The following is a 57671-nucleotide window of genomic DNA, read 5'->3' on the forward strand; positions in this document are numbered from 1 at the left end:
AAGTTACATCAGCAAATATTTGGAATTGGTTTACTCACTGCTGTTATTGTACCTCACCTTTGTAAGAAATGCTATAATAAAGACTTAAATAAGTTACGTAAAGCAGCCGGAATAACAGATAGAAAAGTAAATATTTATTATTAAGTAATCGAGTAAATTTGAATCAAGAGCAGATTGATAAATTAGAATTGACACTAGGGAAATCCGAATGTTTGCGAATTGCATATGAGATGAAAGAAAAATTTAGAGAAATATATGAGACTAATTTGACGGTCAAAAAAGGGCAGAACAAAATCAAAGAATGGCTAAATAAGGCACAAGTATTTTTTAGAGAATCTGCATCAACAATTGAGAATCATTTTGAGGGTATTTGCAACTACTTTCTTCATCGCACCCCAAGTGGAGTCATGGAAGGAATTAACAATCGGATTAAGTTGATAATGCGGCAAGGGTATGGTTTTTCTAATTTTAATAATTTTAGGAATCGCGTATTAGCTTGCTTTTATGATTAGATAAACTTATAACCATAAGTTCAGGAGAGCCGTTGCACTCCCAAATGCCTGAGAAGTTTCCCCACTAAGCTTAACATCATTACCTTGCACAGGCTATTTGAGATTTAGGAGAAACAACCCCTAACTGCTTCGCTAAAGGAAGCAGTTAGGGGTTGTTTTAATCGCGGCTTGCTTGAAAAAATTAGCCTGCTGCTGCTAAAACTGGAATTTTAGTTTGGCCGATCGCCAAACATTTTTTAACAGCAGCAATTACATCTTCCACATCTGCATCTGTTAATTTTGCAGAAATCGGCAAGCTAACTGTATGCCGCCCGATGTACGCAGCATTCGGATAGTCTTCCGGCTGCCATCCAAACATTTCTTGATAGATAGGATGTTCCGGCATACTCATGTAATGTACGCCGACACCGATATTTTCAGCATTGATAGCGCTGAGAAACTCGTCGCGGCTGATTCCTGCTTTGGCTTCATCTACCAGAATGGTGTACAGGTGATGAGCATGAATTGTATCCGGTTCGGGGTGGGCGGGCAAAGTAATCGGCAGATCCGCAAATGCTTCGTTGTAGCGCTGCCAAATCTGCTCCCGTCGCTGCCAATAAGGAGTAATTCGTTTCATCTGATGAATGCCGATCGCAGCTTGCAGATCCATCATATTGTATTTAAAACCGACTCCCACCACTTCGTAGTGCTGATAACCCGAGTCTCCAAATCGCTTCCAAGCATCTTTGGTCATACCGTGTAGCGCTAAAATGTTGAGCCTGTCGGTATCTTCTTGACTGGCGATCAGAATCATTCCTCCTTCACCCGTCGTGATATTTTTGGTAACATAAAAGCTGAAACATCCGAAGTCGCCAAATGTGCCTGCTTTCCGCCCCTTGTACTCTGTTTCGAGCGCGTGAGCGCAGTCTTCAATTAACTTCAAGTTGTGACGGCTAACAATCTCGCAAAGCGCGTCCATATCGCAGGGACGACCGGCAAAATGAACCGGCAAAATTGCTTTAGTTTTTGGAGTTACTTTAGCTTTGACTTGATCCGGGTCAATATTCATTGTCACCGGATCTACATCCGCCAGTACCGGTGTTGCGCCTGCGTGAATAATCGCATTAACTGTAGCGGCAAAAGTCATCGGAGTAGTAATGACTTCATCCCCTGGTTCTAACGAAGCAGCCAGGAGACTCAAGTGCAGTGCCGCCGTACAAGAATTGACTGCAATCGCGTACTGGGAACCTTTGTAAGCATTGAATTCGTCTTGAAAACTCATCACTTTCGGGCCAGTACCCAACCAACCTGTTTTCAGCGTTGACACCACTTCTTGAATTTCAGCATCTTCGATCGCCGGAGCGCCGAAAACCAAAAAACGGTCTTTTGAACGAATAGGATTGTTGTTCATTTTGCTACTCTTACTCAGTAAGTAAAGTTGATCAAGTGCCAGGATTAATGAATGCAGTATCAGCGTTTTTTATTCATATCTTTTGCTAATACCTTGTGTAATGGCATCTTTTGTATAACAAGCTTACTAATGACCAGCCGTTTTTCCGCAAGCGCCTGACTCTGATAGAATTTCTCTATCTTAAGATAGAGAATCTGCAATGTCCACCTGAGCGTATTTCAGTTTATGGGCGATACACAAGCTCTTACCCGCATTTTTTGCTTTAAATACTTTCCTAAAAAAAAACAGTGTTATATAAACTTTTTGTAAGCTGTAGAACATCTATCCCGAGATAGATTTGACAGCGAAGTTATATGATTTTAGATTTCAGAATTAGGAATTAGGAATTAGGAATTAGAAATGACTGATTTCCGTCTGGTTTGGAGCTTGCCGGGAGTTAGATTTTTTTTTAAACTCCTGCCAAAATTAGGCAAATTTTGCACAAAAAAAATGTAACTCCCCTGTAGATGCAGGTTCAGCAACATTCTGCGATCGCTCGAAGCAATCAATCGTCCTTGACCAAATCCACTACAATCTAGGCAGACGAATCTTGTTCAAAATGTCTTGCAGCCGTTCAGAAACGCCGCCCAATTGTTCTGACAAAGCTAGCAGTTGACCGTAAGCTTCAACTAAACGATCGCCCTCAACATAAACTTCTGGATTCGGATAATTCTTCATCGCTTCCAGCAGCGTAATCTCGTTATCATTAGTTGCAGACAGCACCAAGGCCTCGCGCAAAGCTTCTCGATTTGCATTCCCAGAAGGAGTGCGAATTACCTGACCCACTTCATCGAGAATTATTTCCCCCACCTTGCTGTTAAGCGTCCGATCCAAAAAGCTTTGACTGACTTTTACAGGTCTTGTCAGACTGTTGCGAACCGTTTCCGGGTCTTTTTTTGCTTTTCCCAGCAGCATTTCTAACGCGGGCGACATTTGCCCAGTTTCTGCAAAAATTTCTAATTCGCTGACGGGTAAAGTCATTCGGATCGCACTGTATTTGAGCACTACCTTTTCGGCAGCCGCCGCAGCATTGCTGTAAAATACCATTCCCGCGCCTGCTGCCAAAAATAATGTCCACCGCCCTTTGAAAAATGATCGACCCATAGTAAAACATCCCAATATCTTTTTCTACTTCGACTTTGACACATCTCATTAGTTACTGCACAGACTAAGCTCTTCGGGAAATGCCAAATTATTCGATCGCCCCAGCACTTATACCATTTTAGATTTTAGAGAGATTTTAGATTTGCACATGACTGATGATTATCCGGGTTTGGATCACGGGTCTACAGTTGCATTATTTTTGGGAACTGGTATTACCTATATCGGATGCTAGGCACAAAACTCGGTTCAGGGCGCTGGTACGGGCTTCTGTGTACACCGTCGGCACCCTACTGATTCTATCTCCCAATCTCCCGAGCCTTCCACAATGTCGAACGCCAGCTCTTCTATCAGTGAAGGCTGGCGCTGGGCTTAAATTTATTTTATATATTTAGGGTCTTTATGAAAGCTGACCCCAATTGAACGAATGACAAGCGGTTTATGATTAGGGCCTTTAAATTTGCTGACCCCAATTAAAGCCACATTATTATGATTACAGGGATCGCTGGCAAACCAGGATTTCATAATAATTTCTTTATATTTATAACTTTTCCTTGCCTCAGATAGATTTTTGTCTCGATTTGTAAATTTTTGTTACTTCGACTTCGGGACTCGGCCCTCGGCGCGCTGCTCCCAGCGAAACAGGAAAACCATCAGGGCCACAACTCCGACTTGGAGGGCAAAATTGGGCAAAGCAGAGCCAATTTCGCGGCCCGAGGCAATTTTAGCAAGGAAAACCAAGCCGCCGATAAAGCCAGAAGCGCCACAAGCTACGTAAACGAACTGTCGCAGAGGCCGGTAGGGAGTGGCCATCTCTGCGGTTAAACGCTCGTATTGTTGGCGGCTGAGGTTGCGCGGGTTTTTTGGGATGTTTGTGCGATCGTCTGAATTGGGGGCTGGCATAGATTTAGAAAATAAGTAAATTAGGATTGGACCACAAAAACCCGATTTATACCAAAAACCCTCTGGCTGAGGTGGCCAATACGGTCGAAAAACCTGGTTTTTGGTACTTTGGGCGCAAGTCGAGTGAATATTAGACTACAACAAATATCTCACAACTGCCGAAATAAATCACCGCTGAATCCAAAGCACAACTGTCTGCAAACAGCCGACAAAAACGCCCAAAATGCCTCCTAAATTTACAATTCCCTGCAACTCGCTTTTGACAATTCCCTGAATCGCTAACTCCAACTCTTCAGGAGAAGTACCTTTGACTCGATCGACAATCACCTGGTCAATATTCAAAATCGGGATAGCCTGAGCTACAATATTTTCTAAATCCCGCTCTAAATAGCGCTCTAAAACCAAAGCCAGTTCTTGGCTGACAATTCCGAGGGAAGCGCTCATCACCGCTGAAGTTTGCAAGCGATTGAGAAGCAACCGCGAAATATTTTCCCAGTCAATAGATTTGCTCAACCCCTCAAGTACGTCTGTACCCCGCTGTTGAACGTAGCTGCGAACGCTGTCGCGCATAGTTTTTCGCAACTGTCTCACAGTCGAAACCGGTAAATTTTGCATCGACAAATTTTGCAGCCATTCCTGAATTCGCCCGCGAATTCCCAAAGAAATAGTTAACTCTGCTAAGCGCTGATTTGTGGCTTCTCTGTCATCCAGACAAAAAGTCCGCAGCCGAGTTAAAGTGTTCCGCAAACCAAACAAATTTGCTACTACCCAATAAGTGCCGCTGGTTTTTTCTCGAAACCCTTCATCGATGATCGAAATATTGCGATCCGTCAAAAAGTCAATTAAAGCCTGCCGCAGCACTTCCGGGGGTATTACTACCTGCAACAACCAATCAGCAAGCTGAGCCGCCTGAGATTCCGTAAGCTGAATCTCCAGCAAAACTTGGTCAAAAATTTGATTGAGTTGAGCTTCTAAAAAATCTTCCCGGCGTGCCAGAACTTTGAGAATTCGCGGCACAGATTCCCCCAACAAATCTCGCAGAATGTTAGCGAGAATTTTAGCCGTTTTTTGCTCTGCGTCTGCTTTTACCTGATCCAGCGCCAACTGCAACAACCAAAGAATCACCGACTGCATCCGCTCGGTTTGCAGGAGGCGGCGAGCTAAGTTTTGCAGTTCTTGCGGCGTCAGCAGCGAACCCATAATTGTGTCGGAAATTCGCTTTGCTAAACGCTCTTGGTTGCGGGGGATCAAACCTGGAGTGAAAGGCAACTTCCGCCCTTTGATGTAAATAGCTCGATAGGGGCGGAACAGCATTTTGATAGCTATATCGTTAGTGAAATAGCCAATAATTCCTCCCACTACAGGTGGGGCCAACAACAGCCAAATGTCAGAGGGATTCATAAATGATTAAAAATAGGGTAAGGTGCACAGGGATCGGTGCACCCTATAGTTAGATAGCTGATATAGACTGCAAGCATTTTTAATTTTAAATTGCTTTGCCGAGTACCAATACTCCCATCATAGCTCCGGCAATCGGGTAGTGGGTGGCGGCGGCAAATCCGGCTTTGTTGGCGATCGTGACTTGCTGCTGCCCGATCGGGAATTTTTCTAAACTAGGATTAATGTAAGCATATTCTTGAGTCATGCCAAATTGCTGAGCAATGGGCACTACGAGACTGTCTAGATAAAACTGCTGAAAGCTCCGCATTAGGGAATTGCTGGGGCGGTGGAGGTCGAGAATAGCTGCTTTGGCACCGGGTTTGAGCACGCGGTGCAATTCCTGAAGACTGCGGGGGATGTCAGTCACGTTACGCAGGCCATAACCCATTGTGGCGCAGTCGAAGTAATTATCAGCAAAAGGCAAGTCTAGGGCGTCAGCTTCTACCCAGGAAATGGGACTTATAGGGGTGAGAAAAGGTCGATCCCGCCTGGCCGCCACGGCCAATTGTTCGGCGGAAAAATCTACTCCAAATACGCAACCGGTCGGCCCTGCTTGTTTAGCCAGCAACAAAGCTAGATCCCCGCTACCGCAGCACAAGTCTAAACAAGTATTTCCGGGGCCCGCACTGCTCCATTTCACCGCCATTTGCTTCCAAATCCGGTGTTGCCCAAAGCTCAACCAGTCGTTCAATTGATTGTAAACTGGTGCAATTCGATTAAATATAGTTTTAATTTCTTCGGCGTTATTAGTCATTGGTCATTTGTCATTGGTGATTGATAATTTGTAATTGGTCAGTCGGGAAAAATAATTAATCCGTGCATTCATGTCATGCTGTCGCCAGTCATTAATGCTTTTTTATTTGTTAGCGAGCGGTGAGCTTTTGTCGAGACTCATTGGTTTGCTATCATTTTAAACTCAAGACTTAGAGCCGACTAAGGACTAATGACTGATGACTCATGACTGATGACTAATGACCCTGAAAACTCGTCAATACCAAAGCAACTTCTTGAGCGGCGAGGTGAACTGTTGTGAGTTCGTCGGGGCGCAGGGAACAAGGTTGCTTCCACTGCATGGAAATCAGGGCGATCGATCGACCTTTGTGAATCACCGGGATACTCAGGTGAGCTTGAATGCCGGATTTCTGATAGTGCGGCAGACTCGCTAGCGTTGCGTCGAGCCCAATATTCACAGCACCCTGAATAGTTTGAGAGGTAATTGCTTCTCGAACCAGAGGATCATCTGCCAGCCAATTTTCCACAGTTGAACCAGTGGTGTGACTGCCTTGGACTGGTATTAAAACATTTCCTTCCACCAGTTGCAAAATGCAAGAGTCCGCCAAAAAATTATCACTTATAGCAGTAGCAATTGGATCTAAACTTGCTTCCAAACTCGGATAATCCACAGCCGTTTGCATGATTGTTGCTAACAGTTGTATTTGATTTTGGGCGCGATCCAATTCCTCAGTCCGCTGCTTGAGAATTTCATAAGTCTCGGCCGCCTTTTGCACCACCATTTTCAGTTCGTTCGGGTCCCAAGGCTTAGTGATATACTTGTAAACCTGTCCTGAGTTAATCGCATCCACCAAGTCTTCAATGTCCGTAAAACCAGTCAAGATAATTCTGACCGTATTCGGAAACTGGGGCACGGTTTTGCTCAAAAACTCCGTCCCTTTCATTTCGGGCATCCGCTGGTCGGAAATAATCACGGCGACCTCGCCTTCGATGCCGAGGACTTCCAAGGCGCGAATTCCGCTCTCAGCTTTGAGGACGTTAAAATCTCGTCGGAAAGTGCGGTAGAGTAAATCCAGATTGTCTGGTTCGTCGTCTACTACCAGCATTTTGGGCTTTTTCGGTCTGTGTAGGGTCATGAGCTGGCGTTTAATTTGATCTAGCTCTGAAATGGCATTATCCATAACAATACGATAAACTCCCCTTCGTAAATTTAGGCGAGCAACTATTCTGTAACAATAGTCTCATAACTCACTTACTATTAATCTATCGCTCTGCCGCGACACGAGCCTTGCCGGTATCCAATCACACATAACTTAGCGCTAGTTTTTGATTCAATTATGACTGATACACCGCAAGATTCCTCCCCTCCTGCATCTGCACCCTCCACCAATGCTGTGGATGCCGAAAAGTTAATTCGATCGCTCCGCCGCAAAGAAGGCACTTGGGTAGAGTGGGGACAGGCCTGCACTGCACTGCTAAAAGCTGGGTACAACTCTCAAAGGATTTTTGAAGAAACTGGTTTTGAGCCAATTCAGCAAAATCAAGTGAGCGTCGCAGCCCAAGTCTACACCAGCATGGTAAATGCTGGGGCTTCAGAGGAAGTTCGATCGCACTTTTTGGGCAAAGGTAGCGATATCTTATACGAGTTTCGGATTCTCTCTCAAGTAGAGCGTGCCGGGGCGGCTGCTTTGATGCTAACCCACAATTTGGATGTTGACGATGCTCGCCAAGTTGCTAAAGCGATCAAGGAGTTTTCGCACTTCGGGAGTCTCCCCCAAGGGTTCACAGACACTCCCGGCGATGCTATGGCTTACCAATGCTGGCAATTGGCTAGACAGAAAAGCGATTTGCAAGAGCGATCGCGCTTAATTGCTCGCGGTTTAAAATTAGCTAGCAGCCAAACCGCTAGGGCGCAAATCGAGCAGTTGCTCGTTGATTTTACCGTAGTTGCGAGACGGGAAGCGCCCCGCTTGCCCGTCTACCGACTCGATACCGAGGAACAATTGCCTCGCGTTGTCCCGGTTGTGGGCAAATTGCCGCTTTCTACGAGAGATTTGCTGGCAGTGCCTTTACCGGAGGAAATCGAGCCATTCCGAATGGTAAAATTTTCTGGAGCCGGAGCCGGAGCTTGGGTGGCGATTCCCGGATGGCAGGTAATTTTGAACGCTGAAGATCCGGTGGCGGTTTTGGGAATGAGCGATAAATTGCCGGTACCGCTGCAAGGCAAAGTTGAAGAAGTTTTGATTATTGCCGATCGAGCCCAAAGACAGTGGGATGCTGAGAGTTATTTCCTCGCCGATAACGCGGGCAATTTAGAATTGCACTGGTTTGAACAATCCCCTGATTTTCCGATATTGGGGCGAGTTGTGCTGGTGATGAGGCCCAAAAAGATTGTGGATGAAGACTATACCAAAGATGGATGGCAAGTTGATGATTAGTCACTTGTCAGGTGACTGTTGACTGTTGACTGGAAAGCTAATAACAACTAACAACTGACAACTGACAACTGACTACTGACTACTGAGGCGGTTTCGGTTCTTGAATTGTCGGAACAGAATGCTGTTTCTTAAATCGATTAAAGCCGTAAACCGCAGCCCCGATTAACAGCAAATAAGGACTGTAAGCCAATAGCCAAATACCCAAACCAAACAAACCGAGCGTCAATTCACCCACAGAATGAGTCGCTTTCCCCCAAGTTTCCTGCGCCCGCAAACCTAGAGAAGGTTCCTGAGTTTGTTGAGCCGATACTGCTGCTTCTAGAGTTAAGCTAATAGTCGAATAAGCTACTTGATTTCGCAAACTTTTTAACTGAGCGTCAATGCGTTCGATTGACTCCCGAATATTGCTCAACTCTTGAGCAGCTTTGAGCACGTCGCCGACAGAGCCCGATCGCTCCATAATTTTTAACACCATTTCTTCCGATTTGCGGAGGTTCCGCAGCCTAGCCTCATTGTCAACTAATTGATTGGTAACATCCTCAGCCGTCAGAGAACGGTTCTCTACAGTTCCGAGTTTTGCTAAAGCGTCTAAAGTCGTGTCTAAACGTTCTTGAGGCACGCGAATCTCCACAGACGCGGTTTGGCGGACACTGGAATCCGGCGGCTTTTGATTTTGGAAACCCAAGATATCGCCTTGCTGTTTTTCGACAATATTAGTAACAGATTTAGTGCTGGCGTCAATAGATTTAACCACTACACTGAGTTCGGCTTTTTTAATCAGTTGGGGACGAGTTGCTGGAGTTTCTGGTGCTTTTTTTGATGCACCAGGAGTTTTTGACCTTTGGGCTGCTGGCTCGGGTGCTGGTGCCGATTGTGGAGCCGATGCGGCAACTTGGTTTTCACGGCTGCTGGGTGAAGCTGCGCCGCCTGGAGCGCTGCTGGACGTTTGAGCTCCACCGCAGCTAGGCAAAGCAATGGCTGAAGATAAAGTTAAGAATACTGCCACAGCAAAACGAGTGGTGCTGCTGTTGGCTGGGTTTGGCTTGTGCGGGGGGGAATTGATTTTGAGGTGAGTTTTCATTGGGGTGACTCCTATAAAAAAGGCTTGGGTATTGAATTTTATGCTGGTTTCAATTTAAGCTCGAATAGATAGCGTTAGTTTAGCCGATACCGAAATGGAAACGGTAGAGGTTGAATACTTTGGGATTTTTAACCGCATATAAACGCAGATGAACGCAGATGAAAGCCAATAAATATCGGTGTGATGACCGAAAACAATTGGGTCACAAGTTCCCGGATTTATCCGTGGAGCTAGAAAAAAGCTCCTCGCTCCCCATCGCCAGCCCCCGGATTTCTCAGCGAGGTCGCTTTATTCAATTCTTTAATCTAAAATCTAAAATCGATTGACGGTTTGGGTTCTGGGCATACGCGATCGCAACTAAAGCAACTCGGTGTCTGATACCGTTTAAAAAGGCTGAACGCGACAAATATTTTTCTAATCTAAAATCTAAAATCTAAAATCTAAAATCGAATGACAGATGAATTTGATACTGATTTTATGCGGACAACGGATATCGATCGCCCGGATGTAGCCTCAGCGCTTTCAGGATCAGGGGTTGCGGCAGTTTTGCGAGAGCAAGCTTGCCTTAAAATTCGCGAAAGCTTGCGTGCGGGCCAGCAGGACATGGCGGATTGGCAAGGCGGCCCCCTTGCTGTTTCGGCGGTTCCAGGGGCCGGGAAGTCTACCGGAATGGCTGCTGCGTCGGCAATTGCGATCGCCCGCAACGGGCTTCACATCCCCCGCCAGTTAATTGTCGTGACATTTACGCGATCGGCTGCTGCTAATATTAAAGCTAAAATTCGGGAAAGATTGGCAGAATTGTCTTTATCTCAAGGTGGTTTTGCCGTGCACACTTTGCACGGTTTAGCTTTGAATATTGCGATGCGCCATCCTGATTTGTCGGGTTTAAATTTAGAAAATTCCACCTTAGTTACTCCCACTCAAAGTCACCGATTAATTCGTACCTGTGTAGAACTTTGGATTGCCGAAAATCCCCGCCGATATCAAGTTTTGTTGGAAGGACAGCAATTCGACGGAGAGGAAACGGAGAGGCTGCGGCGACAATCGGTTTTGCGGACAGAAATTTTGCCGCAGGTAGCGAAAACGGTGATTCACGAGGCGAAATCTTCGGGTTTATTTCCCGAACAGTTGTTAGAAATGAACGCTCTTGATACTGGGGACGGTTATGAGATTTTAGCTGTAGCTGGGGGTTTATATCAAAAATATCAGGCTTTGTTGAGGAGTCGGGAATTCATCGATTACGACGAGATGATTTTAGCCGCTTTGCGGGTGTTGGAAAATCCGAGGGCGAGGGCGATCGAGCAAAAGCAAGTATTTGCCGTTTTCGAGGACGAAGCGCAGGATTCGACACCTTTGCAGACTCGGCTTTTGGAAACATTGGCGATCGATCCCGATCATCCTACTTTACCTCCCAATTTTATCAGAGTTGGCGACCCAAATCAAGCGATTAATTCTACTTTCACTCCCGCAGACCCGATTTATTTTAACCAATTTTGCGATCGGTGCGAAGTAGAGAATAAGTTAGCGACAATGGACGGTGCAGGTCGCAGCACCCAGGTAATTATCGATGCGGCTAACTTTATGTTGCAATGGGTAAATAGCTCGAAATTAGCGGGAACTGAACAGCCTTTTCGCGACCAAACTATTAAGCCAGTACCCAGCCATGACCCGCAGCAGAATGCAAATCCGGCTCCCATTGGTCGCGGCTTAGAATTGCATACTCCCCGCGATATTTACCATACAATTGAGTTAATTGGCAAGCGAGTAATTGAGTTAGTTGAGGAATTTTTACCCACCGATTTTGAATTGGGCAGGGATGGCAAAGATATCGATTCAGGCGGGGAAGCAAGCGATGGGGAAAATAGTGCCAAATTGCCGTTAGAAAATCTGAAATCGATGGCTATTTTGGTGCGAGAAAACAAACAAGGCAAGTTTATCAAAGAAGTGCTGGAAAATCCTCAAAAACACGGATTAAGCTTTGATTTGCGGAAATACGGGATTAAAATTGAGGATGTGGGAGAACGCGACCGACATTCTCAAGTACCTTGGGAAATTTTAACACTGCTGCAATTTCTCGATCGCCCGCACTCTCCAGACTACCTGAAAGCAGCCTTAAAAATTTTGAGCGATCGGCAACTGATTCCCAAACAAGACTACAATGCTTTTGCGACTAGCCCCGAGCAATTCCTTTACCCAGGGCCGCTAGACCCGCAGCAGTCAGACCCCGTCCGCAAATGTCGCTATTTTTGCTGCGGTTTGCTGCAAGCTAGTTTAGAACTGCCACCCTACCAAATCATTTCATTCTTAGCCTTAGCGCTGCAATACGACCAAACCGAATTAGCCACCGCCGACAAATTAGCAGAACGGGTAGCAATCCAAACAGCCGGCAACAATTCAATGCGTAATATTTTGGGCGTACTGAGCGAAATTGTCAGTTCCGAAAGATTTGAACCTGTGGATGCAGACGACAAAATAGAAGAACGTTATACCAGCAAAGGTCAACTAACCATTATTACCATGCACAAAGCTAAAGGATTAGATTGGGATTGCGTATTTTTGCCGTTTCTGCACGAACAAACCATCCCCGGAAATTTGCGAGTTTTGCCGCAAGCCCGATTTTTAGGAGATTTCACTTTAGCAGAGGTAGCGAGGGCACAAATTAGAGCAAGTTTGCACGAAAAATATCCTTTACCAAATCTAGGCGAAGCCTGGGAACAAGCAGGTTACTTGAAAACAGCAGAAGAGTTTCGACTGCTATATGTGGCGATGACGCGAGCAAAAAGCTTGCTGTGGATGGCGGCGGAGAAAAAAGGGCCTTTTACTTGGAACAAACCGGAGAACTTGCAGGAGCAAAAACCTTGTCCGGTAATGCCTGTTTTGAAGCAGAGATTTCCGAGTAATGCGATATAAAAGAAGTAAGAAGTAATCAGTAAGAAGTAGCTTGTTCCCCGGATATACTCATGGGTGACAACTTAAGCTGAAGTTACCCCATTTGTTGCTTTGATTACTCAACAATAAATATTTGCTGCCTCAATCTGTAATTCCTACTGCTCGACTATCCTTCGTTGCCGCCCTTAGCTCAAAAGGGTGTTTCTGCTTGTAGGTATAAACTTTTTCTCAACTGCGGATGCTCAAAGGAAAGTTCCCGCGCGTGCAAGTGTAGCTGCTTCCCAGCAGCCCGACATCCGTAAAGTCGATCGCCCAAAATCGGAATCCCTAACCCTCGAACATCCGCTGCATGAACCCTCAATTGATGCGTGCGTCCCGTCAGCGGCAAAAACTCGACGCGATCGCAATTTCCCTCCTTCCCCATTACCTGAAAGCGAGTAACACTGGGTTTTCCGCACTCCCAATTGACTTGCTGGTAAGGGCGATTTTCTGGATCGCCCCAAAGTGGGAGTTCGATCGTCCCCGCCTCAATTTTTACAGTACCAGAAAGCACCGCTTCATAAACTTTTTGAACCTGCTTTGTTTCAAATTGCTGCCTGAGTTGACTGCTAGTTTCTTTGTCACGCGCAAATAGCAAAATCCCCGATGTTTCCCAATCTAAACGATGCACGACTGCCCAATTAAAACTATCCGGTAACAAGTTACGCAAACGACTGAAAACACTATCTTGATTCTCCAGATAACGACCTGGAACTGACAGCAAGCCAGAGGGTTTATTGACCGCGATTAACCATTTGTCTTCATAAATAATCGGTAGCATTTCCGTAACGGGCAAGATGCCCGTTCCACAAGAAAAATTATTCCTTGTGCGGTGGGCTTCTAGGCCGCCCGTAAAACCCTCATCCCTATTAGAAACAATCGGATTTTGAGCCAATCCTGACAGCAAAAAACCCATTAACGGCTGACACCGATCGCCACAAGCACCATAAAATTCTCCCTGTATCTTATCGCCCGATGGCGGCCCCCACCAAAACTCAGCCATTGCCAGCGGTTTCAGATTGTGTACTGCCGCACAGTGGAGCAATTTTGGCGCGCAACAGTCGCCGGTGCCAGTCGGAATAGAATTGGTTGGCATCAATGAGGATAGCGAGATAGATTTTCCCAAAAAATTCACCAGAGTGTAAGCCGCGTGCATCTGCGTTTGAAGTTCGCGGGAAAGTTCTTTTCGCTGCTGTTTCAGCGCCCGCATCCGCCGATCCGCAGCTTCTATTAATTGTTTTAGCGGCTGCAATGTTTCATCCCGCTGCCGTTTTAATTGCCTGCGTTCAATTTTCTCCAAACGGCTTTCTTGATTCAGTTGTTCCAGGGCAATTTCTAGTGTTTCTTTTGCGAGAGTTTGACACAGTAACTGGCGTTTTTCGTCTCGCTGCTGCTTGCAATTGCGGTGTCGATCGCTCAAAACTTGCATTTGCACTTCAAACTCCCGAAATAAGGCTTCATACTCTTGTCGCTGCGGGAGTTGATTGAGTGCAATAAGTTCCTGTTTCATCGCCTCTAATTGAGTTAAGGTGCGGGCTTCCTCAAAAGCAACTCGATCTCGTCCCGGAATCGGTGGCACCCACCCCTCAACAATGCTGCAACCGTTCAGCAGCCCGGAAAATGCTTTGAGTATCCCCTGTTCCCCCGAAGGCATCTCCACCAGTAATATGCCGTACATCTTGCCCTCGCGATCGTAGGAATCGTCAGCCGCCAGGTACTGCATCAAACCCCGCGCGAGCTCCTCGGACATTCGAGTGCGCGGCAGTCTCAGCAGCTCGCCACTTTGAGGACAACGGCCTTCGTACCAATAATTCGGCTGTGAGTCGATCGACTCCCAATGACAGTCCGTGAAATCTAAAAGCGCGTGCAACTCTAGCATCTTAAATTTGGTTTGAAACCTGAATTAGGACATTATGTGCTTGTGTCCTGACCGTATGTTACAGCGGTGTACCGAAAGTGGGAAGGGTGCATAATTTTATACCTACTGGAATTAAGTAAAAATGATGTGTCGCACCAAGCCTGATATGCTAAATTTGTTTCCAAACAGCAGCGAGATTAAGAAAAGCATAAGTTAATATATAAGACCGCAAGCTTGTTATCCCACTAAATTTTTTATGTGAAAGGCGTATGCCAGACCTCTCGACTTCGGCTACAGAAAACTCCTCAAACCCCCAACCAGCACTGCTGCCGCCGATTTTAAGAATTTTTGCAGCATTTCCAGATTACGATCGGGGCAATAGATTGTACGCATCGGGAAGGTACGAAGCGGCAGTCCTGTGCTACGGAAAAGCGGTTCAAATTAAGCCGGACTGGGCCAGAGCGTGGCTGAATCTGGGCAAAGCTTACAAGCAACTGCACTCCTACGCAGAAACCGTAGCCTGCGCCGATCGAGCTACAGCAATTAATCCCGAAGAATACTGGGCTTGGATGCTGCGCGGCACAGGGCTGTTAAGTTTGCAAAATCACTCAGAAGCGATCGCGGCTTTCGACACCGCAATTCAAATCAATTCAGAAAAGCACGAAGCTTGGTATCAGCGCGGCAGAGTTTTAGAGGAATTGCAGCAGTGGGATGCAGCCGCAACCTGTTACAAAAAAGCAACCCAACTTCATCCGAATTTGCCCGCCATGTGGTATCGGCAAGGCAACGTGTTGGTTCAAGCGGAGCGCTATCCGGAAGCCGTGGCCGCTTTCGAGCGCGCGCTGAAACTCGTCCCGACTAATTGGGAAGCTTGGCTGAACCGAGGTTTGGCTTTGATGAAAGCCGAACGCTACGCTGAAGCTGTAACTTCTTACGATCGCGCCATTCAACTGCAACCACAAAATAGTCTGGCTTGGTTCAATCGGGGCATTGCTTCAGCAAAATTGCACAAATATGCAGAAGCGGTGACAGCTTACGATCGCGTACTGCAAATGCAACCGAACGACTGCGAAGCTTGGTTTTATAAAGGAATGGCCCTCAAACACCAGTGGGCAGACGCGGCAATTGCTTGTTTCGATCGGGCAATTCAAATTAATTCTTTTTATCCCGAAGCATGGATCGGGCGCGGTCAAACACTGTCAGAATCGAGAGATTTTGAAGGGGCGATCGCTGCTTTTGACCAAGCCATTCAAATTAATCCGAATTTTCCCGAAGCTTGGCTGGGTAGAGGCATCGCCCTGGCCGGATTGGAGCGCTACAAAGAGGCAATTATCGCTTACAGTAATGCCCTACAAATTGAAGGTAATTTTCTAGAAGCTTGGAACTTGCGAGGCGAAGCTCTGGAAAAATTACAGCAATACGAAGAAGCGATCGCCTGTTTTGATAAAGTAATCTCTCTGACTTCAGAAGCAGAAATTACATCAAAAGTAGGGTTGCAGCAAGGCGCAGCGCTGGAAAAATTGCAGCGTTACGAAGAAGCCGTCGCAGCTTACAACCGCGTACTAAAAATCGTGCCAGACAATTTTGAAGCTTGGTTGAAACGCGGCAACGCTTTGTCCAAATTGCAGCAGTACGAACAAGCTCTAGCATCATACGATCGAGCAATTACTGTCTGGCCGGATAACTATCAAGGCTGGGTACACCGAGGTTTGATCCTAGGGGAAATGCAGAATTATTCCCAAGCACTCGTCGCTTTTGACCAAGTGATTCAACTCAAGCCAGACAACTGGGAAGCTTGGGCGCAGCGGGGCGACGTTTTGCAGAAATTGCAGCGAACTCAAGATGCCATTAGCTCTTACGGAGTCGCCCTCGAAATCAAACCCGATTACTACGAAGCTCTAGTCAGTCGAGAAGAATTGAGACTCAAGGGCGCGATGTCAGGAAAGTGGTAAGGGGAAATTGACGAATAGTTTTGAGTTTTGAAATTGCTTTGTTCCTCGTAATACCGCGCTGGGGTAAAGTTTGAACTATTTAACTTAAAACTAAAAACTTTCCGTCTTCTCTCTCCCTCTGCATTCTCTGCGCCCTCTGCGGTTCATAAAAAAATCTAATTCCCACAACAATTAGTATTGCTATATCCGGCAGGATATTAGCTCATAATTAATGATATTCTGTCCGTTAAAATAACCTTGATTAAGTTGAAAACCTACGTAAAAAAGCTTTGAGTTGTTACCACCAATATTCAATAAAATTAAAATTGGGTGAATAAGGTGATTGGTAAAGAACACTAGCGCCCACCGATTGAATCAATGTTTCAATCGAAGTCACTTGGTGAGCTGGGACATTATCAATGAAAACAACTGCAGGCTTTTTAGTTTCCTTACCAATTTCCATTACATTGTGGTGAAATTATCGTGTTTTGAAAAAAATCCACTCATTCAGGCGTTAAATAGGCTCACCCAGCCTGCTCAACCTAGCTCCCTAGAAACAATCCAAAAGAGCCGGAGACAACCTCTCCTCTAGCCTTTGTGGGTTATCTAAAGAAATAATTTCTGCCTCATCCTAGATTTGCTTATGAATAATACAAAACTGCTTATCCTAGCCACGATGGGTTCATGGCGGTACTATCAAATTGGTTGGTAGTTTTATACAGTTCGTATTGCCCTTTTGCCGCCGCCTCGCGAGTGCGATTCAGCATTGCTGCCACTTGTGCTTGATCCATCGGCTTAAACGTGCGAGCGGCCTCAAACGCTTGATCGAGGAGTTGCATACTATCAATGCCAGTAATCACGACTGAAGTAGGCAGATTCATCGCATAGTGGAGACATTCGATCGGGCTTACTGTATTACTTCTAAGCACGTAGGGGTCGCCCATAGATTTCATCCCCAATACACCTATTTGGTTCTTCACCAGCACTGGCAGAACTTGTTGCTCAAAACTTCTAAAATGAGCGTCCATCACGTTCAGCGGCATTTGTACCGCATCAAAACGGAAATTGTTTTGAGCGGCAATTTCCATCACTCGCAGGTGAACCAAAGGGTCTTTGTGTCCTGTAAACCCGATGTAGCGAATCTTGCCCGCCTTCTGCGCTTCTACTACGGCCTCCATAGCCCCGCCGGGAGCAAAAATGCGATCGGGGTCTTCCATCCGAATAATTTCGTGATGCTGCATTAGGTCAATGCGATCGGTCTGCAACGCTTTCAGTGACTCATCAATCTGCATCGCGGCCGCGCCCTTCGTGCGGCCGTCAATTTTGGTCATCAGAAACACCTTTTGCCGGTAGCCATCCTTGAGCGCTGCACCCATCCAGCGGTGGCTGCGTCCGTTATGATAGTCCCAGGAGTTGTCCATGAAATTGATGCCACGGTCGATCGCACTGCGAATGAGCTTAATACTTTCTTGCTCCTCTCGAAGCCGTCCGATATGGTGTCCCCCCAAACCAATTGCAGACACTCGCTCTCCGGTGCGTCCCAGCGTCCTGTAACTCATCTCCCCGCTTTGGGTTTGAGCTTGGGCTACTTCAGGTTTAACATCTACTTGAGTCACTTCATCTTGAGCTAACACGGGTTTCAACAACCCTTCGGAAGCAGCCAGCCCTGCTGCAACCAAACCCGAAGCAGAAGTTACCTTTAACAACTGGCGTCTGCTGATATTCATCAATGCCTCCTTCAAAAAACTACTAGGACTCACTCACCGCTTCGCTGCACTAAAGAGTTTTGAATTTAAGATGTCTCAAAATCCTAAGCCCAGTTCGGCTGCAACTTCCGCAACCGCCTACTTTACCTAATCAATAGTAATGATGAAATTTCTAGTTTTAAGAGTTCCTAGACCCGCCAGCGAAGGCTTTTAACTCAATAGCATCGTGACTGCAAAACAGGCGCACATCTTTACTATGCTGCACCGATAATTCGTGCAGCCGACCTTGATTGAGCAACCTAGCCTTGCGATCGACCTCCATCATCCATTGGTAGGCGCGCAGACCGGGCGTGCAGCGTCGGTTAGCTGCATCCATCTCGTGTCGGTAGAAATAGGCATCACCTGCGTGCAGAAGCCAGCCCTCGGATGTATCAATGGCAATGCCAGCATGACCGCGCGTGTGCCCCACCAACGGGATTAGCAAAATTTCCGGCGGCAACCCGTCGAGGTCACGGACTGCTTCAAAACCGAACCAAGGTTCGCCACCCGCCGAATAGTATTTCCAGCGTTTGACTTCATCCCACTGCCCCGGACGATAGCGCCTTTTTGTGATGAAACCGTGCCGATCCTGTGCGGCATCGATTTCAGCCTGCATGACGTGTACCGTGGCTTCAGGGAAATCCTCTAGACCACCGGCATGATCAAAATCGAGGTGGGTTAGCACAATATGGCGCACATCGCTTGGTGAAAATCCGAGCTGTTCAATTTGATGGATGGCCGTGTACTTGCGATCGAACTTGATGTTATTAAAATGGACGAAAAACGGGCTGAGCCTGGAGTAAGGCGACTCGATATCCCGCAATCCGAAGCCGGTATCAATCAGAACCAGTCCCTGATTCGTTTCAACGAGCAGACAGTGGCAGACGAGGTGAGCCGTCAGACCGCGACTGAAGCCATCGAAAAGCGCCCCTCCAATGGGACACATACAGCCACAATTGAGATGATGAATTTGCATAAATGTGCTGTACTAAATTACTTAGGCGAGAACCATTTATTCCTCAGTTCCCATCCAAGGCCGATGCTGCATAATGGCATTGATGAACGCGTGAGAAAACTGTGCTAAATCGTCACTACTGGGAGAAGTAAACACGCTTTTATCGGCGGCAATCTTGCCATTATCTGCGATATTTACTTTTTTTAAATCTGCACATAAGAATAGTAAAACGGGCGGAAATTATTGGTTGGCAGAACCCGGTTCAGTAAGCTGGCGGTGCATTTCGGCATTGACGGTATCAGGCAAAACCTTGCTCGCGCTGGCCAGAATCTTTGTCTTGAGTGAACCGGCGATAATGTCGTCCTTACCCGCCATCAGCGCCTCGAAGCCCTGCTTGGCAACTTCGGCCGGGTCGTCTTTCTTGTCTGCGCCCGCCTTCGTGTCGTCCATTCCCGCCCGATGGAAGAAGTTGGTATCCGTCGGCCCTGGCATCAGGGCGGTAACGGTGACACCTGTGTCCTTTAACTCATTGCGGAGTCCTTCGGAAAACGAGTGGATGAAGGCTTTGGATGCTGCGTAGACTGCTTCGAATGGCCCGGGCATTAGGGCGGCAATGGACGAAGTGAATAGAATCCGTCCCTGACCGCGATCGACCATATCCTTAACTACCCGTTTAGCCAAATGCACAGACGAGACAACGTTGAGGTTAATCAGATTTAGTTCGTCCTTCAAGTCTGTCTCGCGGGCAAAGTCGCCCCCGACGCCGACACCGGCATTAATTGCGATCGCGTCCACTGGCCGATTAGTCGCTTTAATCTGGTTGTAGAGTGTCTCAACACCGTCGTAGGTAGCGAGGTCTGCCTGCACTGTCTCGACTTTGGCACCGAGCCCCTCAAAGGCTTGAGCCGCTTCATTGATGCTCGCTCCGGTGGCGGTGACTAGGAGATCGAATCCGTTTTGAGCGAACTGTTTGGCGAGTTCGTAGCCGATACCGTTAGAGGCACCCGTCACGACAGCCAAGGGCCGGGTCAAAGAACTGTTTATAACCATCTAAAATCCTCTGTAACTGCTTCACGCTCGTTTGTCTAGACTTGCTTTTCTCTGTACCAGACAATCTTTGTGGACTGTGGGCTTTCAACTTTTACAATGCTAGGGAGGTAGGAGTGCGATCGCATCTTTCCTAGGACATAAGCTCTTAGGCATTTAAATACGGTATAAGCGAAAACAGATTTCATATAATTAGTGTAAAAATGATAGCATAATGACCGCATAGAATCATCTTAAATAAAGAGTTAGAGAAATAGCAAATAGAGAAACTACACAAAGCCTTAAAAAATGAATAAAATGGAAATATTAGAGAAATAATTATGCTTATCTAGCAATCATTGCAGGAATAGTAAAAATTTTACCCCACCCCAACCCTCCCCGAAATCGCTCTGAGGAAGTAAGAAATTCACAAATGATGCGAGGATTGCTAAATATGTATAAAAGGCGCGTAAATATAGCTAATAACTCTTTTGATAATTATTTGGGAACCGCCATTCTCTGGCGCTAAATCGGATGCGATGAGAGACGGGAGAGGGAAGATGGGAGATTGACTCGGAAGATTAATCCTGGGCTAAAAACATTTATCTCTGGTGGAACGGGCAGGAGGCTTGCCCAGGGATAACAGTGACTGATGTCAGTTATAACTGAATCTCAGGCACTGTTCTCAATCAGACCCAATCAACCTGGTAACAGCGACGACAAATCTCAGATATCAGGTCGATCACGCAGCAAGAAACCAAGTGGATGACGCCAAGAGTGTAAGATGTCAGTTATCACGAATACTTTCTGTTGGCGATTGCCCGACGGCACCGAAAATTGAAAATTATGACAGCCAATTGCTGATTCTGCTGGCTTCATGTTATAGTGGTTTTCCAAGAATTAAATTCGGTTGCGTAGTTTGTTGGTGTTTATTTACAAGCGTCTCTCCGAATCTAAGTCTCTGCACCCTAATGATTCTGGAGATTTTATGTCGATTTACGTGGGTAATCTTTCATATGAGGTAACATCAGACGACCTCAACGAAGTATTTGCCGAGTACGGTACTGTAAGCCGCGTCCAAGTGCCAGTGGACCGGGAAACAGGCAGGATGCGGGGTTTTGCTTTTGTGGAAATGGCAAGCGAGGCAGAAGAAGCAGCAGCCATCGCAGCTCTAGATGGTGCTGAATGGATGGGCCGCGACTTGAAAGTCAACAAAGCCAAACCTCGCGAAGACAACAAACGCTCGTCGGGCGGCGGCGGTGGCTGGGGCGACAAAGATCGCTCTTCACGACGCTACTAAGCTTTGACACTGAAAATTTGAGTTTTGGTAGTTGACGGCAGGTGCGAATGCTGCTTTTTTTTCGGGTTGTTTGATCGACTCATCAAATAAAACTCCCAAACCTCTCAATCAGTTTTGCCCCCTCCTTGGAGGGGGCTTTGTTTTTGGCGAAAAATCCCGCGAGGTACGTCTGCGGTGCAGTTCCCACTCTAGTTCGTGATTCGATACCCTCTTAACTGCTTTTTTTAAGAGCCTGTCGGGATTTCGCGGCTCGACTCCTGTAAACTATCAAACTAGAATTAAGCAGCAAGAAAAGTTAGAATAACGGCAAAACTGAATATTTCCCAGAACAGCCAAACTATCTTTACCGAAAATTAGTCGAGAAAACCAGCCGAATATCAGCCAATATCTTGATTTTGCCTCAATAAAGATGTCCAAGGTCTACAGCACGGCGGAACTCATTAAAATCCTCGAAGAAGAGCGCCAAGCCTGCTTGCATGGGCGGCGTCTCAATTTGACTGAAACTCCTGCTACAGGCAACCCCGTGATTGACCGATTTCTCAAATCAGAGGGAGTTCAGAAGTTCACTGCTTATCAAAATTTTAAGGCGGCCGTGCACGAATACCAGCGGGAACATCAAGTTTCTGGGATTGTCTGGCGGGAAATGGCGGTTAAAGGCAATACTCTACGCTATCCAGCAGTGGATGACGAATTAATAGCTCTACCGGTTGATTTGATTACGTTGAAGGCAGCTAAGATTGCTATGTTGGAATTCTGGCAGCAGGTAACTGCCGGGATGGATTTGTATTTAAGCATTAACAGCGGGAAGGATTTTCGATCAATCGAGCCGGTTGATGTAGAGGCTATAGCCCAGCGCACAGAATGGGCCAGTCTCTCGAAGTGGGAAAAGTTGGATTTTCTAGAAATTTTGTTGCAGTTGGGGTGGGGGAAGCCGGAGGAAGCTTATTATAAACGGGGATGGCCGACCTCGGGCAGCGAGTACATTCACGCCGTCAAACCCGGACAGCGGCCGATTTGTTAATTGGGAATGGGGAATTGGTAATTGCTAAGAGGATAAGCTGAATTCAGAACCCTCGACAACACAGAAATTGAGGACACGGCGCCGTGCCGTGTCCTGAGTGTTGGTAATATCTGAAGAACTCACTTATTAACTTCTGACATCTGACAAAGCATCAAGGCAAACCACTGATTTGGATCTGTCCAAACCTGCACTGGCATTAAACCACGCTGCGAAAGTTCTTTTTTTACATTATTGAGATTAAACTTGCGCGATATTTCGCTGCGGATAGTTTCTCCCGCTGCAAATTCAACCGTTAAATTGAGAGCGCGCAACTGCACTGTTTGCGCTTTTTTACTTTTTAAGTGCATTTCAATTTGACATTCCTCTTGATTGTAAAAAGCCCAATGCTCGAACTGTGCTAAATCAAAATTTCCCTCGAATTTTCGATTTAAATGCCGCAGCATATTCAAGTTAAATGCTGCCGTTACTCCTTGACTATCATCGTATGCAGGCTCTAAAATATCCTTAGATTTGTCCAAGTCAATTCCCAGCAAAAAATACTCTCCCGCCTGCAATGCACCGACAATTTGCGAGAAGAACAAATCGCATTCTTGAGCGTTGAGATTGCCGAGGGTACTGCCTAGAAAGCAAATCATTCGGGTTGGCAACGGCGACGGTGCAATTTTAGCTAAGGCTAATTCGTAAGTGCTGACAAGTCCGTGAATCTGGAGCGACGGATAATCGGCCAACAGTTGACAAGCGCTGCTTTCTAGGATAGTAGGACTGATGTCGATCGGCAAATAATGCAGGGGATATTCCAGTTGACTGTAAGCATCGAGGAGAATCCGAGTTTTGGTGGAACTGCCGCTGCCGAGTTCCACAATTTCGCAGGGGCCTGTTAAATTGGCGATCGCCCCCGCGCACCCCTGCAAAATCGCCGTCTCAGTGCGTGTCAGGTAGTATTCTGGCAACTGGCAAATCAACTCGAACAGGTTTGAGCCGCGATCGTCGTAGAAATACTTTGGAGGCAGGGATTTGGGGGTTTGAGTCAACCCGCTAACTACATCGCTGCCAGCATTGATTTCTGCCGGTGTCAGTGCCGCAGCGCTCACCAGTCGCTCTAAGTGCAGCCGGTTTTCCTTCGTTAAGGCTGAGTTTGTCGTATCGGACAGTCTTGGGGATTTCATAAAGTAATTTTTAGATGCACATATCGGTATAGCACGCAGTTGCGTTGCAAAATATCGCGCTCAAGTCAGATTTTTCATGCGGCTCTGGATTCTGTATTTTCTCACCGGATGGCGATCGCATCCACAATTAAAACTTAAAGTTTATACACAAAATTTATTGAATACTTAACCAAACTTGTTTTCTTTGAGCTTGTTACATGGAAAAAAGTTGGGCATTTCACAAACAAATTTTGTCCCCAATTCCCTCTCCAGTCATTTATCTGATGTTCGTCAAATCAGCTTTCTAAGACAAGTATTAAGGAATTTGGTCATCTGAAAAGTCCGATGAATAAATTCCTTACTATGAACAAATCTTATGGTAATTATAATTACCTAGCCAACTACTTAGCGCACCGAAAACCAGCAATAATTTGCCGCACGCCCGGATAATACCAATTCCGAAAACTCGATCGCAGTGCCTGAGGAAAAGTCGCCCAACTCCCGCCTTTCAAAACCCGGTGTTCTCCATCAAAATAAACTTGAGAATATCCCCTGTAAGGATAACTTTCAAATCCCGGATAGGCGTCAAAAGTTGAAGCAGTCCATTCCCAAACATTGCCCAACATATCCCAGCAACCCGCCGCGCTTGCTCCTTTGGGAAAGGCATCAACTGGTGAGGTATTTGCAATATTATTGCCGTGATTGCACAGGCTGCCGTTTGGCTGTTCCTCTCCCCAAGGATAGATGCGATATGTTTGATTTGTGGCATCCCAACTCGCAGCTTTTTCCCATTCGGCTTCCGATGGCAAACGCTTGCCGATAAAGTTGCAGTAAGCTTCGGCTTCGTACCAACTCACGCCGCAGACGGGATGGTTGTTGAAAGCTGGATTTTCTGACCAGTACAGCGGTCGATCGACTTTAGCAGATTGCAGCCATTTCCACCCGTCCCCTGACCACCAATCAGGATTTTGATAGCCGCCGGATTCCATGAAATTTCGATATTGACCGCAAGTGATGGGATAGCGATCGATCGAGTATGCTTCTAAATAACACAGGTGGCGCGATCGCTCGTTATCCAAAGCCTCAGCAGCATCGCTTCCCATGTAAAATTCCCCACCCGGAATTTCAATCGCCGGGGACTCGGTAATTGGTAATTGGTAATCGGCAATTAATCTTCCCTCTTTCTTATTCCTTCTATCCGTTACGTCAGTTAAATCCGTTAAATCCGTTACCAAATCCGTTGCCGAACTTCCTTCTTCCTTCTTCCTTTGCATTTGCAACACGAAAGCAACTGTTTCGCAGTGCTGACTTTCGTGCTGAATAATAAACCGCCAGAGACGTTCTTGCTCGTCGATCGGCGCGACTTCCAAATAATCTAACACCTTTTTTCTCACCGCGTCCAGATATAATTCAACTTCAGGTAACGTCGGCAGAAAAACCCGTTGTTTTTTAGGCAAAATATCAGCAGCAAACAGTTGGTGATACCGAGGAAAGACTGGCTTCAACCCAGCACACCGCTGCAACAGCCACAAATCCTCAGTATAAGCAATGTGACCTAAGTGCCAGCCAACTGGACTGAAATCAGGATGAGCTTGACGGCAAAAAGTATCATAATCGATGTCTGCAAATAGCTTGAAAGTGCCGTTGCGACACTGCTGCAAATCGCGATAAATTGCCTCTCTACAAGATTGGATAGATTTGGATATCACGGTCTACTCCGGTACTGATAATGCTCTGGACTGGACACTCGTGCCAATTGCCAGCAAATAAAGGTTCAGAAGCAATGATGACAGAATCCGGGAAATTTAAATCGTCCCGCAGCCAATAGAGGGAAGGAGGGGTTTTTTGGGAAGCAAAGCGAGAGGCAACGAGCTGGTGTCCGTCGCTGATAATTATATTAGCTGAAAATTCTACTTGGTGAAAGTTTGCTAGCTCTGCCAAAGTTTTCAGCGACTTTTGCAAAGCAGCTTCTAGAGTGAGATTGGCGGCTGTCAATTCATTGAGAAACAAGCCGAAAATATGCTCTGAATCTGTAGTGCCGTTAATTGATTGATAAAGCGTATCGCTGAGCCGCTCGCGAATTGGTCTGTAAAGAGTTTGCCGAAAATTCTTCACGAAGCCGTTGTGTACGAACAGCAGGCGATCGTTCTGAAACGGCTGACAGTTGCTCAAATCTACAGCTTGTCCTGAAGTTGCACTGCGAACATATCCGATCGCGCATCCGGATTCAACGTATCGACTGATACTCGGAAGGTTAACGTCGCTCCAAATTGGCTGTACATTTTTATAAGTAAACGGGTCAGTATCTAGGTGCGGGTGATACCAACCAATACCAAAACCGTCAGCATTGAGTAGGCCAGAAGTCATTTCGCGGGGATCGTAACTCTGCACAATTAGGGAATGTTCCGGCTTGTACAGAATAGTATCGAGTAAAATCGGCTCCCCGAGGTAGCCAAGCAAACGGCACATAAAATTTTTGCAGCAATTTGATTAGCATTGTAAGTCATTAGCCGAAAAATTGCCCGATCGCCCATCTTCAGCGCTGGGAACAAGGTTTTTTGTAGGCCGCTACCAGCATCGCAGTACAAACGATACAGTTAAGGTAGAACCCCTGCAGCACAAGGAGACTCTTGAATGTTCCTCGACGAACTCATCCCAATGGCGAAAGAATTGATCGAACAGCCGATCGCCTTCGCGGGCGGATTTTTATCTGGCCTGCTTCGACTCAACCTTCACGAAGATCCCGTTAAAAGCTGGATCGACGAGCAAGCTGGTTCAACTTCCTACACTACTCCCCCAGCCGAACCCACCAACGGTAAAAGCACGGGGCCTCAGTCAATCTCGATCGACTAAGGAAAAGCAGTAACATCCTCCCAACGCCAAACTGACTACAGTTATGGCGTGGGCTTCCAAACTTCACAGTTTGGCTTTTCGCGTTTTTCCCTTACGGAATTTCCACACTTGGCTAGACTGAATTTCTCAGTCCCCGCTAGTAAGTTTGCACAGACACTTTCGATTCCCGTATAGCCTTTCTCAGATAGATGAAGTACAATAACAGCAGTGTGTAAACCAGTTCCAAATATTTTGCTGAGAAAGTTGACGCAATGCAAACTCGATCGCCTTTCCTAATTATTGGTAATTTTTTGTGTTGATAAAAAGGAAAATATTTTTAAGTTTTGACCATAATTTTTCAGGCTTATGATAAATCGGGCGAAGGGGGCGATAAGTATATTACTTTAGCCCTTGTTTCTTGCTTACTTTCTTTACTTATTTTGCCTCTTTGTATGACCATTCTCCATCACTAATAAAGCATTTTTCAATAGTTTTGGTAGGTAGCCGGATCAGAAAAGCTTCAAATGTAATTGTATCATTTTCCTTCTTAAATGAACTTATATTATATTTTCATGAACCGTTATATAGCAATCCTAAATGAATCGTAAATTTTTTACCCCTCCCCAACCCTCCCCGAACCCGCTGGGAGTCCGTAAGAAATTCACAAATGATGCGAGGATTGCTATACCTTGTTAGTCGCTTTGTTTCCGAAGATGCTTGGTGATTCGTCGCCCACCTATCACTGATCAGATTAAAATCAAGTATTGTTCAGGGGTGGGATTCCTCGTCGCCCCAAAACTCATATCCTGACTCGCCATGCGGATGAGTGAGGATATGAGTTTTGATTAAGCTAACTATTGCAGCCAGTACCAAGGGTTAGTCAGTGTGGCAAACCCTTTGAGTCAGAGTCGATTGCCCAGTTGTATGCCAGATAGCACTTGACAGTTAAATTAACAGGTTATTATGTATAGCACAACAAGTTCAGTTCGATCGACATGACTATCTACATTGGAAATCTGTCTTACCGCGCCACCGAAGAAGACCTGAAAGCAGTATTTGCAGAATACGGCACAGTCAAGCGAGTTGTCTTGCCTACCGACAGGGAAACCGGTCGGATGCGCGGTTTTGCATTTGTTGAGATGATGGAGGATGCCCAAGAAGACGCTGCAATTGCCGAATTAGACGGTGCAGAGTGGATGGGGCGCCCCTTGCGAGTGAACAAAGCTAAACCGAAAGAAGAGGGAAATCGAGGCGCAGGTATCAAGAGAAACGACGGATATTAGTCTGCGATGCGGCGGTTGACATCCTCTCGAAACCCACCTGATGCACCAGTGCGCCACTAGCGCCGAATTGCAAACAGCAGTTGATTTTGGGGATGAAATGTCAAATCCGCTGCACAAAAATATCGCTTCTTTATGGGCTGCACTTGATTCCTAACTTTTTGAGAAAGACAGAATTTATGCACGCTAGTCTAGAAACCCGATTTCTTCCGCGATACCTCGCTGCTAAAAGCCAAATTTATCAGGAGAAACCGGGTTGATGAGCGTTAGTCTTAGAAAGAGTAAACTCGCCCTTTTTCATCAATATAAACTGACCGGTCTTGCCTAGTGCGGGGGTCTGATCTGGTGATGCGAATCGTCACAATGTTTGTCTGCGAGTCAACGTTATAGTCATATTTCAAAGTTGCGGTTCCTCCGGTGGCATTAATCGGAATATTGGCAATGTCACCGGTGCGATTGCTGATACGAACAATGATGTTTTTGCTGGTTCCGACGGGCAAGGATGACAAGCTAGCACCTGATTGACCGTATTCTAGGTTTAATCCAGTTTCATTTAAGAGTCTGAGGGTAATGTTGCGAGTATTGTCAACCTGCGCTTGAGGTTGCCAGAATCCGGGTTTTTTGCCACCGTCAGTTGCAGGTTGAGATAATGCTGGGTGAGGATGCAGAAAGGTTAGGGCGGCAAGTATTGCTGCGGTTGCAGTAATTTTTGATTTCACGGTTTGTACCTCCGGGTCAAGAATTGGTGATATTTCTATCCTAGCTTTAAAATCGGATGTTAGTTGAAGGAAGAAGGAAGTTCGGCAACGGATTATTTAACGGATGTAACGGATGTCAGGAAGAAGGAAGAAGGAAGAAGGAAGAGGGAAGAAGGAAGAAGGAAGAGGGAAGAAGGAAGAAGCAATAAAAGGAATAAAAGCAAGGGTTTGAGAAATTAAGAATTTCCTAACCGTCAGGGCGGTTGCTATATCTACTCAGAAACCGGGTTTCTGTAGTTGTTAATATTCCGGGACGCACGGGTTGTCTAGAAATCCGATTTCTGAGCGGGTGGCTGCTTGCCAAAGCTATGATTTAGAGTAGAAACCGGATTTCTGGGGTCAAGGGAGTCTGGAAGTGGTTAATTGTTAATTATCGATCGAGCTGCTTCTAGCAGCAGGCGCTGTTCGGCGCGGACGATCGCCCTGCTAGTTTGTTCTACAGCATCGACATTGACCGAAATAGACGAAATTCCCCACCGCACGAAGGATTCAACTGTATCGGGATACAATGCGGGAGCGTCGCCGCAGATCGAGCAAGGAATGCCGGCAGCCCTCGCCTCTTTGATTAATTGTTCGATCGCCCTCATCACTGCTCGATCGCGCCCGTTGAAAGCACCTGCTACCTGGTCGGAGTTGCGGTGAATGCCTAACAGCAATTGGGTTAAATCGTTAGTGCCGATAGAAACTCCTTGAACTCCGGCTTTTACGTAATCTGGTAATAAAAATAACACCGAAGGAACTTCCGCCATAATCCACATTTGAAACTCTGTTGAGCGGTTTTTCCAAACCGTTTCTAAGCGCTGGCGGCAGTATATAAACTCGTCAACCGATCGCACGAAAGGCAAAATTAAATTAACATTGGTATGGCCTGACTCGCAGACTTTTTGAAGTACGCAGAGTTCCCAATCAAATAATTCCGGTTCAAAGGTATAACTGAAACTGCCGTGGTCGCCTGACTCCCGTAAATCGAGAGAGCGATAAAATATTGGCCGCGGCGAAACGGCAGCAGCAAATAAGCTGAGGCAATCCGCCATGCGATCGACAAATTCCGATTGGCGGCCGTCTTGTAGCCAAACTTTGGGGTTTTGACAGTCCAAAGCTTCTAATGCCATTAATTCCGATCGCAGCAATCCGATGCCGTCTATTGGCAGATTTTTGAGGCGGTCAATCGAACTTGTTTGGCTGACATTAACTAGCAGTTGAGTCGCCGTTGGTGGGCCCCAAACATATTGAGTAGACTCAGATTGTCGAGATTTATGCCCAGAATTGGACGATCGATCTGAGGTTGAAGATTGGTGCTTGGCTATTGACATTTTGGCTGCTGTACTGTAAGTATCTGCATTTGTTGCTCTGTCCAGAAGTCGGCGGCTGTCTGCTATATCGATCGCATCGTGTTGGGCGAGGGCAAAAACTTCTCCGCTATCGCCGTCTACCAACACGGAATCGCCCGAGGCGATCGCCCGCGTGGCCCCAGCCACTCCCACAACGGCAGGAATCCCCAATTCTCTCGCTAAAATGGCGCCGTGGCCTGTCATGCCTCCTTGTTCCGCAACCACCCCAGCAGCAACTTTCAGCCAAGGCAGCCAATTCGGCTCGATTGTCCGGGCTACTAAAATTCCTCCGGCTAAGAATTCCGCGTTTTCTGGGTGGGAATTAGTCATAACTTGGGCAATTGCTTCGGCTTTTCCTGATGCTGCTGCCAAACCTCTGAGTATCGCAGGAGTTCGGGCTGGGGCGATCGAGTTTGGATGCGGGAGGGCGATCGGATGTTCCTCTACCGGCGCGACTTTTTCCCCTTTCACAAGACGAACTTGAGTGAAATAAAACTGCGGTTCGCCACTGTTTGCTGTCTGGTTTAGCGTCCACTCCAAAATTAAATCTGAGTCAAATTCTGTGATCGCTTTTTTACTCAATTCAATGATTTCTTGCAGTTGCGAGTCATCTAAAACGTATTCTGTTTGTGCTTCCTCTCCCAGCGCTAAAACTTGCACGCAACAGTCAGCAAAATCAGGAATTACAAATGGAGAATCGGGAATTGGGAAAGCAGCAAACTTGCCCAGCAGCAGTTTTTTTTTCGGTTCACCATCGCCGACTTTGAGATTGTAGGCTAATGTTTTGTAACCGATCCGCTGGAATTTAACCGCGGTTGTTTCTGGCTGCACTTGATAGTAATCGGGGATGGTTTCTCCCCTAGCGAGGGACAATCCCAAACCGCTGGTGGCTTGGATTTCCCACTGTGCACGCGCCTTTGTTTTCACCTCGCCCGCGGCGATCGCTTCTTGAAGTGGCTGCACCAAAACTGCGGGATTGATTTGCTGTACCCGCAGGCCGCACCGCTGCCAGTAAAATAGACTTCGGGCCCTGAACATTTCTGCCCAAGCTCGTTTGAGTCCGGCCCCAATGGCTTCGGGCTCTGCCCGTACTGCCTGAGATTCCAGAATGCCGACTGTTTTCGGGTTCCAGGAAGTCAGGGAAGGGCGAAAAATTAAGGCTGTGGAGTTTAAGTTTGACTGTGAGTTGAGTTGAGAAACAGCAGACTCTAGGGTGGAGAGCAGTGAATCTGGCAGTTGGCCGGCGAGGATTTGGTGGCGGATGCTGCGGGCGATCGATTGCAGTTGTCTGGGTTCATCGACATTCAAGTGCAGTGAAGAGTGTGGCCAGTCAGCAAACAGCGGTTCTAGCCAGTCGATCGACTCTAAAAACTGCCAGAATGCGGTAGCCGGTACGACAAAACCCGGTACAACGGGATGATTTTTCTGGAGCAAACAGCTCAAGTTAAATGCTTTTTCTCCCACTGCATCTCTGTCTGAAGGTTGAATTTTGTCTAACCAGTAGAGGTTTTTCACGCTGCGAGCCTGTCGGTGGAAACTGATTGAAGTTGAAAGTTTTTCCCATTAATCACTTACGACAATTTTAGGATGAACAAGCGACAATGGACGGGATTAGTCAAATCTTTTCTCAATCTATTTCTTAAGTCTAACTGTCCTCTTTGTCAGCGACCGGCCGCCGGAGAGTTTTGTTTGTACTGTCACAAGCAACTTCAGCGATGTCAGTTAAGCGATCCGGGTCGATTTTGGCATTCAGAGCAGCGTGTTTTTGTGTGGGGTGAGTACGGCGGGGCTCTCAAACGGGCGATCGCAGCTTTGAAATATGACGGCAATCCGCAATTAGCCAAACCTCTAGGCGGCTGGCTGGCGGAAGCTTGGCTGAGTTTTCCCGAATTAGCTATAGACAATTTAACAGTTGTACCGATTCCCCTGCACCAAGAAAAGCTCAAGGAGCGCGGTTTTAACCAGGCGGAACTTTTGGCTGAAAGTTTTTGCGAGCTGACTGGTTTGCCTTTGCAGCGGCACGGTTTGGAGCGGGTGAAAAATACTCAGGCTTTATTCGCTCTGACGCCACAGCAGCGCCAAGCGGAAATGAAAAATGCTTTAAGTTTGGGGAAAGATTTTCGCCGCCGGCTCACGCGCTCGCGCGTGCTGTTAGTTGATGATATTTACACTAGCGGTACTACGGTTAAGTCGGCAATTCAAATATTGAAACTGTCGGGAATTTCGGTTTACGGAACTGTGGCACTTGCAACTCCGAATAAGAGCGATCGGTAGGCTATTTTGTCTTTAATTTTAAACAGGTTGGTAGTGATGGAATGTTATTGATCAGGATTTGCTAATAAGATTTTTTTGGGAAAACGAACCGCGAAGACGCGAAGTCCCCGAAGGAAGAGAAAGAAGAGAGAGAGTTTAGGCGGAAAGGGGGAATTGGTTGCTGATGTTCCATCGGCTGCCGTCGTGAAGCAGCAAAGTTAATGCCGAAGCGGTAAACTCAAAGTGGAGCGATCGCCCTGCAAATTCCAACCAAGCCGTTTGAAAATTCTCCTTAGTTAAATCGCGAAACGCTACAGTCATGTGTGGTACAAATGGGCGACTTTGAGAAACTCGATCGACTATTCCCAAAGTTGCCTCCATATAACTCATCAAAGCTTTGTGAATCTCCAGCAATTCGGGTGATTTGACAACATCAGCGTAAATGACGCGGGGCGCGAAAGCAGCAAAACCGGATAGAGTAACGGGAATGGGCAGCCGATTTGCCGAAAACTCCTTCAAACTTTCCTCTAATTTGGGAACATCCTCTGCTAACAAGTGAAAAGGAGGTTGCAGCGTGATGTGCGGCGGCGAATTCAAAGCACCGCGGCTGTTGTAGTGTTCCGCAAAATACTGTTGAATCTCAGTAATGTGCTGTTCAATATCGCCCGGTGGCACTAGGGCAATAAAAAATCGCTGTTTTGACTGGTTCATGGGATAACATCGCAGTTAAGAAAGGATGGTGCAAAATGGAATATAGAGCATTTGCCCTAGATCCCATTGCTGATCACCTATGCCCAATCTAAAATATAAAATCTAAAATCCCAAATAAAAATGCCTTGGTTTGTCAAAATTGAGCAAGGAATTGTCGAAAAGCCTGTCTTTGACCAATACGTGCCAGCTCACAGAGCTTATGTCCGAGAGTTGATTTCTAAAGGACACCGAGCGAAAACTGGCTACTGGGGGCGGCGGGGCGGCGGTATGTTGCTGTTTGAGGCGGGTTCGATGGATGAGGCGAAGGCGATCGTCGCTGAAGACCCGCTGGTGAAGAATGGTTGCGTTATTTATGAAATTTATCACTGGTGTGTGGTTGAAGAATAAATAACTGTGTTATACTCATAAATGAACTGGACCCACGCGATTCCAACGCCCAAATCTTGTCAGGACCGGAAGGTAGCAGCAACACGGGATGCTTGTAATAGGCGTGGTCTCCGGTTCACCCAGTTTTATGAGGTGTAGCTCCTATGCCTGGTTTCGGAGATATTTTACAAAAAGCAGTGTACCTTGGTGTCGGGCTAGCTTCCTATGCTGGTGAAAAAGCTGGCAGCAAGTTAACTGAATTACGCACTGAAGCCCAAAAGCTGGCAGACGAATTAGTCAAGCGTGGCGAGATGTCAACGGAAGAAGCTCGCCGCTTTGTTGATGATATGGTACAACAGGCTCAGCAGCAGCCTCCCGTAGAATCGGCCCGGGAGCAAAAACCGGCTGAACCTCGGCGGATTGAAATTATTTCTGAGGAAGAAGATGTTTCGGCAAAAGATGTTAAAGAGACAGGCGGCGTAGACAAGCTCCGCGAACAGGTGCAGAATTTACAAGAGGAATTGCGGCGGCTGAAGCGAGATTAAACTCAAAAAAGCTCGCCCAGCAAAGCATGAAGGGAACTCAGGATAATACTCTTGAGTTCCCTTTTTGAATATCTCCCCTGTCAGACTTTACCGGATATCCGGCAATAGGTAATAGAATTGAAAGTAGGTGCGATCGCTTCGCATGAGGCTGGCTGCACCTGTATGTAAAATATTTTGTAATAGCAAGCTGTCAAATTCATGGAAGATTGGTCTAAAGATTTTTTCGGAGTAATGGAAAATGCTGTTTCTGAAGTAGAGCATTTTTTCAGCGAAATGAGCGAAGAGTTTGTCGAAATGCTGGACGTTTTGGCAAAAATGTCGGAAGAGTTTACAGAACAAGTACAAAATAATCTGATTAACGACATTGACGGTTATTTCAATGAATTTGACGGTTTATTTAATGAATTTATCGAACCGATAATTGAAATTTGCCGCGACTTCGACCCGGAGTTTGATGAGATAGATTTGTCGATGGTGACTTATGTAGACCCTTCGCCGACGCAGCAGCCGGCTTGTCGCGGTTGTCGCAACTATCACGGTCAAGTTTACGGGGGAAATTTGTTGGTTTGTGCGATGCACCCTACCGGTGTGGAATCGGAGAGTTGTGCTGATTGGGAAACTGACAGCGATATGAATTTTTAAGGCGGGAGTTGAGTTGTTGAGGGGTTAATGGCTTATGGTAACGTCAATTCAGTCTCCGTCAAAGATTTCTCTGGAAGAGTTTCTGCTATTGCCAGAGACTAAGCCTGCTAGCGAGTATGTTGACGGTCAACTTTATCAAAAAGCTATGCCGCAAGGAAAACACAGCACGTTACAATTCGAGTTTCCATCTGTTATTAATCGAGTTGGCAAACCGCAGAAGTTAGCTTATGCGTTTCCAGAATTGCGCTGCACTTTTGGGGGACGTTCTCTTGTGGCCGATATAGCAGTGTTTGAGTGGTCGCGCATTCCTTTCAATGCTAATGGAGAAATAGAAAATAGGTTTGAAATTGTGCCGGATTGGACAATAGAGATTTTATCGCCGGATCAAAATCCAACTCGGGTCATTAATAATATTTTGTTTTGCTTAAATCACAATGCTAAACTGGGTTGGTTGATTGACCCGGCAGAAAAATTAGTTCTTGTTTTTAAACCGCAGCAGCAACCAGAGGCGAAAGAGAATGAGGATATTTTACCTGTGCTCGATGTGCTGTCGGATTTGCAACTGTCGGCGGATGATTTGTTTGGGCTGTTAAGGTTGGCTCGCCCGTGAGTTACAGTTGAGTATAGGGAATATTGCATCTAACGGCATTTAAAGGTGAATCGCTCAACGGCTAATAATTCGCAATTTGGATTTCCGAAAATGCCGCCATCGCTGCAATTACGACAGTATCAGCGACTGGCGGTTGCTAATTGGTTTGCGAATCAGGGACGCGGTACGCTGAAGATGGCGACGGGTAGCGGCAAGACGATTACTGCGCTGGCGATCGCCACTGAATTATACAATAAAATTAACCTGCAAGTCCTCCTCGTAATTTGCCCTTACTGCCACCTGGTGAATCAGTGGGCACGCGAATCGGAGAAATTTGGTTTAAAACCTATTTTGGCTTTTGATAGCGCCCGCAGTTGGCAGAATAAGCTGGCTGGGGGTTTGTATGAAGTGCGATCGGGTGATCAGCGATTTCTCACAATCATCACTACTAACGCTACCTTAATGGGAGATAGTTTGCGATCGCAACTGCGCTATTTCCCAGAAAAAACCCTGATTATTGGAGACGAAGTTCACAACTTAGGCGCGCCCCGTTTAGGAGAAAGTTTGCCGCGCAATATTGGACTGCGACTCGCCCTTTCCGCCACCCCAGAAAGGCATTTCGACGAACAAGGAACTGAAGCTATTTTAGATTATTTCGGCCCAGTTTTGCAGCCGGAACTCACTTTAGCCGACGCCATCCGCCAAAAAGCATTAGTACATTATTTATACTATCCAATTTTAGTAGAATTGACAGAAGCCGAAACCCGCAAGTATTCCCGCTTAACTCAAAAGATTGGCTGGGCGCTTTGGGGCGATGAAAAAGTAGAAGAAAACGATGCTTTAACAACTTTATTAATGCAGCGAGCCCGGTTGATTGGAGCGGCGGCTAATAAATTAGTAGCTTTGCGAGAATTAATGATTCACCGTCTCGACACAAGCCATACTTTATTTTACTGCGGCGACGGTGCGATCGAAGGAGGTGCGCGCCGAAATAACAACCGCCAACTAACAGAAACCGCGAAGTTATTGGGTTCAGAATTAGGCTACCGAGTTAACACTTATACTGCGGCAACTCCTTTAGGAGAAAGAGAACGATTGCGCCACCAATTTGAGAGTGGAGAATTGCAGGGTTTGGTAGCGATTCGCTGTTTGGATGAAGGCGTTGATATTCCCGCAATTCGCAATGCTGTAATTTTAGCAAGCAGCAGCAATCCGCGCCAGTTTATTCAGCGCCGAGGACGGATTTTGCGGCCACATCCGGGGAAGGAAAGGGCAACTTTATTTGACATGATAGTTTTGCCTCCAGATTTGGGCAGAGAAACCTTAGAAGTTGAGCGCAATTTGCTGCGAAAAGAGTTGAGGCGGTTCTTGGAATTTGCCGATTTAGCTGACAATGCTGGGGAAGCTAGAGTGAAATTGTTGCAACTTCAGAGACGGTACGGTCTATTAGACATTTGACATTTATTAAGCTTCGGTTTATGTTTGACAATAGAGAATTATTTGATCGCAGTTTGAGTTGCTAGTTTTAATAATTGAAAAAAAATGACTGAAAATCTGCATGAAAATCTGATTATGGCATTTAGATATGAAGATAGTGCGATCGCAGCCTTACCGACAAGCATTTTAGCAGAAAAGCGTTCTTCTTATCAAACTCATCAGGAATTCAGCGACGTACAGCAACCTATTACTAGCGCGCCGCCCGAAGTGCGACAAATTATCGAGCGGGTATTGGAACTTGAAAAAGATAAGTTGTACATGAGAGCTCCCCGCCACATTAACGATGACATTTTAAAAATCATTAAGGAAGCAATTGTATGAAGTTAATCTCAATTACTCTCTGCAATTTTCGTCAATTTTACGGCAAAAGTCCTGAAATTAAACTAGCTTGGGGTCGGCAAAATATTACAGTAATTCACGGTAATAACGGCGCTGGAAAAACGGCATTAATGAATGCTTTTACGTGGGTACTTTACGGACAATTTAGCGCGGCTTTTGCGGCGGAAGAACAATTAGTAAACAAGCGCGCTCTGGCTGAGGCGGAAATGGGAAAAGCCGTAGGTTGTTGGGCGGAAATTGTGTTTGAACACGACAGCACGCGCTACCAAGCAAGACGAATTCGTCGTGCTTATAAAAGTGAAAACAATGTAGAACATGGCAAGGATGAATTGTTTCTGACTGTAGCAAAAGATAACGGTCTGTGGCTGAAGCCGGAGCAGCATCCCGATGATATTATCGGGCGGATTTTGCCGGAAAGTTTACATAAATATTTCTTTTTTGATGGGGAGCGAATCGAGCAAATTGTCCGCTATGACAAGAAGGCCGAAATTGCGGAAGCTACTAAGGAGTTGCTGGGGGTGGAAGTGTTGAATCGATCGCTCCGGCATTTAGGAGAAGCCAAAAAATCTCTAGAGACAGATTTAAATATAATTGGGAATGCTGAAACGAAGAAACTTTTAAAAGACAAGCAAAAAATTGAGCAAGAAGCTGAGCAACTTTCGAGCAGACAAGTAGAAATTGAGCGGGAATTGGTGAACCAAGGGGAGTTAAAAAAAGCAGTTAATGGTAACTTGTTGGAACTTAGCGGTGCTGCGGATTTACAAAAGTTGCGAGATGAATTGGAAATCCAGAAAAGTTTATTTAAGCAACAAATTTTACAGGCTACAGATGCTTTAAAACGAGCAATCTCTGTGCGCGGTTACGCGGTATTTCTGTCGGATGCGGCGGCTGAATTTGAAGTGATTGTCGGGGGTTTGCGGGAAAAAGGCGAGTTGCTTTCGGGGATTCAGCGACCGTTTTTGGAAGAGTTATTAGCACAGCAGCGGTGTATCTGCGGTGCGGAATTAGTGGAGGGTTCTGAATCTCACCAACAGGTTAGCGGTTGGATGGATAAGGCGGGTGTTGGCGATGTGGAAGAAACAACTATTCGGATTAGCGATCGGGTAAATGAAATTGATAAACAAGTGGCTGATTTTTGGGAGGAAATTGACCGACAGCAAGGCAATATCAGCCGCGACAGAACCGAACTTTCTCGCGTGGAAACGCAGTTAGACGATATTCACAACAAGCTGCGAAATTTTCCTGACGGCGATGTCAGCCGCTTGCAAAAGCGCTTGGATGAAATTGAGGCCAAAATTGGCGATTTGCACCGGGAAACAGGCTCTAACCAGCAGCAGATTGAGAGTTTGAATGTGCAGGTGTCGGCTTTGGACAAGCAAATCGATAAGCAGCAACTGAATGAGCAAAGGCAAGTATTAGCCCAGCGCCGGATTGCTGCGACTCAGGATGCGATCGATCGCCTAACTGAAGTGCGAGCGCGCTTAGAAAAACAGTTTTGTTCTCAGCTAGAAAAGCGAGTGCAAGATATTTTCAGTCAAATTTCTTTTACTCCTTACATCCCAAAGCTGAGCGATAAATACGAACTGACGCTAGTAGAAAATACGTCTGGCAAAGAATCTTTAGTTGCCGCTTCTACAGGAGAAAATCAAATTCTCAGTTTATCGTTTATCGGCGGAATTATTGACGGTGTGCGGGAGTGGAGTCAAAAAAATACTTTGATGGGCCCGGATAGCAGTACGTTTCCAATTGTGATGGATTCTCCCTTTGGTAGTTTGGACGAGATTTATCGCAAGCAAATTGCAAATAAGCTGCCGAAGTTGGCGAATCAATTGGTAGTTTTAGTAACAAAAACTCAGTGGCGCGGAGAAGTTGCTCAAGAAATGGAAAGTTGCACCGGTAGGGAATACGTGCTGGTGTACAATTCTCCGAAAGCTGATTGTGAAGAAGATGCGATCGAACTCGGCGGGACGCGCTATCCTTTAGTTAGGCGCAGTCCGAATGAATTTGAATATACAGAAATTGTAGAGGTGGATTATGGCTTCTAATTCGGCAATTACGCAGGTTTTGGAAACGGATATTTGGGTGAAGGCGACGTGGGAAGAGTTTCTAAATTTTGCCGAGAATTCAGCATGGGAAAAGGGCAAGTTCTATTACTATCAAGAACACATGAGGATTGAAATGTCACCAGTAGGGCCATTGCACGCGCGTCATAATTCAATCATCCCGTATGTAGTTATTCTGTTTGCTACATTGAGAAATATCCGAGTAGTTCAATTTGCTAATGCCAGTTTTAGGAAAGCAGGTATTCGCGAGTTTCAACCTGATTTAGCTTACTACATCGGTTCAGATTTGAGAGTTCCTCCTAATGACAGCAATTCACCTGTTGATTTGGATGAATACGATCCGCCTAATTTGGTAATAGAAATTGGGGCATCTTCTTTTAACGATGATTTAGGCAGTAAGCGGTTGCTTTACGAAAATGCAGGAATCAGTGAATATTGGGTTGAACGTGCAAACACGCGGGAGGTTTTTGCGTTTGCGATTAATGGCGGAGGTAGCGGGAGAATTCAAGAGTCGCGGGTTTTACCTGGCTTAGAAATAGCGTTAGTTGAGGAAGCTTTGAACCGGAGTCAAACCCAAGATGATGGGGAAATTAATCGCTGGTTGATTCAAACTTTTAGTCAAGGTTGAAGGGAGTTTAACGTGGAAAAAGAGTATCATAAGTTGGTGCGCGATCGCATTCCTGAAATTATTCGCCAAAGCGGGAATGAATGCGAGGTTGTAATTTTGTCGGAGGCAGAATACCGTCAAGCTTTGCTGCAGAAATTGATTGAAGAAGCGGGGGAAGCGGCGGAGGCTGATGAGGAAGATTTGGTGGCGGAATTGGCGGATTTGTATGAGGTAATAGATGCGGTGATGGCGAGTTTTGGCATTTCGGGCGATCGGCTTTTGGCTGAACAAATGAAGCGGCGAGAAGCAAGAGGAGGTTTTGCACAAAAAATTATGTTGTTGCGGACATGGTGAAGTGCGCCTGTGCGGACTGTTGGAGATTTGCGAGATGTATTATAGTTAGAAACTAGATATTATGGCAATGGCTGCTAACAAAATTAGAATTGCTAAAGATAAAGCGGAGTTAGTTAAATCATTAACTTTATCGGATAACAACACGGGCCCTTTCCAAACTTACGCCGATGTCATCGCTTTCGCCGCATCCTTGGGAAAGCAGCGGAAAAAACGATCGCCTTTGGGGGAAATTTCTAAACGAGAACCGGGTGCGATCGATGTTGATATCTTTGTATCCAGGGGTTACGATATGGCGATTAAATTAATTGCGATCGCCGAAACCAAAAATCCTCAAATTCTCTCCCATTTCGACGAACAATTGGAAGCAGAACGCTTGCAAATTTTTGAAGAATATGCTAATGGCGGACTGGAAATTTTGCGCGAAGAGTTGCGGGGTGCGGCGGATTATACCGATCGCCTGTTGTTGGTTTTGATTTCTGAAAGAGACAACCAACATAGGTCAAATGAAGAATTCGATTTAAGCAAGTTCTTATTTTAATAGGTTCCCAATGAAGTATGTATTAGCAGAGATCATAAAGAAAGGACTCAAGGAATCTGCAAAAATTTTCGCTTACAGCTACTCAGGATTCATTATCTGCTATTTCATTCTCAAATTAATTTTTTGGGATCGACTGTGGATTATTGCCTTAATTAGCACTTTTAGCCCCTTAATTTTATTCCCAATTTTCTTGCTTCCGATCATCGGAGTGTCAATTATCAAAAAAAGATGGTTCACTATTATTTCTGCGATCGCCGGCCTTCTCCTAATAAGTTGGCTGCACGTCAAATACTTTTCTCCCGCACCCATCAACATCACAGATTCTCAGCCCAGCATCAAAGTTTTATCTCATAACCTCAGTTGGTATAAAACTCAGTCACCTACTTTACTAAAACTGATTAACCAGCAAAAACCAGATATTATATTTTTACAAGAAATCGTTCAGAAACATACCAAAAGAATTTTCACGTGGTTAAAAGCAGACTACCCCTATCAAATTGGTACTCCCCCTGTAGGAATTCTCAGTAAATACCCGATTGTATCGAGCGAAATATTGCACTTAGCAGACCATCCAGAAACGCAGCAGCGGGCAATTATTAAATTTAACGAAGAAGAAGTAGTGATTTATAATATGCAAGCTACCGGGCCGTGGTTGAGCAGAGCTAAAAAATTGCGTTTTCTCAAAATTCCAGTTTACAAATATGACAAACGAGCGCCTGAAATTCAAGACTTAGTGCAGCGAGTTGAGCGAGAAACTCTGCCAGTAATTGTCGCGGGGGATTTTAATATGACAGACGAAACTCAAGACTATGAGAGGGTGCAGAAAGTCATGCAAGATTCTTTCCGAAAATCTGGATTTGGGTTTGGTTTTACCTGGCCTCACGGTTGGGAACTTAAGTTCTTGGTAAAAAGCTCGAATTGGAGATTAAATTATCCGGTTTTCCGGATTGATTATATTTGGTATTCAAAGCATTGGGGTGCTAAATTGAGTTCGGTTTTGGAGGCAACCGAGTCTGATCATTTGCCGATAGCAGCAGAATTAATTTTGTTAAAATTAAGCGGTATAAGCAATAGCATCAATTAAACTTAAGATCGATCGCCCGCTCTCGGAAAACTTCACTAATTAGGGTACTTCCCACCGTACATAATGGTATAATTTAAATCTACCCGTGCAGAATTTGGTAACGAGTATTATAGACCCCTACTGGCAGAAGACCCCCTATGCAGTGAAACAAAGTGCGGGTATCCTGGGAGGTTTAGATGAAGAAGTTGAGTAGGTCGCGAGCGATGGCGGGTGGCGCCATCGCTCGTTTCCTACCGAAGTGTAGCTATTGATTGAAGTAAAATGTTGGCTCAAATCTATCTATGTTGAACAACTTTAAACTCAAAGGCAGAATGCTACTTGGCTACGAGCGGGCTATTCGCATTAATTGCAGGACTAGCGATCGGTGTCTATAGTACATCGCAAACAGTTAGTAAGGACTTGGAGGAAGCATTGCAAGCAGTAGAAGCTGCGAGTATGTCAGACTACATTGAATTGAGAGTGTCAGAAATAAGCCGACAGTCAAGGGGCTATGCTGTTACCCTTGACAAAGAATCGCTCGAACGCTACTGAGTGGGTGTCAAGAAGCTGAATGAAACTGAAAAACAAGCCTTAACTCTGACTCGCACAGACATCAGCAATAAACAAAAAGAACGGATGACTAATTATTTTATAGCAAGGTTACTATAAAGCTTCAACCTATCGTGCAAGATTGGGCGATCGCTTCTTTGGAGGACAAAACACGATCGCCAGACCCAAACAGGAGGCTCAATGACATTGAGCCGATCGACTTTGCCAGGAGGCGATCGCCCGCCAATGGGGACTGGATGACAAAGTAGTCTTCGTTGGAAAATACAGAAGTTTCACCGAGCAATAATATTCACCAATCTTGAGGTAATTCCTATGACATTTGCCGATCAGAATCTCACCAAGAAGCGCCCAGATAGTTTAAAAGATTTTTCTTTACCGCGACGTGAGAGTTACTTTCCATCCTCTGCAGATTGGAGAAATGAAGTCCTCTATTTTCTCTTACCCGATCGCTTTAGCGATGGTCAGGAAGACAAACGCCCTCTACTTAATCGGCAGCAACTCAATCAGGCCCGACCTAATCTGCCGAATGGACAGCCTTGGCAATTTGACAAGTGGGCAGAATCCGGAGGCGATCGGTGGCAGGGTGGGACGCTCAAAGGATTAGAGTCAAAGCTGGATTATCTCAACCAACTAGGCGTGACAACGATCTGGGTAGGGCCAATCTTTCAGCAGCGGGGTCACTTGGATAGCTATCACGGTTACGGCATTCAAGATTTTCTAGAGGTCGATCCTCGCTTTGGGACTCGCCAAGATTTGGTCAGTCTGGTCAATAAAGCGCACTCCAAGGGGCTACGCATTATCCTTGATATCATTTTTAACCATTCAGGATCTAACTGGTTTTATGCTCCTGGTACCCCTGGGGGAGAATGGGAACCACCCTATACAACTGGTTGGTATCAGTTTGGGTCGTGGGTAGGCGATCGCGGACAACCCATTGCGGGGCAACCTCAAACCGAGGCGGAAGGAGTCTGGCCGATCGAACTCCAGGAACCAGATTGCTATACTCGTGCCGGAAAGGGCGATTTAGGGCGGGGGGATCTCGACGATCCCAAGGCCGAATTCCGGCGTTCGGATTTCATTACGCTGCGCGATTTCCAGTTGGACTATCCCCATCTCTTAGATTACTTAGCCCGGTGTTATAAATACTGGATCGCCCTGACAGACTGCGATGGCTTTCGGATTGATACGCTCAAACACGTTACCTACGAGCAAGCCCGAAATTTCTGCGGGACGATTAAGGAGTTTGCGGCCAATCTGGGTAAGAGTGACTTCTTTTTGGTAGGAGAAATAGCAGGCGGAGACTTCAACGAAGACCGTTATCTGGATGTGGTGGGGCAGAATCTAAACGCGGCTCTCGATATCGGGGAGATGCGGGGAAATCTTAACCAGGTTGCTAAAGGGCTCATGGCTCCAACAGCCTACTTTAACGGGTTCGATCCAATGAACGCGGTGATGGGTTCACATCGGAATCTCGGGCGGCGTCATGTTTCAATTTTGGACGATCACGATCATGTATTTGGTGAAAAAATCCGCTTTTCCAGCGAAGCCGCATCGGACCATCAGGTGATTGCGGGAGTGGGATTGCAACTGTTCACGTTGGGGATTCCTTGCATTTACGCGGGAACCGAGCAGGCATTGGCGGGGCCAGAACCGTCTGAACGCCAGTGGTTGCCCGACTGGAAGCGATCCGATCGCTATTTGCGGGAAGCAATGTTTGGCCCCTCGCATCCCCGGCAATCGGGAGTAGCAGGACTACAAGCCATCGATGAAAACTTACCCGGCTTTGGGCCGTTTGGGACAGCGGGTGCTCACTGTTTCGATCCGAATCACCCTGTCTATGTTCGGATTGCGGCAATGGCGGCACTCCGCAAAAAGTTCCCTGTGCTGCGCTTGGGACGACAGTATTTGCGACCAACGGCGATTCCCTTCTTGAACTTGCCCTTTGGCGATCGCGGACTGAGTGGAGAAATTATTGGTTGGTCGCGGGTTTTAGACGATGAAGAAGCGGTTTGCGTGCTAAACAGTCACGGAACGGATAATCGAGGAGCGAGAGTGTTAGTGGATGCCAATCTCAACCCGATCGGGAGTTCAATGACGGTAATTCTGAATACGGCCCAAGCAGGGAATCCGGGTTACACGGGTCCTCATCAGGTGGGATCAACGGTGTCAGTGCAGCAACAAGATGGGACTGCCTATGTCGAGATCCAACAGATTCCAGCATCGGAATTTTTGATTTTGACGAATCATCCCTAAAGTCAAGCTGAGGCGCCGTGCGATCGCCGGCATCAACCAGTCGGTGACATCACCTTGAGCAAATCAACTTTGCAACCTAGAGTGCGATCGCACATCTTGAATGGGCGAAAGGAGCGATCGAGTCAGTGCAGTTTCAACTCCACTGACTCGATTAACTTTGTCACGCCGTGCGATCGCAAATCTAGAGTACGAGAAAAACAGTAAATTGCCGCAGCTATGTGCAGTCGATCGCCGATCGTGAAAAAACATCTGCCTGCATCGTGGCACGGGCGTCCCGCCTGTAGTTCGTGAACAAACATCTGCCTGCATCGTGGCACGGGCGTCCCGCCTGTAGTTCCGAAGCGGTGACAAAATCAACTCAGCACCGGCGGCAATCCTACCTCTTGCGGCTGCACAAACTTGCCGTTAAAACTAATAGCTTTATCCTCAAAAGTCCTCGCTTCCGCTACGGCTTGCCGCAAATGAGCTCGCTCCATATCGTCCTGAATTCCCCCCACCAAATATACAATTAACTTTGTCGCTAAATCCTTTCCAGAAACTAGCATTCGCTTTTTGTTCGGATCGTACAAAATCCCGTACCACGCAGACTCAGGATTGTCCATGTGGCTAAATCCTTCATCCACATCGAATCTGCGGAGTTTGTCGAAAATAGATTTCAGGGAAAGTTTCTTCCTAAATACTAGAATTCCCAAAGCATTAGCTAAAGCAACTTGACCGACTGGACGGAACAAAATATTTCCCTCGCCCCCTGGCTTTTCAAAACTAAATCGGCGCAATTCAGTCGTTTCTTCGCCGCTTTCTATTCTTTGATAACTGGGTAAAGTTGCTAAATGATCGAACAATTTTTTAAACTCTTCAATTCCCTCTTTTAGTTCTTCATCTTCGGGACGCATGGGAATTAAACCTTTTCGTTCCGGCTTCCAATGGGGGAATTTGTATTCTAAATATCGTTCGGACATATCTTGCAGCGCTTGCAATGTGGTTAAGACAGTTGATTTTGCTGCGACTGTGGCGCTGTCCCAATTGACGCGGGGATTTCTGTCTTCTTGTTCTTTTAATAAGGGATGGGTGACGGCAATTTTTCGGGCTGCGATCGCAAATCCGTTGTCCTCGTTCAATAATGCTAGCTGGCCCTGACTCAGCGTTACGGCCATTAGGTTAACGTGCACAAAGATCGATCGCACGCGCCGTTGTGCTTGCTGTCGCGTTTCCCCCGGTACCGCCGCCGGGATAAACTCAATTCCGATTTTTTCGTGAGCTAATTTATACACTGTTTCGGGGTCAATTTGATACTCTTCTGCTAAATCTTCCAGAGTAATTGCAGCGCCGACAGGTTTTTTATTTTTGTTATATCTTTGCAGGATTCCGGTTTTAATTAAACTCATTAAACCTTGCACTCCCATCAGTCGATGCTGGCCGTCTAAGGCAAAAATTGAGAGTTCTTTAGAAACATTCAAAAGCCCTAAGTTCTCGTTTTTATCAAAGGATGTAAATTCAGCAGCCGATTTAGTTGCTACGCCATTTTTATCCCATTCCTCGGCTAGAGGATTATCTACCCACGGGGGACTGACTACTACTAAAACTGCGGGGAATTTGTGCGATTTTCGGGCTGCTAAATATTGAGTTAGGGCGGCTTGGCGCGACCAATCTAAGGGACGCTGGATAATTTCGTCAATGGTTTCGTCGTCGCGGACGATGTTGTTGGTTTGGAGGTCAAATTTTTGGCGGAAAAGCGGCATCTGGGAGGCGAAACGGACGCGAGAGTCAAACCATTCTAGGGTGACTGAACCGATGTATGCTTCGCTGTTTCCCATCTGGGTTTTTTGTACGAAAATGCGATCGTCCTTTCCTAAATAATTATCTAATAAAAGTGCGATTTCCTGTCTGTCGCTATTTTCTTTTTCTAAAATTTTGCTAGCGAGGTCATCCGCTGGGTTGGTGTTCATCGGCGGTTTTTATATAATTAAGCTATTTTTTCAAAAAATATCATATATTAAAGTTTATGTCAACACTTGTTTTTAAAAAAACATTGTGAAATACTTAAGTTATGCCCTACTAGACCACCCTGATATCAGAAAACTTGCAAAAAGTCAATAGCTATTAATGCCTAATTTATATGCCCCATGCCCCATGCACCATGCCCCATGCACCATGCCCCATGCCCCATGCCCCATGCCCCATTCCCAATGCCCCATTCTAAAATATGTCTACTCCTTCTTTTGAATACATTTTGCCGGTAATTCGGGGCATTCAAGCGGGCCGCGAATATTACGTGTCGATGTGTCCGGTGCGTTTTTTGCCGAAATTGTTTCCCTTTGAATCTGAAGATTTGCCGCCGTCTATGCGGGCGAAACGCGCTCTTAACAAAGCTAGGATTCCCGAAATTGCTGAGTATTTTGTTAAGAATCCTACAAATTATACTTGTGGGGCAATTGCTGCTTCGATTGATGCGGATATTACTTTTGAAGCAGTGGGAAATGAGGCCGAAGAACGGAAAATCGGTCGCTTGCGAGTGCCGATGGATGCTAAGTTTACTATTAATGACGGACAGCATCGCCGGGCGGCTTTTGAGATGGCTTTGAGGGAAAATCCGCAGTTGGGATATGAGACGGTGGCGCTGATTTTGTTTCTTGATGTTGGGTTGGAAAAATCGCAGCAGATGTTTGCTGATTTAAACGGTTTTCAAGTTCCTTTGGAGGCGTCACTCAGTCTACTTTACAACCACCGGGACGATCGCGCTTTTGTGGTGAAGGCTGTTGTTAAGCAGGTTGAGGTTTTCCGGTGTTTGACGGAGATGGAGAAGGGGAGTTTGAACGGGCGATCGCACAAATTGTTTGCGCTGAGTGCGATCGATCGTGCTATCATGGCTTTGCTGTCTAATATTCACGGCAGCGAACAGGCAAAACCCTCTGGTTCTCGCACCAAAAAAGAACAGAAAGAGGAAGAAATTGCTCAAAAAATACAACTGGCGGTTAGTTATTGGAATGCGGTTTGCAGTTTTATTCCAGATTGGCAATTAGTTCTGCACAAGCAAGTGGCGGCGGGGGAAATGCGCCGGGATTGCGTACACTGTCACAGTGTTGTGCTTGAAAGTTTGGGGGAAGTTGGGGCGGCTTTGCTGTCGGTTTTTCCTGAGAGTTGGGAGCAACGTTTGAGCCTTTTGCAGCAGGTTGATTGGTCGATTTCTAATCCTGATTGGGAGAATGGGATTTTGTTGAAAGGGGGGATTTCGCGATCGAGGGCGAGTGTTAGTTGGATGACTGATTATTTGAAGGTGAGGTTGGGTTTTGAAACCGCAGATACAGCACAGGCGGGACGGCCGTGCCACCTGCGTTTGTAATTGCAGCGCCAAAATGCCGCCAAAAACTAGGCTAATTAAAATAGCGTCTGAATGGTTCTGCAAGAATGCCCAAGATTTGGTCTAGCTGAGTAATAAAATATTCAGTCAAATCAATTTTTAACAACTGATTTTCTAGAATTAGGAATTTCCAGTTTGTACCAGTTGAAACTGCTCCATAAATTGCGGATTGTTCTTGCCCTTTGCGGGCATTAAATATTTGAGCTGCTGCCATTTGAGCCGCACACTGTCCCAATCCTATTCTAATATCGTTGTCTTTTGCTTCCACCAATGTCAAGACTGGGGCTGTCACTAATGATTGATTGCTCGATGCGCTGAGGAGAAAGTCACAAGCCCCGGTTAATCCTTTGCTCTCTTCTACGTTAAATGTGTTGCCGGAAAAGTAGCCAATTTTGTTGTTAAAAGTGCGCCGTATTTCGAGTAAAATGGGAGTGAGTATTAATTCCGATCGAGCTTTTTCCGTGCTGATACTTGAGGCTAAGTCTAAAGCTTCGTCTAGAGTTTGTTTGAGGCGTTCTGAAGGTGCGAGGGGTGGAATTTGGCTGAATAAGTGGGGAATATCTTCAACGGTTAGATCCAGGGTTGAGACGGCTTGGTCGATGGTTTTGAAGTCGCTGTAGGACATATTTGGTTTGGGATGGGAGATATGATTTTTTGAACCGCAGATGCACGCGGACAGTGATATAATTATCACCAGTTTAGGCTAGAAAATTACTTTTTAGTCTGATGACACTGCTTAAATTGTCTAGTTTCTGCGTTAGGGTTGTGCCTTGGGGTGCTTAACTTTTTGTTAAAAAGAGTGTAAAATTTTAGGTTAGATTGTATTTAATCATAGCGGGAGGAGGAAATGACTACAGGAGAAGAGTCCGAAAATAAGAATCTAGCGTACTATCGCAATTGTTTTTCTCAGATCGAGGTAGGCAATGTAGACAAGTATACAAAAAGAGTCAAAGCTCTATACCAGCCAATACTACTAATGTCTGTAATTGATTTAACTGCACAAGGTTTGATCGAGGAGAACAAGATTACGATTTCTGAGGAATTAATTAACACTTTCAACAAATACTTGTCTGTGCTGAGTCCTAATTCTTCCGAGGATGTGAGTTTGGCTATTGCGTTTTTTCATTTAAACAAGAAAAAGCCTCCTTTTTGGTACGTTAAATTTAACAAAGGATACGAAGGAAAGCGTGCTCAATCAATCACCACCTTAAAAAGAAATGTTGACAGTGCAAAACTGGACGAGGAACTATTTAATTTATTCCAAGATAGTAATGCCAGGAAAGAATTAATAGATGTACTGCTCTCGGTTTGGTTTTTATCTACAAATAAACAAATTGAAGATATTTTAAATATTAACCAGTTTTTTCAAGATTCAACATTGGATGAATTAGATACTATTGAATCTAGCAATACAGATAGACAACCAAAGGTGTATTTTAAAAAATCTGTTATTAGAGAGGCTTTTTTTCGTAAATCCGTCGTGCATTTGTATGATTACCGATGTGCTTTTTGTCGATTGAAAGTTAGACGTTCGCTTAGTCAAAGTATTGTAGATGGTGCACATATCAAGCCATTCTCTGAGTTTTATGATAATAGACCAGATAATGGGCTCTCACTCTGTAAAAATCATCATTGGGCATTCGATCGCGGATGGTTTGCTGTTGACGATCGTTATCAACTTATAGTTGATCGTGATTTACAAGAGGACTCACCACACGCTAGATTAATGAAAGAGTTTCACGGCGAACTTATTCTTTTGCCAAGTTCAGAGAAAGATTATCCGAGAAAAGATGCGCTTCAGTGGCATCGCAAAAATGTGTTTACATTAAATCAAAAGGGATATCTAGAAAATGAATGATTTACAACAAATGTCACTATTTCCGCCCCGCAATATTAGCGATTTAATGGCAGACATAGAAATTTTGAAAAAGGAAATTCAAGAGCTTTATTGTCAAGATGAACTCCCACTTGTAATCGGTTGGAGTGGCGGCAAAGATAGTTCGGCAGTCCTACAGCTTGTCTGGTATGCGATTGCAGAGTTACCAATTGAGAAACGCCACAAAAAAATTCATGTTTTAACAAATGATACGCTGGTAGAAAACCCTATAGTAGCTGCTGGAGTACATAATTCTCTAAAACGGATGAAAGTTGCAGCCCAAGAACAGGGAATGCCCATAGAAACTCATTTAACTTATCCAGCCGTTCAAGATACCTTTTGGGCGTGCTTAATAGGTAAAGGATACCCGGCACCTAGAAACCGATTTAGATGGTGTACGGAACGATTAAAAATACAACCAACCGGTTCTTTTATTCGTGAAATAATTAGAACTAGCGGCGAGGCAATTCTTGTTCTAGGTACTCGCAAGGCTGAAAGTGCTAAACGCGCCGCAAATATGGCTAAACATAGGGAGTGGCGGGTAAGCGAACGCCTTAATGCTAATCCCACTCGCCCTAACTCTTATATTTACCTTCCCATTGAAGACTGGCGAACAGATGAAGTCTGGCTTTACTTGATGCAGTGGGATAATCCGTGGGGAAATAACAATAAAGATTTGCTAACTATGTATCGAGGTGCGACAGCAGATAATGAATGTCCTCTAGTTGTTGATACTTCGACCCCTAGTTGTGGAAATTCTCGCTTTGGCTGCTGGGTTTGCACAATGGTAAGCCAAGATAAATCTATGGAGGCAATGATTCAAAACGATGAGGAAAAAGAATGGATGCAGCCTCTACTCGATATTCGCAACGAATTAGACATTCCAGACGATCACCCAAAAAGAGACTTCCGCCGCATCTACGGTAGAGTAGAACTGTTTGAACGCAACATGGGCGACGACACAACCTCCGTCGAACCCATCCCAGGGCCGTACACCAAATTCTGGCGAGAACACTGGCTGAGACGAGTCTTGGAAGCACAAACCCACATCCGCAAAACCGCACCCCTAGAAATGCGCGATATCACCTTAATTACCCCGGAAGAACTTAGCGAAATCCGCCGCATTTGGCTGGAAGAAAAGCATGAATTTGACGACTCTTTGCCCCGGATTTACGAAGAAGTCACGGGCGAACCTTTTGAAGATTCCCGTCCCGGCGCCGAAAGAAAACTCCTAGGTAGCGATGAATGGACTGTGATCGAAGACATTTGCAGCGAGGACAAAATGCACCTCGAATTGATGGCAAAACTCCTTGATACAGAACGCCAATACTACACGAAGCCCCGCCGTACAGGCATTTACGCCGATTTGGACAAATGCTTTGAAACCAGTTCGCGATCGAAGGAAGAAGCGATTGGCAACGCCCACTATCAACGCAATTTAAAAAAAGCGGTGGAAGATATAAAAGCAAATCCGACCGAAAATATTCAGCAATTCAAAGATGCGATCGCCCAAACCAACAGTTCCCCCAAAAACGATACCGTTGATATTGCCAAACTTAAAGAAGAACTCGAAAGCAACAGCAATCAAAGCAGACAGTTGTCTTGGGCGGATATTAAATTTTCACCGCCAAATTCAGGAGAGGAAAATAGCAAAGATTAGGTCAATAATGTCGATCGGGCGATCGGGCTTTGGGGCATCGGGCTAACCCGAAGATCCGCCGGGGATTGAAATCCCCGTCTCATAGCAAAAGTCGGTTAAAACCGACTGAAGGGCGAAATTCAACGATCGCCGATTTCAGTCCTCTCGATGGCACTTTGGGGCCTCGGGCTAACCCGAAGATCCGCCGGGGATTGAAATCCCCGTCTCATAGCAAAAGTCGGTTAAAACCGACTGAAGAACCAAATCAAACGATCGCCGATTTCAGTCCTCTTTAAGAGGACTTCAGCTATGAGACAGGGATTTCAATCCCTGTCGGACTCTCGGACTGTCTGATCGTCGGACTCGCCGATCGACCCCGATCGCACTCTCGGATTTGGTCACAAAATGATAAATTAACCTAAAAAATTAGGAGGAAAAATCTTTATGGCAATGTGGCGGCTGTACTATCATTTAGTTTGGGCAACAAAAGAGCGACAGCCTCTCATATCTCCCGCAAAAGAAACCGAACTTTACTCTTATATCACCGGCAAAGCAGACACCCTCAATTGCATCCTTCATGCGATCGGCGGCACAGAAAATCACATCCACTTAATAGTTTCCATTCCTCCGACACAATCGATCGCTGAATTCGTTAAAAATATTAAAGGTAGCAGCAGCCGTTATCTCAATCAAACTTTGCAAAATTCCAATAAATTTTCGTGGCAAGAAGGATACGGAGTATTTTCTTTAGGACAAAAACAACTAGACTCAGCAGTCGCTTATGTGATAAATCAAAAGGAACATCACTTGCAAAAAACCACAAATTCGCATTTAGAACAAATCACGGATCGAGACAATCCACCCACCCGGTGGCACTCGAATTCGGCAGAGAATTAATTGAAAAACATTGGCCGACTCTCCGACTCGCGGGTTCTCCAGCTATTGCGTTTACATCCAGACCAGCCGGGGATTGAAATCCCCGTCTCATAGCAAAAGTCGGTTAAAACCGACTGAAGGGCGAAATTCAACGATCGCCAACTTCAGTCCTCTCGATCGGACTTTGGGGCGATGGGGCTTACCCGAAGATCCGCCGGGATTGAAATCCCCGTCTCATAGCGAAAGTCGGTTAAAACCGACTAAAAACCCAGATTCAACAGTCACAAACTTCAGTCCTCTTCAGAGGACTTCAGCTATGAGACAGGGATTTCAATCCCTGTCGGACTCTCGGACTCACAGATCGACCCCGATCGACCAATCGAGTCGATCGGGCTTACCCGAAGATCCTAGGAGTGATTGAAATCCCCGTCTCATAGCAAAAGTCGGTTTTAACCGACTAAAAACCCAGATTCAACAGTCACAAACTTCAGTCCTCTTGAGAGGACTTTAGCTATGAGACAGGGATTTCAATCCCTGTCGGACTCTCGGATACGCCGATCGCACCCACCAACTTTCATCCCATCTCAACAACATCTACAATGCAATTCCTCGAACTCGTCCTCAAAAACTTCGGCCCCTATGCAGGCACTCAAACCATCAATCTCCGCCCCGAAAAAGACGGAAATCCCTGCCCAGTCATTTTATTTGGTGGCATGAATGGCGGCGGCAAAACCACCCTCATGGATGCCATTCGCCTCGCCCTCTACGGTGGCCGCGCCCAATGTTCCACCAGAGGCAATTTAAGCTACAGCGACTTTCTCAATCAATGCGTCAACCGCCACACACCCCCATTAGAAGATACCCGCGTCGAACTAACATTTGAACAAGTCCAAGATGACAAATTAGCTCAATTCAAAATAGTTAGATACTGGAAAAGATTAGATATCAAAGACAACCTAAGCATTCTCATATACAGCGAAATAGTCAGCGATTGGTGGTCGGACAAAGCAATTACTAACACCTGGGACGAATACATCGAAACCCTTTTGCCCGTCGGAATATCCAACCTATTTTTGTTTGACGGCGAACAAGTAAAAGAACTCGCAGAACTCGAAACACCGCCGGAGTTTGTCGTCGGGGCGATTAAATCTCTTTTAGGTTTAGAATTAGCAGAACGCCTCGCCGTCGATTTAGAAATTTTAGCCGGCCGCAAGCGGAAAGAAATTGCTGGCAAAAAAGACTTGGCTGCTTTAGAAAAAATCGAACAAACTTTTCAGAAAATTTCTGATGAAATAGAGTTAGCTAAGCAAGAACAAGCCAGCTTTAAAAACGAGTTAGATAAAGCTCAAAAAAATCAGCAACAAGCATCAGAAAAGTTTATTTATGAAGGCGGGAAAATTGCCGCCGATCGCAGTCAACTAGACAGACAGCTAAACGACTACAGAAATCAGGCAGACAAAAGCCGTCAAGCCATGATGGAATTGGCATCAAATACGCTACCACTAGCCTTAATTTCGCCTTTGCTAAGTGAAGCCAAAATTCAAGCAGAAACAGAAGCCAGCCAGCAGCAAGCAAAGATTGCCCAAAATGTTATCAAACAAAGAAGCGATCGCCTCCTCAACTATATCGCGGAAATCTCCTTAAATCCCCAACAGCTAGATAAAATTCAAGACTTCATCCGCCAAGAAAACCAAGAACTCGAACAGCAAGCGGGAACAGACGTTCCGCCCTGGATGAACGCCGACAACAACAGCATCCAGCAACTAGAAAACCTTCTTAGCTACCAAATCAAAGCCCAGCAAATTCTAGCCCGCGACCAAATAGAAGAAATCAAAAGCATCGAAGCAGAAATCGACTTTACAGACAGACAACTCGCAGCCGCAGCTTCCCCCGAAGCCTACGAAAAACTAGAAGAGGAAGTCAGGAAAGCCCAAAAAGCAGTTGCTATCGCAGCCGCAGCCTTGGAATCAGCAAACCGCCGCGTCGATGAATTAGAGAGAGAATTAGCCAAAAACCAAAAAGAACTAGAAAACTATAGCAGCGAATACATCACCATCAGAAACAGCCAACACGTCATCGCTTCGATCGCCAAAGCCCAAGCTACCCTGAAACTCTTTAAAGAAAAACTCACCCTCAAAAAACTCAACAAACTCGAAATAGAAATTACCGACTGTTTCCGCTACCTGTTGCACAAAACCGACCTCGTGCACAGAGTTGCGATCGACACTCAAACATTTAGCCTCTCCATTTACGATCCAGAAGGCAAACCGGTACCCAAACACCGACTTTCAGCCGGGGAAAAACAATTGCTGGCGATCGCCTTTTTGTGGGGATTAGCCCGAGTATCCGGGAGACAATTGCCAGTGGCGATCGACACTCCCTTGGGCCGCCTCGACTCTTCCCACAGAAACAACCTAGTGGAACGCTATTTTCCCTCGGCTAGCCACCAAGTCATCCTGCTTTCTACCGACACGGAAATTAGAAAAGTAGAATACGAAAAACTCCAAGAATTAGAGGCGATCGCCCACAGCTACCTCCTCAAATACGACTCCGCCAAACACCAAACCACCGTCGAAAAAGGTTACTTCTGGGAATAAAAATTCGCCCTAAAAAATAGCCGCAACCCCTTGACTTTGCCCTGGAGTTGCGGTAGTATGTATAGCATAATGGGATGGCTGCGAAAATTTTATTTTTGCCACCCTCCCATTATTAAGGATAAATCCTACTACAATCAAAATACCAAAAAAAACCGATTTAATCAAGTCGCGCCGTGTAAAAAAATGTTAATTATTTCCAGTTATCTAGAGGCTTTGCTTCTTCAATATTAACACTTTTTACAATATACCAAACAATCTCAAACTCATGGAACCACCACTCGATCGCATCCGCCTCTCCCAAACAGGCAAAGACCAACTATCAAAACTGAAACGATCGACCAAAATTGACCAGTGGAACATCCTGTGTCGGTGGGGATTTTGCCGATCGCTCGCCGAACCCAGCATCCCATCCCCAGTACCAATTCCCAGCGACAGCAACGTCGAATTAAGCTGGGATGTCTTCGGCGGCGACATGGCCGATATCTTGATAATTGCCCTCAAGCAGCGCTGTCACCAAGACAATTTAGGCACAGAAAAAGAAACTCTAGCCAAACAGTTTCGCCTGCACTTGCACCGAGGGATTGGTTATTTGGCCGGCGATCCGAATATTAAGAAAATCGAAGACTTGGTGGCGATCGCTTTATCGCCTGAAAAATTAAGAAATTAAACGAACCGCGAAGACGCAAAGGACGCGAAGGAAGAAGGGAAGAGAAGGGATGAGTTCACAATTTACTTCAGTAAAAGCGGGAAAAAATGACCTACCGGCCCTTGGCCTTCCCCAATATCCAAAGCATATTTGAGAGCAGTAGTCACATAATCCTTAGCCAATATCACCGCCGTAAACAAATCTTTACCCAAAGCCAAATTAGCAGCGATCGCAGCACTCAAAGTACAACCAGTCCCGTGAGTATTCCCAGTATCCACAGTCTCAGTCTTCAACACATCCAACCGCGTACCGTCAAACCAAACATCAATTCCCCGCAAATCTCCCGCCATCCCGCCGCCTTTCACCAAAACAGCTTTCGCACCCAAACGGTAAATCTGTTGCGCCGCCGCCCGCATATCGTCTAGAGAAACAATCTCTAAACCGCTCAAAATCTCAGCCTCAAACCGATTCGGAGTCACGACAGCAGCCAAAGGAATCAAAACATCCCGCAAAAACGCGATCGCCCCGTCATCAATCAATCGATCGCCCGATCGTGAAACCATCACCGGATCGACAACCAAATTCCCTATTCCCAAAGCTTTTACCTGTGAAGCCACCGCCGCCATAATTTCCCGATTCAGCAGCATCCCAGTCTTCACAGCATCCACCCCAATATCCCCCACTACCGCCTCAATTTGAGCCGCCACAGCCTCAGCAGACAAAGCATCAACTCGCATCACCCCCAAAGTATTTTGAGCCGTCACGCAAGTCAAAGCACTCGTACCGTGCACACAGTGAAACGCAAAAGTCCGCAAATCCGCCTGAATTCCGGCCCCGCCACCGCTATCAGAACCAGCCACAGTCAAAGCCACAGGAATCTTCGATTTAATCATCTTTTTTCAACCGCAGATAAACACAGACACATCCCAATAATATCTGGGTTCATCGTGGCACGGGCGTCCCGCCTGTGCTTCCGAAGGGGTTAAAATTCCCAAACAAAATTAGCTATGATTAAACCAAATGTAAAGAATTATTGCAAACAACTGTGAAAATCACCCGAATCGACCTCAACTCTTGGATCTTCCACATCGCAGGCAAAACCATCCTCGTCGATCCCTGGCTGGTCGATCCGCTGGTATTTTACGGTCAACCCTGGCTGTTCACCGCCTACCACAACACCCCCGTCGCCTTCACTCCCAGCAGCTTACCGCCGATCGACCTCATCCTAATTTCCCAAGGATTAGACGACCACTGTCACAGACCAACACTCGAACAGCTCGATCGCACAATTCCCGTGATCGCCTCACCCAGCGCCGCCAAAGTCCTCAGCAGTTTAGGCTACACCCATATCACATCTTTAGCAAATTGGCAAGAGCTAAATTTTAAAGAAAAGTTACAAATTACTGCCGTACCCGGAGCCGAAATCGGGCCCGGACAAGAAGAAAACGGCTATTTGCTCAAAGATTTAAGCAGCGGCGAGACACTTTATTACGAACCGCACCTGCCACCATTAGAAAAAGTCAAACAGAAAATAGACACAGTAGACGTAGCCATCGCCCCAGTCATCGGTCAAATCTTCCCATTCCTCGGACAAGTCATCATCGGCCCTTCTGAAGCCCTCAGCCTCGCCCAAACTCTCAAACCTCGGTTTTTTCTGCCTACAGCGGCGGGAGACATCCGAGCCACAGGCATTTTACCAATGTTAGTGCGATCGGTCGGCAGCATCCCCGAATTTCGCGATTTACTAGCAAAATCCGGCCTCTCCACCCAACTCCTCGAACCCGAACCAGGCCAAACCTTGGAGATTTTGGATTTGAGATTTTAGATTTTTGATTGGAGATGTTCGATTTGAGATTTTCTAGATTGGAGATTTGAGATTTTCTAGATTGGAGATTTGAGATTGGAGATTCAATCCAAAATCCAAAATCCAAAATCTCAAATCTAAAATCATCTTGGCGGGCGACGGTTACGCAAAAACTCAGGAATATCCAATCCCAAATCCTGCGGCGGTTTCGCTTTCGGATCAGGCGTCTGTTGAGCAGGAGTCGTCGGCCCAGTTGCAGCCCGCCAAGGAGCATTAACATTTTGCGTCCGCCCCGGAGTCGGAGGCGACGGAACTTCCCCCGAAAAACCAGTAGCGATCACAGTAATCTTAATTTCGCCCTGAAGCCGCTCGTCAATCACCGCTCCAAAAATAATATTGGCATTCGGATCGACAACCTCGTAAATCGTCTCAGCCGCCGCATTCACCTCGTGCAGCGTCATGTCAGTTCCGCCAGTGATGTTAAACACCACACCTCTAGCGCCCTCAATAGACGAAGCTTCCAGCAGAGGCGAAGAAATAGCCTGCATCGCAGCCTCCCTAGCCCGCGACTTGCCAGAACCCACGCCGATGCCCATCAAAGCCGAACCCGCATCCGCCATTACTGCCCGCACGTCAGCAAAGTCAACATTCACCAAACCGGGAATAGTAATAATGTCAGAAATACCCTGAACCCCTTGGCGCAGGATATCGTCAGCAACTCGGAAAGCTTCTTGCACCG

54 protein-coding genes and 1 other RNA gene (1 of these 55 running past the window's edge) are annotated in these 57671 nt (G+C 46.0%); 31 read left to right on the top strand and 24 right to left on the bottom strand.

All coding sequences use genetic code 11. From position 1 onward, the window contains the following. The first annotated feature begins 158 nt into the window (after positions 1-158). Positions 159-512: a transposase gene (locus QUA04_RS06820; protein WP_333255071.1), complete on the top strand. Its 354-nt coding sequence runs from the start codon at positions 159-161 to the stop codon at positions 510-512. A 181-nt stretch (positions 513-693) separates the two neighbouring features. Here QUA04_RS06820 and QUA04_RS06825 read toward each other — a convergent pair whose 3' ends face one another. The 6 genes from QUA04_RS06825 to QUA04_RS06850 all read right to left on the bottom strand — a co-directional run bounded on the left by QUA04_RS06825 (position 694) and on the right by QUA04_RS06850 (position 7298). Next, positions 694-1902, bottom strand: a complete 1209-nt coding sequence (locus tag QUA04_RS06825) for a DegT/DnrJ/EryC1/StrS family aminotransferase (protein ID WP_333255073.1) — start codon at positions 1900-1902, stop codon at positions 694-696. A 567-nt stretch (positions 1903-2469) separates the two neighbouring features. Beyond that, positions 2470-3045: an alpha/beta hydrolase gene (locus QUA04_RS06830; protein ID WP_333255075.1), complete on the bottom strand. Its 576-nt coding sequence runs from the start codon at positions 3043-3045 to the stop codon at positions 2470-2472. Positions 3046-3636: 591 nt separating this feature from the next. Next, on the bottom strand, positions 3637-3945 hold the full coding sequence (locus QUA04_RS06835; protein WP_333255077.1) for a DUF3493 domain-containing protein: 309 nt from the start codon (positions 3943-3945) through the stop codon (positions 3637-3639). A 168-nt stretch (positions 3946-4113) separates the two neighbouring features. After that, positions 4114-5346, bottom strand: a complete 1233-nt coding sequence (locus QUA04_RS06840; RefSeq protein ID WP_333255079.1) for a DUF445 family protein — start codon at positions 5344-5346, stop codon at positions 4114-4116. Positions 5347-5431: 85 nt separating this feature from the next. Continuing rightward, positions 5432-6139 (bottom strand): bifunctional demethylmenaquinone methyltransferase/2-methoxy-6-polyprenyl-1,4-benzoquinol methylase UbiE, encoded by a 708-nt coding sequence (ubiE, locus tag QUA04_RS06845; protein WP_333255081.1) that lies wholly within the window; start codon positions 6137-6139, stop codon positions 5432-5434. A gap of 214 nt (positions 6140-6353) precedes the next feature. Then, positions 6354-7298: a response regulator gene (locus QUA04_RS06850; RefSeq protein ID WP_333255083.1), complete on the bottom strand. Its 945-nt coding sequence runs from the start codon at positions 7296-7298 to the stop codon at positions 6354-6356. Positions 7299-7454: 156 nt separating this feature from the next. On the opposite strand from QUA04_RS06850, the gene QUA04_RS06855 reads away from it, so the two are divergent. Then, positions 7455-8555, top strand: a complete 1101-nt coding sequence (locus tag QUA04_RS06855; protein WP_333255085.1) for a RuBisCO accumulation factor 1 — start codon at positions 7455-7457, stop codon at positions 8553-8555. 79 nt (positions 8556-8634) lie between these two features. On the opposite strand, the gene QUA04_RS06860 is transcribed toward QUA04_RS06855, so the two are convergent. Next, the gene (locus tag QUA04_RS06860; protein WP_333255087.1) at positions 8635-9636 is read right to left on the bottom strand and encodes a DUF4349 domain-containing protein; all 1002 of its coding nucleotides are present in this window, start codon (positions 9634-9636) and stop codon (positions 8635-8637) included. Between the two features lie 450 nt (positions 9637-10086). Here QUA04_RS06860 and QUA04_RS06865 point away from each other — a divergent pair, with 450 nt between their 5' ends. Next, complete coding sequence (locus QUA04_RS06865; RefSeq protein ID WP_333255089.1) at positions 10087-12546, top strand: ATP-dependent helicase; 2460 nt, start codon at positions 10087-10089, stop codon at positions 12544-12546. A 169-nt stretch (positions 12547-12715) separates the two neighbouring features. On the opposite strand, the gene QUA04_RS06870 is transcribed toward QUA04_RS06865, so the two are convergent. Next, the gene (locus tag QUA04_RS06870; RefSeq protein WP_333255091.1) at positions 12716-14443 is read right to left on the bottom strand and encodes a pseudouridine synthase; all 1728 of its coding nucleotides are present in this window, start codon (positions 14441-14443) and stop codon (positions 12716-12718) included. A gap of 248 nt (positions 14444-14691) precedes the next feature. Here QUA04_RS06870 and QUA04_RS06875 point away from each other — a divergent pair, with 248 nt between their 5' ends. Beyond that, entirely contained in the window at positions 14692-16374 is a 1683-nt protein-coding gene (locus tag QUA04_RS06875; RefSeq protein WP_333255093.1) for a tetratricopeptide repeat protein, read from the top strand. A 277-nt stretch (positions 16375-16651) separates the two neighbouring features. On the opposite strand, the gene QUA04_RS29915 is transcribed toward QUA04_RS06875, so the two are convergent. From QUA04_RS29915 to QUA04_RS06890, 4 genes are all read right to left on the bottom strand, one after another. Then, the gene (locus QUA04_RS29915) at positions 16652-16816 is read right to left on the bottom strand and encodes a transposase (protein ID WP_445242294.1); all 165 of its coding nucleotides are present in this window, start codon (positions 16814-16816) and stop codon (positions 16652-16654) included. Positions 16817-17015: 199 nt separating this feature from the next. Then, complete coding sequence (locus QUA04_RS06880) at positions 17016-18080, bottom strand: aldo/keto reductase (RefSeq protein WP_333255095.1); 1065 nt, start codon at positions 18078-18080, stop codon at positions 17016-17018. 157 nt (positions 18081-18237) lie between these two features. Continuing rightward, a complete protein-coding gene (locus QUA04_RS06885; RefSeq protein ID WP_333255097.1) occupies positions 18238-19074 on the bottom strand; it encodes an MBL fold metallo-hydrolase in 837 nt (278 codons plus the stop codon). 219 nt (positions 19075-19293) lie between these two features. Next, positions 19294-20103 (bottom strand): SDR family NAD(P)-dependent oxidoreductase, encoded by an 810-nt coding sequence (locus QUA04_RS06890; RefSeq protein WP_333255099.1) that lies wholly within the window; start codon positions 20101-20103, stop codon positions 19294-19296. A 964-nt stretch (positions 20104-21067) separates the two neighbouring features. On the opposite strand from QUA04_RS06890, the gene QUA04_RS06895 reads away from it, so the two are divergent. Both QUA04_RS06895 and QUA04_RS06900 read left to right on the top strand, forming a co-directional pair. Further along, positions 21068-21379: an RNA-binding protein gene (locus tag QUA04_RS06895; RefSeq protein WP_333255101.1), complete on the top strand. Its 312-nt coding sequence runs from the start codon at positions 21068-21070 to the stop codon at positions 21377-21379. A gap of 409 nt (positions 21380-21788) precedes the next feature. After that, a complete protein-coding gene (locus QUA04_RS06900) occupies positions 21789-22400 on the top strand; it encodes a hypothetical protein (protein ID WP_172191765.1) in 612 nt (203 codons plus the stop codon). 119 nt (positions 22401-22519) lie between these two features. On the opposite strand, the gene egtD is transcribed toward QUA04_RS06900, so the two are convergent. The 3 genes from egtD to egtC all read right to left on the bottom strand — a co-directional run bounded on the left by egtD (position 22520) and on the right by egtC (position 26014). Then, entirely contained in the window at positions 22520-23566 is a 1047-nt protein-coding gene (gene egtD, locus QUA04_RS06905) for an L-histidine N(alpha)-methyltransferase (RefSeq protein WP_333255103.1), read from the bottom strand. A gap of 380 nt (positions 23567-23946) precedes the next feature. After that, positions 23947-25254, bottom strand: a complete 1308-nt coding sequence (locus QUA04_RS06910) for an ergothioneine biosynthesis protein EgtB (RefSeq protein WP_333255105.1) — start codon at positions 25252-25254, stop codon at positions 23947-23949. Beyond that, a complete protein-coding gene (egtC, locus tag QUA04_RS06915; RefSeq protein WP_333255108.1) occupies positions 25226-26014 on the bottom strand; it encodes an ergothioneine biosynthesis protein EgtC in 789 nt (262 codons plus the stop codon). The genes QUA04_RS06910 and egtC overlap by 29 nt, the downstream gene beginning before the upstream one ends. A gap of 165 nt (positions 26015-26179) precedes the next feature. Between egtC and QUA04_RS06920 the strand changes: the two genes are divergently transcribed. Further along, positions 26180-26398, top strand: coding sequence for a hypothetical protein (locus QUA04_RS06920; RefSeq protein ID WP_190736419.1), 219 nt, complete (start codon positions 26180-26182; stop codon positions 26396-26398). A 974-nt stretch (positions 26399-27372) separates the two neighbouring features. Continuing rightward, on the top strand, positions 27373-27660 hold the full coding sequence (locus tag QUA04_RS06925; protein ID WP_015179076.1) for an RNA recognition motif domain-containing protein: 288 nt from the start codon (positions 27373-27375) through the stop codon (positions 27658-27660). A 269-nt stretch (positions 27661-27929) separates the two neighbouring features. On the opposite strand, the gene QUA04_RS06930 is transcribed toward QUA04_RS06925, so the two are convergent. Further along, positions 27930-28376: a hypothetical protein gene (locus QUA04_RS06930; protein WP_333255111.1), complete on the bottom strand. Its 447-nt coding sequence runs from the start codon at positions 28374-28376 to the stop codon at positions 27930-27932. A gap of 63 nt (positions 28377-28439) precedes the next feature. Here QUA04_RS06930 and QUA04_RS06935 point away from each other — a divergent pair, with 63 nt between their 5' ends. After that, a complete protein-coding gene (locus tag QUA04_RS06935) occupies positions 28440-28595 on the top strand; it encodes a hypothetical protein (protein WP_333255113.1) in 156 nt (51 codons plus the stop codon). 179 nt (positions 28596-28774) lie between these two features. On the opposite strand, the gene QUA04_RS06940 is transcribed toward QUA04_RS06935, so the two are convergent. Next, the gene (locus QUA04_RS06940; RefSeq protein ID WP_333255115.1) at positions 28775-31261 is read right to left on the bottom strand and encodes a putative PEP-binding protein; all 2487 of its coding nucleotides are present in this window, start codon (positions 31259-31261) and stop codon (positions 28775-28777) included. A gap of 72 nt (positions 31262-31333) precedes the next feature. Between QUA04_RS06940 and QUA04_RS06945 the strand changes: the two genes are divergently transcribed. Continuing rightward, on the top strand, positions 31334-32020 hold the full coding sequence (locus tag QUA04_RS06945; RefSeq protein ID WP_333255117.1) for a ComF family protein: 687 nt from the start codon (positions 31334-31336) through the stop codon (positions 32018-32020). A 135-nt stretch (positions 32021-32155) separates the two neighbouring features. Here QUA04_RS06945 and QUA04_RS06950 read toward each other — a convergent pair whose 3' ends face one another. After that, entirely contained in the window at positions 32156-32710 is a 555-nt protein-coding gene (locus QUA04_RS06950) for a 2'-5' RNA ligase family protein (protein WP_333255119.1), read from the bottom strand. A 120-nt stretch (positions 32711-32830) separates the two neighbouring features. Here QUA04_RS06950 and QUA04_RS06955 point away from each other — a divergent pair, with 120 nt between their 5' ends. From QUA04_RS06955 to QUA04_RS07015, 13 genes are all read left to right on the top strand, one after another. Then, complete coding sequence (locus QUA04_RS06955; protein ID WP_006632991.1) at positions 32831-33097, top strand: YciI family protein; 267 nt, start codon at positions 32831-32833, stop codon at positions 33095-33097. 23 nt (positions 33098-33120) lie between these two features. Then, positions 33121-33217: signal recognition particle sRNA small type (gene ffs, locus QUA04_RS06960), an RNA gene on the top strand. 23 nt (positions 33218-33240) lie between these two features. Further along, positions 33241-33621: a phasin-related domain-containing protein gene (locus QUA04_RS06965; protein ID WP_333045180.1), complete on the top strand. Its 381-nt coding sequence runs from the start codon at positions 33241-33243 to the stop codon at positions 33619-33621. A 198-nt stretch (positions 33622-33819) separates the two neighbouring features. Continuing rightward, positions 33820-34263, top strand: a complete 444-nt coding sequence (locus QUA04_RS06970; RefSeq protein ID WP_333255121.1) for a hypothetical protein — start codon at positions 33820-33822, stop codon at positions 34261-34263. 34 nt (positions 34264-34297) lie between these two features. Beyond that, positions 34298-34873, top strand: a complete 576-nt coding sequence (locus tag QUA04_RS06975) for a Uma2 family endonuclease (protein WP_333255125.1) — start codon at positions 34298-34300, stop codon at positions 34871-34873. Between the two features lie 90 nt (positions 34874-34963). Further along, entirely contained in the window at positions 34964-36310 is a 1347-nt protein-coding gene (locus tag QUA04_RS06980; protein ID WP_333255200.1) for a DNA phosphorothioation system restriction enzyme, read from the top strand. An 84-nt stretch (positions 36311-36394) separates the two neighbouring features. Continuing rightward, positions 36395-36670, top strand: a complete 276-nt coding sequence (locus tag QUA04_RS06985) for a hypothetical protein (RefSeq protein ID WP_333045185.1) — start codon at positions 36395-36397, stop codon at positions 36668-36670. Then, positions 36667-38733, top strand: coding sequence for an AAA family ATPase (locus tag QUA04_RS06990; RefSeq protein WP_333255127.1), 2067 nt, complete (start codon positions 36667-36669; stop codon positions 38731-38733). The genes QUA04_RS06985 and QUA04_RS06990 overlap by 4 nt, the downstream gene beginning before the upstream one ends. Further along, the gene (locus QUA04_RS06995) at positions 38723-39379 is read left to right on the top strand and encodes a Uma2 family endonuclease (RefSeq protein ID WP_333255129.1); all 657 of its coding nucleotides are present in this window, start codon (positions 38723-38725) and stop codon (positions 39377-39379) included. The genes QUA04_RS06990 and QUA04_RS06995 overlap by 11 nt, the downstream gene beginning before the upstream one ends. 12 nt (positions 39380-39391) lie before the next feature. Continuing rightward, positions 39392-39712, top strand: coding sequence for a nucleoside triphosphate pyrophosphohydrolase (locus tag QUA04_RS07000; protein WP_333255131.1), 321 nt, complete (start codon positions 39392-39394; stop codon positions 39710-39712). A gap of 67 nt (positions 39713-39779) precedes the next feature. Beyond that, positions 39780-40250, top strand: a complete 471-nt coding sequence (locus QUA04_RS07005) for a DNA phosphorothioation-associated protein 4 (protein ID WP_333255133.1) — start codon at positions 39780-39782, stop codon at positions 40248-40250. Positions 40251-40458: 208 nt separating this feature from the next. Continuing rightward, positions 40459-41334, top strand: coding sequence for an endonuclease/exonuclease/phosphatase family protein (locus QUA04_RS07010; RefSeq protein ID WP_333255134.1), 876 nt, complete (start codon positions 40459-40461; stop codon positions 41332-41334). 318 nt (positions 41335-41652) lie between these two features. Then, positions 41653-41865, top strand: a complete 213-nt coding sequence (locus QUA04_RS07015) for a hypothetical protein (protein ID WP_333255136.1) — start codon at positions 41653-41655, stop codon at positions 41863-41865. 121 nt (positions 41866-41986) lie between these two features. Here QUA04_RS07015 and QUA04_RS07020 read toward each other — a convergent pair whose 3' ends face one another. Continuing rightward, on the bottom strand, positions 41987-42166 hold the full coding sequence (locus QUA04_RS07020) for a hypothetical protein (RefSeq protein ID WP_333255138.1): 180 nt from the start codon (positions 42164-42166) through the stop codon (positions 41987-41989). Positions 42167-42195: 29 nt separating this feature from the next. On the opposite strand from QUA04_RS07020, the gene QUA04_RS07025 reads away from it, so the two are divergent. Next, positions 42196-44136, top strand: coding sequence for an alpha-amylase family glycosyl hydrolase (locus tag QUA04_RS07025; RefSeq protein WP_333255140.1), 1941 nt, complete (start codon positions 42196-42198; stop codon positions 44134-44136). A 122-nt stretch (positions 44137-44258) separates the two neighbouring features. Here QUA04_RS07025 and QUA04_RS07030 read toward each other — a convergent pair whose 3' ends face one another. Both QUA04_RS07030 and QUA04_RS07035 read right to left on the bottom strand, forming a co-directional pair. Next, complete coding sequence (locus QUA04_RS07030; protein WP_333255142.1) at positions 44259-44435, bottom strand: hypothetical protein; 177 nt, start codon at positions 44433-44435, stop codon at positions 44259-44261. Positions 44436-44489: 54 nt separating this feature from the next. Then, entirely contained in the window at positions 44490-46082 is a 1593-nt protein-coding gene (locus tag QUA04_RS07035; protein ID WP_333255144.1) for a DGQHR domain-containing protein, read from the bottom strand. Between the two features lie 257 nt (positions 46083-46339). Here QUA04_RS07035 and dndB point away from each other — a divergent pair, with 257 nt between their 5' ends. Further along, positions 46340-47476: a DNA sulfur modification protein DndB gene (dndB, locus tag QUA04_RS07040; RefSeq protein WP_333255146.1), complete on the top strand. Its 1137-nt coding sequence runs from the start codon at positions 46340-46342 to the stop codon at positions 47474-47476. A 31-nt stretch (positions 47477-47507) separates the two neighbouring features. On the opposite strand, the gene QUA04_RS07045 is transcribed toward dndB, so the two are convergent. Beyond that, positions 47508-48119: a hypothetical protein gene (locus QUA04_RS07045; protein ID WP_333255148.1), complete on the bottom strand. Its 612-nt coding sequence runs from the start codon at positions 48117-48119 to the stop codon at positions 47508-47510. Positions 48120-48341: 222 nt separating this feature from the next. Between QUA04_RS07045 and QUA04_RS07050 the strand changes: the two genes are divergently transcribed. The 5 genes from QUA04_RS07050 (at position 48342) to dndE (ending at position 55149) form a co-directional block, all read left to right on the top strand. Further along, the gene (locus QUA04_RS07050) at positions 48342-49352 is read left to right on the top strand and encodes an HNH endonuclease (RefSeq protein WP_333255150.1); all 1011 of its coding nucleotides are present in this window, start codon (positions 48342-48344) and stop codon (positions 49350-49352) included. Continuing rightward, on the top strand, positions 49345-51030 hold the full coding sequence (gene dndC, locus QUA04_RS07055; protein WP_333255152.1) for a DNA phosphorothioation system sulfurtransferase DndC: 1686 nt from the start codon (positions 49345-49347) through the stop codon (positions 51028-51030). The genes QUA04_RS07050 and dndC overlap by 8 nt, the downstream gene beginning before the upstream one ends. A 423-nt stretch (positions 51031-51453) precedes the next feature. Then, complete coding sequence (gene tnpA / locus QUA04_RS07060; protein ID WP_333255154.1) at positions 51454-51906, top strand: IS200/IS605 family transposase; 453 nt, start codon at positions 51454-51456, stop codon at positions 51904-51906. A gap of 578 nt (positions 51907-52484) precedes the next feature. Beyond that, entirely contained in the window at positions 52485-54482 is a 1998-nt protein-coding gene (gene dndD, locus QUA04_RS07065) for a DNA sulfur modification protein DndD (protein ID WP_333255156.1), read from the top strand. 265 nt (positions 54483-54747) lie between these two features. Next, a complete protein-coding gene (dndE, locus tag QUA04_RS07070) occupies positions 54748-55149 on the top strand; it encodes a DNA sulfur modification protein DndE (protein ID WP_172191399.1) in 402 nt (133 codons plus the stop codon). Between the two features lie 62 nt (positions 55150-55211). Here dndE and thiD read toward each other — a convergent pair whose 3' ends face one another. Next, positions 55212-56021 carry a bifunctional hydroxymethylpyrimidine kinase/phosphomethylpyrimidine kinase gene (gene thiD / locus QUA04_RS07075; protein WP_333255158.1) on the bottom strand — a complete coding sequence of 270 codons (810 nt, stop codon included), beginning with the start codon at positions 56019-56021 and terminating at the stop codon, positions 55212-55214. 152 nt (positions 56022-56173) lie between these two features. Between thiD and QUA04_RS07080 the strand changes: the two genes are divergently transcribed. Continuing rightward, positions 56174-56953 carry an MBL fold metallo-hydrolase gene (locus QUA04_RS07080; RefSeq protein ID WP_333255160.1) on the top strand — a complete coding sequence of 260 codons (780 nt, stop codon included), beginning with the start codon at positions 56174-56176 and terminating at the stop codon, positions 56951-56953. Between the two features lie 122 nt (positions 56954-57075). Here the strand turns inward: QUA04_RS07080 and ftsZ are convergent, their stop codons facing one another. Continuing rightward, positions 57076-57671, bottom strand: the 3' end of a protein-coding gene (gene ftsZ, locus QUA04_RS07085; protein ID WP_333255163.1) for a cell division protein FtsZ. The gene runs 679 nt beyond the window's last position; only the last 596 of its 1275 coding nucleotides appear in the window; its start codon lies beyond the right edge, outside the window; the stop codon is at positions 57076-57078.

It is taken from the genome of Microcoleus sp. S13_C5 (genome assembly GCF_036700845.1).
Classification (GTDB): Bacteria; Cyanobacteriota; Cyanobacteriia; order Cyanobacteriales; family Microcoleaceae; genus Microcoleus.

Bases quoted from the DNA above. Each gene is read 5' to 3' on its own strand.
- QUA04_RS06825 (WP_333255073.1), bottom strand. From the start codon at position 1,902: ATGAACAACAATCCTATTCGTTCAAAAGACCGTTTTTTGGTTTTCGGC.
- QUA04_RS06830 (WP_333255075.1), bottom strand. From the start codon at position 3,045: ATGGGTCGATCATTTTTCAAAGGGCGGTGGACATTATTTTTGGCAGCA.
- QUA04_RS06835 (WP_333255077.1), bottom strand. From the start codon at position 3,945: ATGCCAGCCCCCAATTCAGACGATCGCACAAACATCCCAAAAAACCCG.
- QUA04_RS06840 (WP_333255079.1), bottom strand. From the start codon at position 5,346: ATGAATCCCTCTGACATTTGGCTGTTGTTGGCCCCACCTGTAGTGGGA.
- ubiE (WP_333255081.1), bottom strand. From the start codon at position 6,139: ATGACTAATAACGCCGAAGAAATTAAAACTATATTTAATCGAATTGCA.
- QUA04_RS06850 (WP_333255083.1), bottom strand. From the start codon at position 7,298: ATGGATAATGCCATTTCAGAGCTAGATCAAATTAAACGCCAGCTCATG.
- QUA04_RS06855 (WP_333255085.1), top strand. From the start codon at position 7,455: ATGACTGATACACCGCAAGATTCCTCCCCTCCTGCATCTGCACCCTCC.
- QUA04_RS06860 (WP_333255087.1), bottom strand. From the start codon at position 9,636: ATGAAAACTCACCTCAAAATCAATTCCCCCCCGCACAAGCCAAACCCA.
- QUA04_RS06865 (WP_333255089.1), top strand. From the start codon at position 10,087: ATGACAGATGAATTTGATACTGATTTTATGCGGACAACGGATATCGAT.
- QUA04_RS06870 (WP_333255091.1), bottom strand. From the start codon at position 14,443: ATGCTAGAGTTGCACGCGCTTTTAGATTTCACGGACTGTCATTGGGAG.
- QUA04_RS06875 (WP_333255093.1), top strand. From the start codon at position 14,692: ATGCCAGACCTCTCGACTTCGGCTACAGAAAACTCCTCAAACCCCCAA.
- QUA04_RS29915 (WP_445242294.1), bottom strand. From the start codon at position 16,816: ATGGAAATTGGTAAGGAAACTAAAAAGCCTGCAGTTGTTTTCATTGAT.
- QUA04_RS06880 (WP_333255095.1), bottom strand. From the start codon at position 18,080: ATGAATATCAGCAGACGCCAGTTGTTAAAGGTAACTTCTGCTTCGGGT.
- QUA04_RS06885 (WP_333255097.1), bottom strand. From the start codon at position 19,074: ATGCAAATTCATCATCTCAATTGTGGCTGTATGTGTCCCATTGGAGGG.
- QUA04_RS06890 (WP_333255099.1), bottom strand. From the start codon at position 20,103: ATGGTTATAAACAGTTCTTTGACCCGGCCCTTGGCTGTCGTGACGGGT.
- QUA04_RS06895 (WP_333255101.1), top strand. From the start codon at position 21,068: ATGTCGATTTACGTGGGTAATCTTTCATATGAGGTAACATCAGACGAC.
- QUA04_RS06900 (WP_172191765.1), top strand. From the start codon at position 21,789: ATGTCCAAGGTCTACAGCACGGCGGAACTCATTAAAATCCTCGAAGAA.
- egtD (WP_333255103.1), bottom strand. From the start codon at position 23,566: ATGAAATCCCCAAGACTGTCCGATACGACAAACTCAGCCTTAACGAAG.
- egtC (WP_333255108.1), bottom strand. From the start codon at position 26,014: ATGTGCCGTTTGCTTGGCTACCTCGGGGAGCCGATTTTACTCGATACT.
- QUA04_RS06920 (WP_190736419.1), top strand. From the start codon at position 26,180: ATGTTCCTCGACGAACTCATCCCAATGGCGAAAGAATTGATCGAACAG.
- QUA04_RS06925 (WP_015179076.1), top strand. From the start codon at position 27,373: ATGACTATCTACATTGGAAATCTGTCTTACCGCGCCACCGAAGAAGAC.
- QUA04_RS06945 (WP_333255117.1), top strand. From the start codon at position 31,334: ATGAACAAGCGACAATGGACGGGATTAGTCAAATCTTTTCTCAATCTA.
- QUA04_RS06950 (WP_333255119.1), bottom strand. From the start codon at position 32,710: ATGAACCAGTCAAAACAGCGATTTTTTATTGCCCTAGTGCCACCGGGC.
- QUA04_RS06955 (WP_006632991.1), top strand. From the start codon at position 32,831: ATGCCTTGGTTTGTCAAAATTGAGCAAGGAATTGTCGAAAAGCCTGTC.
- QUA04_RS06965 (WP_333045180.1), top strand. From the start codon at position 33,241: ATGCCTGGTTTCGGAGATATTTTACAAAAAGCAGTGTACCTTGGTGTC.
- QUA04_RS06970 (WP_333255121.1), top strand. From the start codon at position 33,820: ATGGAAGATTGGTCTAAAGATTTTTTCGGAGTAATGGAAAATGCTGTT.
- QUA04_RS06975 (WP_333255125.1), top strand. From the start codon at position 34,298: ATGGTAACGTCAATTCAGTCTCCGTCAAAGATTTCTCTGGAAGAGTTT.
- QUA04_RS06980 (WP_333255200.1), top strand. From the start codon at position 34,964: ATGCCGCCATCGCTGCAATTACGACAGTATCAGCGACTGGCGGTTGCT.
- QUA04_RS06985 (WP_333045185.1), top strand. From the start codon at position 36,395: ATGACTGAAAATCTGCATGAAAATCTGATTATGGCATTTAGATATGAA.
- QUA04_RS06990 (WP_333255127.1), top strand. From the start codon at position 36,667: ATGAAGTTAATCTCAATTACTCTCTGCAATTTTCGTCAATTTTACGGC.
- QUA04_RS06995 (WP_333255129.1), top strand. From the start codon at position 38,723: ATGGCTTCTAATTCGGCAATTACGCAGGTTTTGGAAACGGATATTTGG.
- QUA04_RS07005 (WP_333255133.1), top strand. From the start codon at position 39,780: ATGGCTGCTAACAAAATTAGAATTGCTAAAGATAAAGCGGAGTTAGTT.
- QUA04_RS07025 (WP_333255140.1), top strand. From the start codon at position 42,196: ATGACATTTGCCGATCAGAATCTCACCAAGAAGCGCCCAGATAGTTTA.
- QUA04_RS07030 (WP_333255142.1), bottom strand. From the start codon at position 44,435: ATGTTTGTTCACGAACTACAGGCGGGACGCCCGTGCCACGATGCAGGC.
- QUA04_RS07035 (WP_333255144.1), bottom strand. From the start codon at position 46,082: ATGAACACCAACCCAGCGGATGACCTCGCTAGCAAAATTTTAGAAAAA.
- dndB (WP_333255146.1), top strand. From the start codon at position 46,340: ATGTCTACTCCTTCTTTTGAATACATTTTGCCGGTAATTCGGGGCATT.
- QUA04_RS07045 (WP_333255148.1), bottom strand. From the start codon at position 48,119: ATGTCCTACAGCGACTTCAAAACCATCGACCAAGCCGTCTCAACCCTG.
- QUA04_RS07050 (WP_333255150.1), top strand. From the start codon at position 48,342: ATGACTACAGGAGAAGAGTCCGAAAATAAGAATCTAGCGTACTATCGC.
- dndC (WP_333255152.1), top strand. From the start codon at position 49,345: ATGAATGATTTACAACAAATGTCACTATTTCCGCCCCGCAATATTAGC.
- tnpA (WP_333255154.1), top strand. From the start codon at position 51,454: ATGGCAATGTGGCGGCTGTACTATCATTTAGTTTGGGCAACAAAAGAG.
- dndD (WP_333255156.1), top strand. From the start codon at position 52,485: ATGCAATTCCTCGAACTCGTCCTCAAAAACTTCGGCCCCTATGCAGGC.
- dndE (WP_172191399.1), top strand. From the start codon at position 54,748: ATGGAACCACCACTCGATCGCATCCGCCTCTCCCAAACAGGCAAAGAC.
- thiD (WP_333255158.1), bottom strand. From the start codon at position 56,021: ATGATTAAATCGAAGATTCCTGTGGCTTTGACTGTGGCTGGTTCTGAT.